This is a genomic window from Ignavibacteriales bacterium (assembly GCA_016214905.1).
In the GTDB taxonomy this organism is placed as follows: Bacteria; Bacteroidota; Ignavibacteria; order UBA10030; family SZUA-254; genus PNNN01.
On sequence record JACRMQ010000009.1, the window covers coordinates 1 to 57,671 of the forward strand.

Genomic DNA, 57,671 nt, shown 5'->3' on the forward strand with positions numbered 1-57,671 from the left:
GTAGCAAAGAAGAAATTCAACGATGCGCAAAAAGCGCGGGTTGAGAATACAGGTGTTCTTCTCGCCGCGGGTTTAATCGCGGGTGAAGCTTTAATCGGATTACTTTTTGCCGGACTTGCGGTTGGCGATATCAAGTACGATGCATGGCTTCCTGCGATATTTGCGGGATTCCCGTTCCCGTTCTACGTCAGTTCGCTGGTGTTCCTGTTTATCGCATGGCTCTTGATCCAGATACCGGTCAAGAACGCGGGCAGACCGGATGAGCCGGCTCCACCGACAGCGGTTATGTAATATTGTTATTCTAATTCCCGTCCCATTTGGTTATTGGGACGGGAATGAGAATCTTTTCATTATTTTAAGAGAGTATGAACCAAAACGAAACTGAGAGAATAAACCTTTTAGATTTAAAACCATCGAGAAATCTGAAGTGGGAAACAGGTGAAAAGAATGAAGTAATTTTATTCGTTCCGAAATTTCAAAATCGGTTATTAGTGAAATATATAATGCCGAACATCAAGAGACCCTATTTCAAAATAAAACTTGATGATCACGGAAGCTTTATCTGGAATCTATGCGATGGTAACACAACCGTCGGAAAGATAGCCGAAGAGATGAAAGGAAAATTTGGCGAAAGCTTCGATCCATCCTATGAAAGAATAGGTAAGTTCGTAAATCAGTTGGTGAGGGATAAATTTTTAACTATTGAGAATATCAAAGTAGTTTGACGCTTAAAATTTAGATGCTGTTCGGAATTTCGAATATATTTCGGGATTTCTTATTAAGTATTATTACTAATAAAAATTGAAATAAGAAGGAGTAAAAATAATGTCAAATGCAATAAATGGATTAAAACCGGAGCTTGTTTGGAAATACTTTGCAGAGATAGCGAAGATTCCTCACGGTTCAAAAAACGAAACCGCAATTTCAAAGTATGTTTATGATACAGCTAAGAAATTCGGTCTGGAAGCAAAGCAGGATAAATTCGGAACGGTACTTGTAAAAAAACCGGCTTCACCCGGATTCGAAAACAAAAAAAGCATCTGCTTGCAAGGACATCTCGATATGGTTTGCGAGAAAAATGCGGATAAAGTCCACGATTTTATGAAAGACCCTATCGAACTTGTACGCAAAGATAATGTGATAATGGCAAACGGCACAACGCTCGGTGCCGATAACGGAATCGCCGTTGCAACTAACCTTGCAATCATGGAAGATAAATCATTGAAACATGGTCCGCTTGAATTTTTATTTACTATTGATGAAGAAACCGGACTCACCGGTGCGAACAATTTACAAAAGGGCTTTGTGCAAAGCCAGATATTGCTGAACCTTGATTCGGAGGAAGAAGGTGCTATTTACGTCGGGTGTTCAGGCGGGCGTGATACACTTGGAACATGGAAAGTAAATTTCGAAAAAATTCCCGCACCTTACATTGCTGCAGAAATTTCGGTCAAAGGATTAAAAGGTGGTCACTCAGGACTTGAAATAGATAAAGGTAGAGGTAATGCGATTAAGATAATAAACCGGGTTCTCATTGCTCTTGGTGAAGTTAGCGCGCGTCTCTCAGCTATCAACGGTGGAAATAAACGTAACGCCATTCCGCGCGAATGCACCGCGCAGGTTTTTATCCCCAAAACAAAAATCGGCTTGGCGAAGGAGATTGTTGCTAATTGTAATATCGTGATGAAAGCTGAGTTAGCAACAGTTGAAAAAGATTTAATAGTCAGCATGGTAGAATTGCCCAAGGTGAAGAAGGGCAAAGTTGTGAAGAAAGCCCAGCAGGTAAAAATATTGCAAACAATCGCAGCGTTGCCGCATGGAGTAATAAAAATGAGCGCCGATATCCCGGGGTTGGTTGAAACATCAACCAATGTCGCTGTTATTGCCACTACAAATAAAGGTATATCCTTAGCAACAAGTCAGCGAAGTTCGGTGGCATCAGAGATTGACGAAATTGCATTTGGCGTGAAAGCAGTTTTCGAATTGGGTACAGCGAAAGTTGAACAATCCGATGGATACCCCGGCTGGAAACCGAATCTCGATTCTCCGATTTTGAAAGTCGCAAAAGCGACTTACAAATCGCTCACCGGTAAAGAACCACATGTCAAAGCGATACATGCCGGACTTGAATGCGGAATCATTGGAGAAAAGTATCCCGGTATGGATATGATCTCTTTCGGTCCAACGCTGGAAGCGGTTCATTCACCCGACGAAAAGATTTATATCGATACAGTAGAGAAGTTCTGGAACTTCCTGTTGGCGATATTGAGGAACGCGAACTGACATCAATTTAATCCCATCCTAACCTTCCCCTTGTTAAGGGGAAGGAACGGAAGGGGTTATTATTAAAAAATACCCGATCTTTCGATTGGGTGCTATCTTCTCCACGACTCAATTTGGTTATATGCGACTCATTTTCATTGACGACTAGAAGTTGGAAATGAGTCACACGTTCTTGTCGCCTATTTGAATTGATGAAAGAATCAAACCTTTGCATCTTCCCTAAAATTTCTATATTTTAATTGAAATCATTCTAGCAAAACTCCAATAATTCCTTAATATTTTATGTCTGAACGACCTTTACCTTCTGCCCTTTACCGCTGGATGGTTCTGCTTTTCATCAGTTTAGCAATGTTCGGTAATTACTATATTTACGATAGTATAAGTCCGCTCGCTGATCTGTTGAAGTCACAACTTTGCTTCACCGATTCTGAAATTGGGCTGCTCAACGGGATTTATAGTTTCCCCAATATCATTATGGTTTTGATCGGCGGCATCATCATAGATAGAATTGGCACGCGGAAATCCGTTTTTATCTTCACCGTACTGATAATGTTAGGTGCGGTAGTAACCGCGGTCAAAGGAGATATTTTTTGGATGGCTTCGGGTCGACTTATTTTTGGTCTCGGCGCCGAATCGATGATAGTTGCTATCACTACAATAATTGCCCGATGGTTCAAGGGTAAACAGCTTGCATTTGCTTTCGGATTGAATTTAACTATTGCCCGACTCGGATCGTTCATGGCACTGAATGCACCTTCGTGGGGAAGAAGTTTGTACGATTACTGGCAATCGCCGCTCTGGATTACTGTCGGCGCAGGAGTGTTTGCGGTGATTTGTATAATAGTCTTTTATATAATGGATGTTTACGCGAATAAAAAATTTACTATGGAGGGAGAAGGTAATCAGGATAAAATAGAGATTAAAGAAATTTTTAAATTCGGTGTTTCATTCTGGTACATCACTGCACTTTGTGTTACATTTTATTCGGCAATGTTTCCGTTTCAAACGTTTGCAATAAAATTTTTTCAGGAAGCACACGGAACTACACGCGAAGTGGGCGGGAATCTATCGAGCATGTTGACACTTGCGGCAATGATCTTCACGCCGCTTTTCGGGTTGTTAACTGATAAAATTGGGAAGCGTTCTTTGATGATGATGTTTGGCTCGCTTCTAATTGTTCCTGTATACCTTATCATGGCATACAAAATTGATCTTGCTTCGTTCATTGGTTTGCAAGGTGGTTTGACTGTAAACATTGCATTCTTTGGAATCGAACAAGCGGTCATACCTTTTTATCTAATAATACCAATGTCGTTAATGGGGATTGCCTTCTCTCTAATACCTGCGGTTATGTGGCCCTCAGTCGCGTACATCGTCGATCCTAAAAAATTAGGAACAGCTTACGGATTGATGACAATGATACAAAATATTGGATTGTTCGGGTTTAATCTTCTGATCGGATGGGCGAACGATTTTTCAGGAGCAAGCGCTGCAAATCCGAATGGTTACACACTCGGCATGTGGATATTTACTTCGTTAGGATTTTTTGGATTGCTTTTTGCGTTCTTGTTAAGGCAGCGAGAAATGGGAATACATGGTCATGGTTTAGAAAACGCAAGTGGTTTAAAAAAATAATTATTGTAGGAAATATCTATGAATGCATCTTCTCACCTTTATTCTGCCTCTCTCATCGCTGTCCGCGATTGCATGGGTACAAAACAAAATGAAAAAGTCCTTATTGTAACCGATGAACCACTTCGAACAATCGGTTATTCACTATGGCAAGCTTCAAAAGATTTAGGAACTGAGGTGATGCTGATTGAAATGCTTCCGCGCAAAACCAACGGAGAAGAACCTCCGGTTGAAGTTGCCGAGTTGATGAAGAAGGTGGATGTAGTTTTGTGTCCAACTTCAAAATCGTTGACACATACCGATGCGAGACGAAACGCCAGTGTAACTGGTGCCCGTGTTGCAACGCTTCCCGGTGTAACGGAAGAAATAATGATTCGTTGTATGAACGCCGATTACAATAAAATCGCCGAGCGGACATTCAAAATTTGTAAGATGATGGAGAAAACCGAAGTGATTCGTGTAACAACTTCATTGAGTACTGATATAACAATGCCGATCAAAGGGCGTGAAGCACATGCAAGTTCAGGACTTTTTAGAGAAAAAGGTTTATGGGGAAATTTGCCGACGGGTGAATCATATCTTGCCCCGCTCGAAGGATTATCAAATGGCGTTGTTGTAGTCGATGGATCGATGGCAAGTGTAGGTATGGTGAACACACCTATCAAAATAATAGTAAAAGATGGATACGCCACAGAAATCACCGGCGGCGATGAGGCAAAACGATTGCGCGAATTATTGGAACCGCATGGTAAGGATGCATACACGGTGGCTGAATTTGGAATCGGCACAAATGACAAGGCAATTCTGACAGGGAAAATCCTAGAAGATGAAAAAGTGATGGGAACAATCCACATAGCGTTCGGTGATAATAAATCTATGGGTGGATCTGTGCGTGTCGCCAGTCATCTTGATGGATTAATTAAGCAACCGACAGTTTGGTTCGATGACAATATGATAATGAAAGATGGAAAGTTTTTGATTAATTTCGAATTGTGAATATCTCAGTAAACTTTTTACTATCAATTATGTCTAATTTTCAGCCTATTTCCTTAATTAATCAAATAATCACCATATACGTCAAATGAAGAAAAAAATATTTATATATTCAGGGGTTGGTATTATCATAATCGCAGTTGCGGTTTATTTCTTATTCTTTAACGGCAATTCAAATAAGATTGAGTACCGGACAGAAAAAATTACACGAGGTGATATCTCTGTTCAGGTTAGAGCGACAGGTACAATCAATCCTGTCCGTACGGTTCAAGTCGGTACACAGGTTTCAGGTATCATAGAAAAAATTTACGTCGATTTTAATTCAGTTGTAAGATTAGGACAACCTATTGCACAGATTGATTCAACATTTTTGTGGGCTTCGGTGAAAGAGGCGGAAGCGAATTTCGAACGAAACCGCGCCCAATTAAACGAAGCTCAGAGGACATTGAATCGAACAAAAGAACTATTTAAGAAAGATCTTGTATCTCAAGCCGATCTGGATGCTGCCCAAACCGGGTATGAAGCGGCGGCAGCTCAGTTGAAACAATCCGAAGGTTCAGTTGAACGCTCACGAGTGAATCTGAGATACGCCGTAATAAGAGCACCGATAGATGGTATTGTTATCTCGCGAGATGTCGATGTCGGTCAAACTGTTGCATCTAGTTTTCAAACTCCGAGAATGTTCACGATCGCTCAGGATTTAAAAAAGATGCAGGTCGAAGCCAGTGTTGATGAAGCCGATATCGGACAGGTGAATATCGGTCAGGAAGTTTCGTTCACAGTCGACGCTTATCCACAGCACGATTTTTCAGGTGAAGTCACTCAAATTCGTCTAGCACCGGTAACTGTACAAAATGTCGTAACATACACAGTAATTATCAGCGTTAGCAATGATGACATGAAATTACGCCCGGGTATGACTGCAACAGCGACTATACTAGTTGACAAAAGAGAAGACGTATTACGTGTGCCGATGCTTGCAACACGATTTCAACCACCAGCTGAAGTGTTGGAAAAAATGAACGGAAAATCGGATGATGAAAAGGGACAGAAAAAAAATATTGAAGCGGATAATCAAGCTGGTGGAGGTAATAAAGGTTCGGTTAATAGAAATATTCCGGAATTCCATCAAGGTGAAAGGCAGGGACAGCCGAGAGAATTTGGAGAAAGAGGTGGCGAGTTTAGACGTGATCGAAGAATGAGAACGAAAGATGAAGAGAAAAATATTGATGCAATGTTTAAAAATAAAACACCGGATAAAGTCATAAAGAAAATGTCGCGCATTTGGATTTTATCCGAAGGGAAAGAATTAAAATCGGTATCGGTGAGAACCGGAATTGGTGATAGCCGTTGGGTTGAGTTGCTGGGTGAAGAATTGAAGGAAGGAGATGAAGTAATCATTGGGACAATCGGCGGCAATAATATGGCGGGTGGCGGACAACAGACGAATCCTTTCAGCCAACAGCGCGGAATGATGATGGGCGGCGGCGGAATGGGTCGGAGATGATAATTATATGATGAGATTTTTTGAAATATTACGGATAGCTTTTGATGCCCTATTGCGGAATAAAATGAGATCGCTTCTCACGATGCTTGGGATAATAATCGGGGTAGGAGCTGTGATTGCCATGATAGCCGTTGGTGAAGGTGCGCGTGTACAGGTTGAGTCGCAGATAAGCACTCTCGGATCGAATGTTCTTATGGTGTTTCCGGGATCTTTGGGCCGCGGTGGTGTAATGAGCGGCAGCCAAACCGGAACAGGATTAACCGAGGAAGATCAAAATGCCGTAAAAGAACAATGTCCTGCTGTTGCGTACGTCAGTCCACAGGTTGGAACAGGCGGGCAACTTGTATATGGAAATAAAAATTGGGGAACAAGAATACAAGGAGGCACAACAGATATATTTCCGATCCGCGATTGGCAGTTAATTGCAGGTGATTTTTTCACAGATCAGGATGTTCGCGCGGCAACTAAGGTTTGCGTCATAGGAAAAACCATCGGTGATCAGTTATTTGAAACCGAGGATCCGATCGGACAGACTCTCAGGATCAGAAGTATTCCATTCAGAGTTGTAGGTGTTTTGAAATCGAAAGGTCAAAACGCGATGGGTCAGGATCAGGATGATGTTGTTCTGATTCCGTACACCACTTTACAGAAGCGATTAATGGGGCACACTCATTCATGGGGGTTCATTGTTTCAGCTGTTACAAAAAAACAAATCCCTGAAGCACAGCAGCAAATAACCGATCTTCTGAGAGCGCGTCATAAGTTGGGTTTTGGCGATGAAAACGATTTTACTATTCGGACACAAACAGAGATTGCCGATGCTCAATCTGCAACCGCAAATATAATGACGATTCTTCTCGCCAGCATAGCGTCAATTTCTCTTCTGGTTGGAGGAATCGGAGTGATGAATATAATGCTCGTTTCGGTTACGGAACGAACGCGTGAAATTGGAATACGGATATCCATTGGTGCGCGACAGAGAGATATTTTGACTCAATTCTTAATGGAAGCTATTGTAATGAGTTTGCTTGGTGGTCTAATCGGAATCTTATTCGGCGTTGTTGCGTCGAACCTTGTTTCTAAATTTGCGGGATGGCCCACATTCGTTACAACACAATCAATAGTTATGGCGGTATCGTTCTCTATGGTGGTAGGAGTATTTTTCGGATATTATCCGGCAAGAAAGGCATCAGGTCTTAATCCGATCGATGCATTGAGGTATGAATAATTTATAGGGGGTTATTGTGACTAAGGTATGGACGGAAGATGAAATAAAACTTTTAAAAAAATCTTATCGGACACGCGGGGCTAAGTATGTTGCCGATAAGATCGGCAGGTCAACCGATTCTGTTACCATGAAAGCGGGGCAACTTGAAATCCATGTTAAAAATTTAAAAAAATGGGAGGAATGGGAAGATAATTATCTACAACGGCATCACGAGGATCGAACTAACGGATCGATCGCTCGTTCTCTCAAAAGAACAATCCCATCGGTTCTTGGAAGAATGAAAAAATTAGGACTAACCGGACCTCGCCACGAACGATGGACCGAAGAGCAAAAAGAATTACTCCGAAAATATTATCCTGATAGATCGATTTCACTCACCGATATTGCAAAGATGATCGGCAGATCAAGGTACAGCCTGCTTATTTATGCGCAATACCTCGGGGTGCACAGACCCCAACATGATCATGAATGGTCAAAAGAGGAACACCGCTTTCTTGTAAAAAATTTTAAAAAGAAATCAAACAAGGAACTTGCAGAAAGTTTAGGTTTAACTTTAAGTGCGGTCAATCATTACTTGAGTCGCCATGGTTTGAACCGACGGGCAAAACCGCGAAGGTGGACTGAAGAAGAAAAAGAATATCTTCGTACCAGCTACAAAAATATTCCAACCTGCGAGATTGCCGAAAAATTACAACGAAGTAAAGATAATATTATCAATTACGCCGGTGAATTGGGATTAAGTTCAGGTCCAAGTAAATTATGGAGTGAACAAGATAAATCCTATGTTATAGAAAATTACGGTCGTGAGCCGATCGAAAAGATCGCCGAAATTTTAGGCAGAACTCCCAAAGCTATTGATGCGTATATCGTGAAGCATAAATTATTGCAAAAATGAATCAATCTTGCGTCTCATTTTTTAAATCGAAATGTAATTATTTCTACAATGATTAAATAGATGGCTTTTCAACTTATCTCTGATTTTAAACCGGACGGTGATCAACCGCAGGCGATTAAAGAATTATCTGAGGGTCTCCTGCGCGGCGATAAATATCAAACCCTTCTCGGTGTTACAGGAAGCGGAAAAACTTTTACGATCTCGAACGTCATCGCACAAATAAATAAACCCACGCTCATCATGTCTCATAATAAAACTCTCGCTGCTCAGTTGTACGCGGAGTTTAAGCAATTTTTTCCTAAAGATCGCGTTGAATTTTTTATTTCCTATTACGATTACTACCAACCCGAAGCATATTTGCCGGTAACCGATACTTATATTCAAAAAGATTCGTCGGTGAACGACGAGATAGACAGACTTCGTCTCAAGGCAACAAGCGCATTGCTAAGTGGTGATTCAAACGTGATCGTGGTTGCTTCTGTAAGTTGTATCTACGGCATCGGCGCGCCGGACGAATGGCTCGATCAAATGATCCGCGTTAAAAAGGGAGACCGGATTGAACGAAGCGTTTTACTAAAAAAACTTATCAGCATTCATTATTCAAGAAACGATTTTGATTTCAGCAGGGGAACATTTCGTGTCCGCGGTGATATCGTTGAAATAATCCCCGCTTATGAAAACGAAGAGGCATTGCGGATCGAACTTTTTGGTGATGAGATCGAAAAAATATCTCGTATAAACCCCCTTACGGGTCAGTTTGTTTCAGAAAGTGAATTTGAGATCATATATCCGGCCAAGCATTTCATAACCACACCCGCGACTTTAGAACGCGCTATAATAGATATTGAAGCTGAGATGAATGAGCAAGTGAAAACTTTTAAACAACTCGGAAAGCTTGTCGAGGCACAGAGGATAGAGCAACGTACCAGGTTCGATATCGAAATGATGTGCGAGGTTGGATATTGTTCCGGTATAGAAAATTATTCCCGTCACATCGCGGGCAGACCACCGGGATCGCGGCCACATTGTTTGCTGGATTATTTTCCGAAAGATTTTCTACTTGTGGTAGATGAATCGCATGTCTCTGTTCCTCAAATCGGCGGTATGTGGCATGGCGACCGCGCACGCAAAACAACATTGGTCGATTTTGGATTTCGGTTACCTTCGGCGTTAGATAACAGACCGCTCACTTTTGCTGAGTGGGAAAATATTATTAATCAGGTTATTTTTGTTAGTGCAACTCCGGGTCCGTATGAACTGAGCAAATCTAATGGAGTCATCGTTGAACAGATAATTCGTCCAACCGGACTTGTTGATCCCGAAGTAGAAATCCGTCCCATTAAGAATCAAATTGATGATCTCATTCATGAAATCCGCGAGCGCACAAAAAGAAAAGAACGGATTCTAGTTACAACGCTGACGAAAAGAATGGCAGAAGATTTATCAAAATATCTCAGTGATATAAAAATTAAGGTAAGGTATATTCATTCTGAAATAGATTCGTTAGAGAGGGTGGAAATATTGCGCAACCTGCGTTTGGGTAATTTCGATGTGTTGGTAGGTGTAAATTTATTGCGTGAAGGATTGGATTTACCTGAAGTATCGTTGGTGGCGATTTTAGATGCTGACAAGGAAGGTTTTTTAAGATCAGATAAATCATTGATACAAACGGCAGGCAGAACAGCCCGGAATTTAAACGGGAAAGTTATTCTCTACGCCGATATTGAAACCGGATCGATGAAACGTATGCTGGATGAAACGCGGCGGCGGCGCGAGAAACAAATCGAATACAACAGAAAGCACGGTATTACCGCGAAGACTATTTACAAAACGACTGAAGAAATTCTTGCTGCCACATCGGTTGCGGATGTGAAAGCTTCGCGAGACGCTCGGCGCGAAAGAGAAAAGGTGCCGATTGTCTCGGAATCCGTTTTTAAATATATGACGAATGAGCAACGCAAAGACCTTATTGAAGAACTTCGGTTGGAAATGAGAAAGGCATCGAAAGATCTGGAGTTTGAAAGAGCGGCAGATTTAAGAGATGAAATTACACGAATGGAGAAAATGATTAAATAAAACGGGTTGTATGATGGAGGCAGAATTACTGAATATATTCCGACAATCTTTTGTTGATCCTCTTAAGGATTTTATCTTTCCACCCGTTTGCCTCGCATGCAATAAACGCATGGAAAATAAAACAGAACGTGTATGCCGCCAATGTTGGGATAGCATATTACGCATCGATTCATTGCATCCCACATGGAAAGAGATTAAATCAAAATTCGACACTGAAAGTTTGATAAAAGATTTAGCATCGGTTTTTTTATTTGAAAAGGAAGGAACATTACAGCAGCTTATTCATCTTCTAAAATATCAGGGGATGAAATCTTTAGGAATACGATTAGGTGAAGAATTGGGGAGTAGATTACTACTCAATCAATTCTATGCCGACGCTGATTACCTGATACCAATTCCTTTGCACAGACTCAAATATCGCGAGCGTGGGTATAACCAAAGCGAATATATTTGTAGAGGCATGTCGAACATCAATAAAATTCCTTTAAATATTTCATTAGTGATCAGACAGAAGTACACGCAAACTCAAACTCAACTAAATCTCATTGAACGAAAAGACAATGTGGGAGACGCTTTTAAAATAAATGAAAAATATTGTAATCTAGTTGAAGGGAAAAGATTCATCATTGTAGATGACGTTATCACAACCGGATCGACCATAAATTCGTGTGCAAAGGTGCTTCTTACATCCGGTGCCGATCGTGTTCTCGCTGCTTCGGTGGCGTTAGCAGAATAGGAACATTCCGGCAAAGAGTTTATTTATATGTGAAATCCCTATAGCCGCGAGCGAATCTACAGTTGACACTGAAGAATTTCTAATCAATATTCCTTATAGTCAGGTTATTCGCATTTGTATTTCATTCCCATCTTTGGTAAATTATTGCAATAAATGATTAAATTTCTAATCTAAAAACGAAAATATTCAAACGAAATGGAGATTCTCAATGGCAGTTAAAGTAGGCATCAATGGATTCGGACGAATCGGGCGACAGGTGTTCCGGATTATTCGCGATAACTATCCCAAGACTTTGGACGTAGTCGGGATAAACGATATCGGAGATCTGAAGACGATGGCTCATCTTTTAAAGTACGACACTAACTACGGCAAGTTCAACGGTAAAGTTGAAGTCGGTGAAGGTGAACTTATTATTGATGGTAAAAAAATCAAAATGTTCAAAGAAACCGAACCGGACAAACTTCCATGGAGTAGTGTGGGTGTTGATATAGTAATTGAAGGAACCGGACTTTTCACGATAAAGAAAGACGGTGTGAACAAAAAGGGAAAGATTGTAAAAGGTGCCGAAAACCATATCACAAAAGGTGGAGCCAAGAAAGTAATTATCACAGCCCCCGCCGAAGGTGAAGACCTGACTGTCGTTCTTGGCGTGAATGAGAAAAACTATGATCCAAAAAATCATAATGTTATTTCAAATGCTTCTTGCACAACTAATTGTCTCGCACCGGCAGTAAGGGTGGTTCACGATAAATTTAAAATCAGCAAAGGATTGATGACAACGATTCATGCGTACACAAATGATCAGAAGATTTTAGATTTACCTCACAGCGATTTACGTCGTGCCCGCGCTGCCGCGATGAACATTATTCCGACAACAACGGGGGCCGCAAAAGCATTGGCGTTGGTTATTCCTGAATTAAAAGGAAAGTTCGATGGTTACGCTCTGCGCGTTCCAACTTCAACAGTTTCCGTCGTGGATTTTACAGCGCAGATAGAAACTCCATGCACTACCGAAGAATTGCGACAGGTATTTCGTGATGCGGCAAACGGACCGATGAAAGGTATTCTTGCCGCGATTGATGAACCACTTGTGAGCATCGATTTTAAAGGCGATCCGCATAGCTCATCGGTAGATTTGCCGTTCACACAGGTTCTCGGTAAAGAGAAGAGCGATTTTATTAAAGTCGTTACATGGTACGATAATGAGTGGGGTTACTCTGTTCGAACAGCAGATCTGGCTAATCTTATTGCTTCGAAACTATAAGCGAAATAAAAAATTTATATATGAATAAGAAAACTGTAAAGGATATTGATCTCAAAGGTAAACGCGTTCTGATGCGTGTCGATTTCAATGTCCCAATGGATAAAGGAATCGTAACCGATGATAAACGTATACGCGCGGCACTTCCAACGATCCAATATGTTTTTGATCAGGGCGCTTCGTTGATAGTGATGAGTCATTTAGGTCGTCCCAAAGGAGTTGGCTTCGAACCTGAGTTTAGTTTGAAACCGGCTTCTGAATCGCTTTCAAAATTGTTGAACAAACCGGTAAAGATGGCGCCCGATTGTATTGGAACAGAGGTTGAGTCACTGGTGAATAATTTGAAACCGGGTGAACTGCTTATGTTGGAGAATGTCCGTTTCCATAAAGAAGAAGAAAAGAACGATCTTGAGTTTGCAAAAAAACTTGCCATGCTCGGAGATGTATATGTGAACGATGCTTTCGGTTCCGCGCACCGCGCTCATGCAAGCACAGAAGGTGTTGCAAAATATATTCCCGCAGTTTCAGGTTTTCTCATGCAGCAGGAATTGGAATATTTAAGCAAAGCCACAATGAATCCCGAGCGGCCGTATGTTGCTATTCTTGGCGGCGCTAAGATCAGTGATAAGATCGCGGTGATTGAGAACTTATTGACTAAGTGTGACACACTGATTATCGGCGGCGGTATGGCGAATACTTTCCTCGCCGCAAAGGGATTCAACATGGCAGAAAGTTTAGTGGAAAAGAGCGCTGTTGATACTGCGAAAAATATTATAGCCAAAGCAGGTGATAAACTTTCATTGCCTACGGATGGCGTTGTTGGTTTTAAATCCGATCCGCAAGCCCAACCGAAAATTGTTGATGCTGATAAAGTACCAAGTGGCGGAAGCATGATGGATATCGGTCCGATGAGTATCGAAAAATTCAGTGCAATTCTGAAAAATGCAAAACTTGTCGTCTGGAACGGCCCGATGGGAGTTTTCGAAGATCCGCGGTACTCGGAAGGAACGTTCGCGATTGCGAAGCTCTTGGCTTCATGCGGCGCAACCACCGTCATTGGTGGAGGTGATAGCGCGTCGGCAGTAAAAAAATCCGGAGTTGCAAAACAAATGTCTCATGTATCTACAGGTGGCGGGGCTTCACTCGAATTTCTGGAGGGGAAAATTCTTCCCGGTGTAGCCGCGTTAATGAACAAATAATAATTTAAATTGTGCCGTGTGAATAGTTCAAAGTAACATATTTTCTCACGGCACTTTTTTATTTAGGGTGAGGATGAAACCCAAACGGTTTCACTTTCGTTTATAATAGAAAAGGTTTATATTATTCCATGTCATACTATCGATACTCCAGTTCAAGCTATTCCAGACCCTCGTTTTTCGGCGGGTTTAAGTTTTTTCCTCCTGTAATCAAAGCCCTTCTGATCAGTAATGTAGCAGTATATTTTCTTGCGAGCTTCTTCAGTTTATTCCGCATTCAAGGAATGCCATTGTCTGTTTTCATAGATACGATACTTCCTTTATATCCGATCGGAAGCGGATTTTACGTGTGGCAGTTGTTCACATATATGTTCATGCACGGCGGACTGATGCATTTACTTTTCAACATGTTAGCTTTGTGGATGTTCGGCATGGAATTGGAAAATCTGTGGGGCTCAAAGAAATTTTTCTTGTACTACATGCTGTGTGGTCTTGGCGCAGGTCTGTCGAATCTTTTTATCGCTCCGTTGTTTGCCGCGGGCGGTCCAACTGTTGGCGCATCAGGCGCTGTCTACGGTGTTCTTATTGCGTTTGGCATGTTATTTCCCGAAAGACCGATCTTTATTTATTTTCTCCTTCCCATTCGAGCGAAATATTTTGTTCTGCTTTATATCGGTATTGAAATATACGCGGGTGTTACCGGCACAATGGACGGCATTGCGCACTTTGCTCACCTCGGAGGTGCCGCGGTTGGTTTTCTGTATCTGATTGCCGAACGGAAGGGCTTTTCATTTGATCGTTTTATCCCAAGACGTAAAATGACTTATGTAAGCGGTGGAAAGGAATATGAGTATGCGTCGTCGGGAAGAGCGGATATAGCGGATGCAAGTTACTTCGATCTGCGTGATGAAAGAAAATCTGATGCTGAAAAAAGTGTTGATGATATTCTCGATAAAATTAATCAGCATAGTTACCAGAGCCTGACCGAAGAAGAAAGAAGGATATTATTTGAAGCAAGCAAGAAACTGAATTAACTGATTCACGTATCAGGATTCACGCTGCTTTAAATACCGTTATTACAATTATTACAATATTTTCAATCAAATAATCTTTACAATGCAAAATAACCCTCAATCTATAGAGCACGCCTCACACAAAGTTGGAATTCGGCGAGTGACTCGTCAAGTTAATGTTGGCGGAGTTCTTGTCGGGGGCAATGCGCCAATCTCTGTTCAAACCATGACTAAGTCGAAGACATCGAATGTCGCAGCTACAGTTGCGCAAATTAAGCAAGCGGCTATTGCAGGATGCGATATTGCCCGTGTAACAGTGAACGATGAACCCGCTGCCGATGCTATTGCAGAAATAGTTAAACAATCTCCAATACCGGTTGTTGCGGATATACATTTCAATCATATCTTCGCTCTGAAATCTATTGAAGCGAATGTTGCTAAAGTTCGATTGAATCCTGGGAATATCGGTTCAAGAGACAGAATCCACCAAGTTCTCACAGCCGCGAAAGCAAAAGGAATTCCGATACGAATAGGTGTGAATTCCGGTTCGCTTGAAGAAGATATTCTGGAAAAGCACGGTTATCCAACAGCCGAGGCATTATTCGAAAGCGCTATGCGGCATGTTGAGATTTGTGACGAGTTTAATTTTAAAGATGTGATAATCTCTGTGAAGTCGACAGATGTGAAGTTGATGATTGAAGCATATCGGTTAATTGCACAGCGGACAGATATTCCACTGCATCTTGGGGTAACGGAAGCCGGACCAACGAAAGTTGGAACGATCAAATCTGCAGTTGGGATCGGAACTCTTTTAGCGGAGGGGATTGGAGATACAATCCGTGTTTCTCTCACCGATGATCCTGTAAAAGAAGTTGAAGTTGGGAAGGAAATTCTTCGCTCATTAAGTTTAGCAACACGTAATGTGGAATTGATCGCCTGTCCGACGTGCGGCAGATTAGAAGTTGATCTATTCGGTATAATGAAAGAACTCGAGGAAAAACTTTCTGGTGTGAAAAAACCGATTAAGATAGCCGTTCTAGGTTGTGTTGTTAACGGACCCGGTGAAGCAAGTGAAGCCGACATCGGCATTGCGGCAGGAAAGGGAGTTGCTATTCTTTACCGGAAGGGTGTGGTAGTGAAAAAAATAAAAGAGGAGGAAATTGTTTCTGCAATTTTGGAGGAGGTTGAAAAATTCCAGCCGTTATAATATTTCGTTACGGATATAAATTCAATCGAGCATACTATTGTAGCCGCGGACTTTTATATGGTATCTTAAGCTAAATGTCCGCGTGAATGCCAAAGATGCAGCCATCTCAATAAAGCCGTGAGGAGATTGCGGCTACACGGGGGTAAAAAATGTCTGCGTTGTTTGTCAAACAATTTCTGTTTTCACCTGTATTTTGCAACGTAAATTATTTATAATCATAATTTACTTTGTTATTATTTCTAAATATTTTTTACCAATAATAAAGAAACTTCTTTTTTTCTTGATAGATACCAATTGATCACGACTAATTTTACTCAAGGCATTTTTCTTTTGTGATTCTTCTATTTCAGTACCATTCAATACAATCGGTACATCAATGTTTAAATAGAATCTCAAAATATCAACACACTTAGCTGTATCATCATCTTTAAATTTAAAATTATACCATCCTTCTTTTCTCACTGCATCGAATAAATGTTCGTCTTCAAATATTTCTTCAGAAATTGCTATGCCATCTAGTATATAAAGATTTTTCGAATCTTGACAAAATATGATGAATCCTAATGAATCAAGATGTAAAGTTGTAGAGTCTATGGCTCTAAACGATATTCCATAGGCAGCCCGATGCAATGCTCCCACAAGTCCTCGTTTCTGAATCTGGTTACAATAGTTGCTGTCAATACCGAGAAAAGTACACAGGATTATAATAATTGTGTAATATTTCATTTTATTATCTCTAAATATTTAAGACACCAAAATTTGTTTTCACAGATCATATACAGATGCGATTGATATACATAACAATTGTGCTGGGGAATCTCAAGTGGTATTAATTTATAATGGGAATGCTTTGAAATCGGTGATGTTTCTTCCGGTGGTAGAGAGCGATCTCAGATCGCACGATGTAGCCGATGAGTGTGTTTACGAAACGCACTCTACTTTTCCCTCTCCATCACAAACTTAACAAATTCCTGCAGAGATGTCTTGGAAGAAGAATCGGGAAGTGGTGCAACTGATTCAAGTGCGAGTTTAGAATATTCATCCGCGCGTTTGATCGTGTAGTCGATTCCTCCATATTGTCTTGCAAAATCGATAATTGTTTGAAGCTCTTTCTTTTTTGCTCCGTTCTTTATTGTCCGCACAATATCCTTTGCCTCTCCTTTGGGTGCCTGACTTAACGAGTAAATTAACGGCAGTGTAAGTTTTTTCTCCTGCACATCCAACCCGGTAGGTTTACCTGTAATGCTCTTGCGGCTCGTGTAATCGAGCAGATCATCGCGAATCTGAAAAACCATTCCAAGGTTTTCCCCGAACCGATGCATTGCCCTATGAACAGATTCATCTTTTGTTGCACTTGTGGCACCTATTTCGCAGCATGTTGCAAAGAGAGAGGCAGTTTTATCTGAAATAATTTTTAAATAAGTTGTTTCATCGATATCGAGATCGCGGCTTTTTTTGATCTGTAATATCTCCGCTTCACTCATTCGTCTGACAGCATCGGAGGTAATTTTTAAAAATTGAAAATCGTTGTTGTCGAGTGACAAAAGCAAACCTTTTGCAAGCATATAATCACCCATGAGAACTGCGATTTTATTTTTCCATACCGCATTGATGGAAGGAAAGCCGCGCCGAGTATCTGCATCATCAACCACATCGTCGTGTATAAGTGTTGCCGTGTGCAATATCTCAACCTGCGACGCTCCACGGTGTGTACTATCGTTTATTCCGCCGCAAGCTTTTGCAGTCAGAAGCACAAGAGCAGGGCGTATTCGCTTTCCTTTTTGCTTCACAATGTAACGTGCAATTAAATCAACAAAAGCGATTTTGGATCGTATCGCTTTCTTAAAATGAGCGTCGAAGATTTCTAAATCTTTATCGATCGGTTCTAATATTTCTTTTAAATCCATATTCAAATTATAATTAATTATGCTAATGCTGCGTTATCGCGTTTTCGTTTGGCGATTGCGGCTATCCCAATGCTTATTTCATATAGCAACAACATCGGCAGTGAAAAAACTCCCATCGTAAACGGATCGGTTGTTGGGGTTACTATCGCGGCGACAACCAATATAACCACAAACGCATGGCGGCGGTACTTGCGCATGAATTTCGGTGTTAAAATTCCTAGCCGTGAGAGAAAATAAGAAACCATCGGTAATTCGAAAATTAAACCGGAGATTAAAATTAATTGTAAGACGAAACTTACATATTCACTCACCGAAATCATATTCTGAATAGTTGATGTACCGAACGTGGCAAAGAACTGAAGCATGTACGGCATCATGATAAAATAGGCGAAAGCAACACCTGCAAAGAAACATATCGACGAAAAGAAAACGATTCCCCAAATATATTTTCTTTCCTTCGGCATAAGTCCGGGTTGTATAAATTTCCAAACCTGAAATAAAATCCATGGCGCGCTGAGAACAATGCCCGACATTAAAATAACCACCATGTAAAAAGTTATTTGTCCGTACGGAATTGTATTAATAAGCACAAGCGGAGGATTTGTGAGGCGGCTGGGACGGAGTATCGCCTCATTGACAATCCAATCGGAAAAGAAACCACAAATTGCAGTAGTTACCAGAAGCCCGATAACTGCTTTGACAATTCGCCATCTCAATTCTTCAAGATGGTCGAGGAAAGTCATTTCATTTTCCGTTTCGTCTGAAGCACCGATATTTTTATTTCGCCATTGCATGATTGGTTCAAATAAATCTAATTCGGAGAGGAGATCAAATGAATAGGCGCTTTAATATTATTGAACATAAAGTGGAAATTTCACACAAAGTTCTTTCACTTTTTGTTCTACTTGTCGGGCAATATCAAGATTACCGATATTTCTCAAAACTTCATCGATCAACTCACCAACAATCTCCATCTCCGGTTCTTTCATTCCGCGTGTTGTCAGAGCAGGTGTGCCGACACGAATACCGCTCGTTATTAACGGACTCTTATCATCGAACGGCACGCCATTTTTATTAACAGTGATTCCGGCAGGATCAAGAGCTTCCTGCGCTGCTTTGCCTGTGAGGTTTTTATTCCTTAAATCAATTAGCATTAAATGGTTATCGGTGCCACCGGAAATAATATTATATCCCAAACTCATCAATTTAGCGGCGAGTGCTTTTGCATTTTTAATTACCTGTTTCGCATATTCTTCGAATTGTGGTTGCAAATTTTCGCCAAACCCGACTGCCTTTGCAGCAATAATGTGCATTAAAGGTCCACCCTGAATTCCGGGAATAACCATCGAATCAATTAATTCCGACATTATCTTTCTTCTTCCTGATTTCGGTGCAACAATGCCGAATGGATTTTCAAAATCTTTACCCATTAAAATTAATCCGCCACGCGGACCGCGAAGTGTTTTGTGTGTTGTTGAAGTTACTACATGGCAATGGGGAAGAGGATCGTTTAATAATTTTTTTGCAATCAATCCCGCCGGATGTGCGATATCTGCAAACAAAAACGCACCAATTTTATCTGCGATAACACGGAATGCTTTATAATCGATGTTGCGCGAGTAAGCGCTTGCTCCAACTGTGATCATCTTTGGTTTTTCTTTTAAAGCGATTGACTCAACTTCATCATAATCGATGTAGCCGGTTTCCTTTTTAACACCATAGGCCACAAAATTGTAAAGCTGGCCTGAGAAATTTACCGGTGAACCGTGTGTGAGATGTCCACCATGAGAAAGATTCATGCCCATAACTTTATCACCCGGTTTTACAAAAGTGAAATAGACCGTCATGTTTGCCTGTGAACCGGAGTGCGGTTGAACATTCGAATACTCGGCACCGAATAATTTTTTCGCACGGTCTCTTGCCAAATCTTCTGCCATGTCCACATATTCACAACCGCCGTAATAGCGTTTGCCAGGATAACCTTCAGCATATTTATTTGTCATAACCGAGCCGATTGCTTCAAGGACGGCGCGGCTTACGAAATTTTCGGAAGCGATGAGTTCGAGTTTGGTATTTTGGCGATTGGTTTCGTTCTGGATAGTATTAAAAACTTCGGGGTCTTGCTGGCGTAAGGTGTTCATGGTGTTTCCCGTTTTTGTTCTGAAAATAATTTAAAGATTTGTTAGTGAATGAATTTTTTTGACCCGGATTTTATGTCTTCCTCCTTCAAAAGCAGTCGAGAGGAAAAAATTTACAATTTCTGCAACGATTTCCCATTCTGTTAAGCGAGCTCCAATGCAAAGGATGTTGGTGTTGTTATGCGCCCGTGCCCAGATTGAGGCTTCTTTTGATTCAATATTTGCAGCGCGGATACCTGAATGTTTGTTCGCCGTGATTGCCATACCAATACCTGTTCCGCAAACTAAGATACCGTATTTAGAATCACCCTTGCTCACACTTGTTGCAACTGCATGAGCATAATCAGGATAATCGCACGACGTTGTTGAATGTGTTCCAAAATCATGGAATTTAAAATTCATCGAAGTGAGAAGCGTTTTTATCTTCTCCTTATATTCAAAACCTGCATGATCGGATCCAAGTGCAATCATATTTGTTTACTCCTGAGGTGGGCGCTCAAACCAAACTTCGCCGCCGCTGAGCGAAACTGAAAGCCGAAAGATATTATCTTTTTGCAACTGATTGTCTGTTGTGCCACGAAAGCTGTATCCGAGATTTACGTTCAAGCGTGTATCTGTAAACAAAGGCGCTCCAAATCCGATTGTAAATCCTAACTCATTTAACGGTTCATTCTTCAACTTATAATAAGAAGAATTGTAAAATATTCCTGCCCGGTATGCGACCCGCTGGAAATACGGAGATGAAAGATCGCGTTTGTTAAGAAACTCTAATCCTCCGGATATACGGAAACTATTTCTGATCTCTGATGAACTGTTTCTGAAGAGAGAATATTTTTCCCAATTCTGATAGAAGAAATCACCCGCATAAAGTATCTTCTCTGTTGAATATGCGATGCCACCGCCGAACGATAAAGGTATTTCTAATTTCCCGGTAACCGCATCTGCGCTGTCTTTTAGAAATATCGTTGAGGTGTTGAATGAGTAAAATTTCTGTTCCTTCGCTTTCAATGAAGCGCCGGTTGAAATAATTCCGCCGATGGAAAGCATTTGTGATTCGGAAAGGTTCAGAATTGATTTTAATCCCGTGTATACAAATCCTGCCGTTGCACCAAAACCATTCGCTTCGACGGTTCGTGTAACTTCACTGCTTGTGTAGTTTGAACCGGTGAAAAGCTGCCTGGTCGTATAATTAAGCGTGCCTGAGTAATAATCAATTTTTAAACCGAAGTTTAATTCTGAACCGATTTTGACAGACGCGCCAAGATTTGTTTGAGATATTCCGCCATCACCTAGATATTGAATGTTATAATTGAGTGTGTCGAAAGTATTCGGAGTGATTGTATTATAATTTATTCGACTGAACGGAATAAGCCCGAAGCCGAGTGTTACACCATTGCTTGGTAAGATGGGCAGAGTAACCATTAAACCGCTGAAGGTAACACCGCTGAAAAATCGTGATTCGTTATTGTCTTTAGCCGAAATTCCCTCATACGAAGCGCCGAACGAATATCGTGTGCGATTGATCTGCGTCCATGCCGCAGGATTCATCCTGTTGATCGAAGCGGAGGTCAAGACGGCGAATGACGCACCACCCATTCCATAAGCACGACTTGAAGGAAAATATTGCAATTCTCCTATCCCATACCGTGAACTGCCGATACCGCCGTTACCGGCAAGTAAATATTGAAATCCGATAAGAATTGAAAACGAAACAATGAATATTCTCGAGTATAAAATTTTCCGTTTCATAATTATGGTAACTTTGTGTAGATGATTGATAATTTTGGTTTCAGTTGTGATGCCGCCTTATTGTTGAAAATAGAAAAATGATCGAACGAATAATTCTCAGAATAAGGTCTGATGAGCAGACCGTGGTTCGGTTCACGAACAAGCCAGCTTTGCACGATGGTTTTTATATCGGCACGATAAATTTTATATCCGTTCTTGATTACAGGTGAGCAAAGTGTTCCGAGAGCGGTTGAATCGAAAGGATAGTAATTTTTTCGAATCAAGTGAACTAAAAGTGAATCGTGGGTGCGCGAAATTGACAGAGGATCACTTGTATCGGATGATAGTTCAAGTATCGCGCGAGTTATGCTGATATGTTTCGGTAAACTATTCAAGTTGAACTGAATTTTCCCGCGATAACCGATCCCGCTCTGTACTAAAATTGTTGTATCTACAATCGGTATTGCCGCATTCGAGACGAATGTGGTTTGTACCGCATTTTTTATGAAATGTTTGATCGTATCGCCTGTGATATGATATGCAATCGTAAGCTTTGGTGATTTATCCGCAAGTGTTAAAAATCTGGATCCTATAATAATATCGCTGCCATCTAAACCCGGCACCAAAAGAATACCGTTGGGCTTATCTATCTTGTTCCGAACCCATTTCTCAGCGAGAGAATCTATCGGGATGTTGATGTTTTTTAGTCCGGTAAATGATTGTTGAAAATCATATTTGACAGTCGGGTTATAGGAACCATCCAACGAATCCCACAAAAAAGTAGATTGGTCCCAATTTACATTCATCTCATAGATTCCGAAGCGAATGTTCCCGATGGTATCTGGGACGGAATAATTGAGATTGAGAGTAACATACGCAGTGTCTATGATTGCCGAATCGGGAACTGATGTTATTTCAGAGAATTGCATAAGGCCGCGAGATTCGATATTTGAACCTCCGGTTGAATACTTTCCTACCATAATATGTGAAGTGCCGCTAAATCGGTATAAAAAAGATGTATCGGCAGTTGAAAATAATTCAGTAGTTGCCACCGAAAGTGTGTCGTATGGTGAGATCATCCCGGTGCCGAGGATGCCCGGATCATCGCTGCATCCGGGGAGAATACCGGCAATGATTATTGCTAAAATAAAAATATAATTTATGTATTTCATGAGGTTTTGATGGTTTCAGGTGATTGTTTGTTAATATTTTCTCGTATAAAATTCATTGCTTCAATTAAATCATTCGCAATAAAATCTATGTGAATATTGTTAAGACGACAGATTTTTAATTCTTCATTGCCATAACCGGTAAGGACAAGAATCGTTCGTGCGCCGCAATTGTTCCCGGTTTGGATGTCGATCATTTTATCTCCAACAACAAAAGATTTTAACAGATCGACATTGTGGTCTTTTGCCGCCTGATGAAGCATTCCGGTTTTCGGTTTACGGCATTCGCAATCTCTTCTGTATCGCTCAGATCCGAATTCGGGATGATGCGGGCAGTAATACAATCCATCAATCCTGGCGCCTTTGTTTTTAAGCTGAGTCGTTAATTCAGAATGAATTATTTCAAGTTCATTTTCGGTTAAAAGACCGCGAGCAATACCCGATTGGTTTGTGACGATGAAGAGAAGTAAGCCAAGTTCGTTCGCAAAGCGAATGGCTTCGGCTGATTCAGCAAGAAGTTGAATTTGTGAGGGGGAACGAAGATAATCCACTTCTTCAACGATCGTTCCATCGCGATCTAAAAAAATGCCGGCGCGGTTCATCCGTTGTTCTTTGATAGATCCCTATAAATATCGATGAGTGTTTGGGCGATATGCGAGTGCCCTGAACCATTTTCAGACTTCATCGATACGATGGCTGACTTCCGTTTATGCAAAATTTTTCCAACATCGTCGCAGGGTTCTTTCCAAATACCTTTATCGGCTCTGCTTCCGAATGTCGTGATTACATCTGCAAACGATAAACCCATCTTCATGAAGTTCAATCTATCCGAGTCTTGACCGTTACCGTTATTCCGAAAGTGATCAAATGGGAGCCCCGATTTATCTAACGAGCTTTTTGGAAACGAAGCGTGGGGAGACATGTTGTAAACAGTAAATACTGTCCGGACATTTTTAAAATAAGGATCATTTTTATAGATAGTCTTTAAATAAGCCGGAATCAAGCCTGCCTGCCAATCGTTACAATGAATAATGTCGGGTTGCCAATGGAGACGTTTCAAAGTTTCCAAGACACCGCGGCAGAAAAAAATAAATCGTTCATCATTGTCGGGAAAATATTTTTTTGTTTCAGGATGAAAATACAATCCATCGCGGTCAAAATACCGATCGTTCGAGAGAAAATAAACAAGAACTTTATGATTATCGCTGCACAAGTATGATGATTTTACATGGGCATGCTCGAACGTGGCGGCGATCGGGACTTCAATGTCTTTCATGCGGAGGAGGTTATGCAGTTGAAAACGCCGATTACTGATTGAGCTGTATCCCGGCAGCATAACCCGGATATCATGGCCGAGCGATTTCAATATTTTTGGTAAATTGCCTGCAATGTCACCGATGGCACTTGTCTTGATAAATGGATCGGCTTCGCTTGCTACAAAAAGTATCCCTATTGGTTTTGGCATGATGTCCGATTATTATGAGGAAATCTGATAGATTTGCAATACAATTTACGAATATTTCGCCAAAAAAACAACAATATTCTTGACATTCTTGAAAACTTTCTATATATTTATTCAAGAAAATATTTCATCAACCGGAGCTTTCTTTATCGATTTTGTTAAAGGTTAACATCAAAAAGTCCATAACTGCGTAAGCAGATATCATTTTTTTAATTTGTCATCAATATTGAAACCTTTAACATCATATATAGAGAGAGAAAATCGGTTAATCCACCGAATGTCTCACATAAGTCGATATTCGGTTTTTTGTTTTTATAACTTGCCGATCTTTAGAATATCCTTAGGAATTTTAATCATCCTGCTATCGTGTTCAACTATACTGGACGCTCAAGATGTGCGCGTAATTCAGTCTGATGCGGCAGGTTGCACTATTCAGTTCTCTCCAACTTATTCTTCACCGGAAACTCTTTTGGTCGATGGATTTCAAACAATCCGCTACAGTTTCGCGAAAGCAATCCATTATTCTGAAGCAAAATCCGGAGAACCGGAAATTCTGGTCCGCTCAACTCTTGTACAGATGCCCGGATTGTTAGGTAATACGGTTTCGATACTGCAAAGTGAATATGAAGAAATTCAGAATGTTTTAATTCCGCCGGTACCTTATTCTGCGCGGAATTCAGTTGGAATGACTGCTGAGTATCGTTTTGATCCGGACTTATACAATCGGAACGGATTCGCTCCAGTCAATTTAGCGTGGATCGATCATATCGGAGAAACGCGAGGAATGTTCTTGGGATCGTTGCGTATATCTCCAATCCAATTTGATCCTATTCGAAAAATATTACGTAGATATACACGATTGGTTATTCGAGTGAACTTTGGAATACCCGATCTATTACATCGTGCCGGTCAGCTCCGCAACGATCTGACTGGGAGCAATATCATAAATCAGTCCATAGTAGCGGTTACCGATCGACTTACAACAAGCGGTAAAGTTAACAGTGTTCTTAGCGAAGGGACATGGTATCGGTTCGATGTAAGAGAAGACGGAATGTATAAGCTTACAGGTCAAATTTTACTCAATACCGGAGTACCTGCAAATACTGATCCGAACACAATCAAAGTGTACTCAAACGGCGGTATGAGAACACCGATCGATGTTAGTACCTACTATCCGGATGATCTTGTTCAGAATGCTGTCGAGATTTTTGATGGTGGTACAGCCGGACATTTAGACCCGACCGATTATATAATATTTTACGGAAAAAGTTCGCGCGGATGGAAATATAATCCGTCATCTAAGATGTTTTCACATTATATCAATTATTTTGATGATCGGAGTTTTTATTGGATAACTTACGGTGGTGCTATCTCGAAGCAAGTTGCGAAAGTTACGAATCCATTCCAGACTGCCGGATTTGTCCCCCAGACCGTTGAAGCTAAAATATTCCGTGAAGATGATAAATCGAATTTATTCAGTTCAGGGATTGAGTGGATGGGAGAATCTTTTCTCGGAGGCGGGCAGATTGTGTATCGTCATCAGCTCCCCGGTTTGGATCTCACCCAACCGATGCGCTATAAATTTAATATCGGTGCGTTATCGGTAGCGTATTCATCATTTGAAATTTATGAGCATGATTCACTGCTGTCTACCTCATCTATTCGCGGTGATGGCGGCGACTATCCGAATTATATATCCGTCACAACGCCGTTTATCGGAAGGATTCCAAACTTTACAGATGGACAATCGGTATTGAGATTCCGGTATAATAATTCTTCAGCGGGGCGCGGTTATATCGATTGGTATGAAATATTTTACCGGCAAGTGCTGAGGGCTCAGAATGATATATTTTCGTTTCATACGAATGATACAAGTGCGATCGCTGAATACCGTGTCTCAGGTTTCGGCGGTGGCAACGTTTTTGTTTTTGATGTTTCAAAATATGACAGTCTTATTAAAATAGAGACCACTCAAATTTCAATGGATACCTGCACATTCCAATTAGCATTGAATGCCGGAACAACGAGGGAAATATTTGCAATTGGTCAGAATGGTTTTAAAATACCAGGAACTATAACATCCGTTCAAAATCAGAATTTACACGGTGACGCTAACGAAGCAGAGTTCGTTATCGTAACACATAAAGATTTTATTTCTACTGCCGAAAGGTTAAAACAACATCGAGAGGGAAAAAGTAAAAATCCGATCTCGACTCAAGTTTTCGACATTGAAGAAATTTACAATGAATTTGGCGGAGGTTCAAGTTCTCCCGTCGCGGTCAGAAACTTTTTGAAATATGCTTACCTCAACTGGCAAAAACCTCCGAAATATCTATTGCTTCTGGGAGACGGAGATTTTGATTATAAACGCACATTGGGATCAGATGAACCAAATTGGGTTCCACCGTGGGAATCTACTGAATCGTTTATTCAATTGTATTCGTATGCAAGCGATGATCTCTACGGTGTTTTTTTTACGGGAGAAAGAGTGAACCTTGGTATCGGCAGGTTACCGGTTCGATCCGTAACCGAAGCGAATAATGTTATTGATAAAATAATTGAGTATGAAACTGAGTCTGTTCCGGATATCTGGAAACTCAGATTTACTTTTGTTGCAGATGACGGACCGGGTGTACCAGATAGAAATGATCGATCAATTCACATGGCGCATGCTGAAGGTATCGCTGCCATGGTCCCGGCATTGTTTGAGAAAAGGAAGATATATATCTACGAAAATCCGACAGTATATACACCAGCCGGTAGGCGTAAACCAACAGCGAATCTTGCAATTCGAAATGCAATAAACCAAGGGAGTCTTGTTTTAAATTTTGCCGGGCACGGAAATCCGCGCCTCTGGACACATGAAGCTATTTTTGTTAAAGAAACCGATTTTCCCTTGCTGACGAATAAGGGAAAATATTTTTTCTTAGTTGCGGCAACATGCAATTATTCGAATTTCGATTTGCTGACAGATCAATCAGGGGGTGAATTACTCATGTTAATGAAAAATGCAGGCGCAATTGGCGTTTTCTCGGCTCTTCGCCCGGTTTACGCAGATGCTAACTATGCACTGAATGTTGATTTATATACGCATCTTATAGATACAACACGTAACGGTACTGTTAAAACAAAACGGTTGGGAGATATCATCTTCCAAACCAAGCAGCAATTTCCTGATCTTGTGAATGATAGGAAATATTTTCTTATTGGAGATCCTTCTCTGGAGCTTCAGTTCCCGAAACTTGTCGCTTCTGTAGACAGCATAAACCATATTGCCAACACTGAACCTGTCCGGCTTCAGGCGTTGAGCAGGACTGAGATAGATGCGACAATCCGGGATACAAGTTCAAATCCACTTCATCAAATTTCAGGTCGAGCACAACTCGCGGTTTACGATGCCGATAGGACTAATATAATCAATGCTCCCGAATTGGGGAACGGTTTTAAATATTCTACCTCAGGTTCTATATTATTCCGTGGCCAGGATACAATCGTTGGTGGAAATATGAAAGGTGAGTTTATTGTTCCTAAAGATATTTCTTACTCGAATTCTCCGGGCAGGGTGGTTATTTATTTTACAAGCGATTCTGCCGACGGCGCAGGATTCACGAAGAATATTCTTATGAATGGCACAGATACAAATGCCGTTGCGGATAATAAAGGTCCTCAGATTGCATTATATTTCGACCGACGCAGTTTCAAACCTGGCGATGTTGTGAGTTCATCACCGATGCTATTAGCCGACTTTGTTGATTCAAGCGGAATAAATACATCGGGTGGTGGAATTGGGCACCGACTTGAAGCATGGTTAGATAACAATTCAGAGAGCATCGATCTTTCTGAATATTACAAGAGTAAAGTCAATACCTATCGGCTCGGGTCGGTGGAATATCCGCTCGGATCACTCAGTAATGGAACTCATACTCTCCGATTGCGTGCGTGGGATACATATAATAATTCTTCAACTGAAGAGACGATGTTCAACGTGGTATCTGGCGCGGGATTATCGCTCTCAAATATTCTTAATTATCCTAACCCTATATCGAACGCTACATATTTTACATTCGAGCATAATCAGGTAAACGCCATAGATGCTGAAGTAAAAATCTACACTGTTGCCGGAAGAATGATTCAATCGGTATCACGCAAAGGAATAACGGATCGCTTTGTGAAGATATATTGGGATGGATTTGATAAGGATGGAGATCGTTTGGCAAATGGGGTCTACTTATATAAAGTGACAGCTAAAACGTCAGACGGTCGATTTAACTCAGAGAGTGTTGGAAAATTAACAATTTTACATTGAATAATTATCAGGTGTTTGAAGTTGCTTATAAAAATCAAAGGTAGTACATTTAATAAAATGGTTGGAGAATCCAATAGAATATTCATCATTTAATCGTAATTTTCAAAAGGTAAAAGATATGAGATCAAAAATATCCGGGAAAAAGATATCCCACATTTTCTTCATTTCTGTTGCGCTTATTATGTTTGCGTCGCAGATGTTCGGGCAAGGTGAATCGGCTGTGCCTTTTCTGCTTATTGCTCCTAATGCCCGTGCAGACGGTATGGGCGAATCGGGCGTTGCTCTTTCGGATGACGGAGCGGCATCTTACTGGAACCCCGGCGGACTCGCATTTGAAAAATATCAAGAAATCAGTATCACCCATTCTAATTGGTTGCCTCAATTTCATTTATCCGATCTCTTTTATGAATTTCTGGCGTACAGAAATAATATCGAAGATTGGGGTGGCACGGTTTCCGGGAGTATTATCTATTTGAATCTCGGTGAATTCAACCGCCGTGGTGAAAACAACGAAGACCTTGGGACTTTCAAAGCTTACGAGTTTGCCGTAACAGCAGGATACGCTACTAAAGTTATATCTGAACTCGGAGTTGGAGTGAATCTTCGATTTATTTACAGCGCTCTCGATCCGCAAAAATCTCAGAATCAGGCGCGTGGTGTTGCATCAACCGTCAGTTTTGATCTGGGTGCACTCTGGAAACCACAATCGCTGGTGCTTCCGGGTCTCGGAGATATTGAGGATCGATTCGCAGTCGGTTTAAATTTGTCTAATCTCGGTCCGAAGCTTACTTACATTCAACAAGCTCAAGCAGATCCGCTTCCAACCAATTTGCGTCTTGGATTCGCGGTGAAAATAATCAAGAGTGAATTTAACAACATCACTGGTACACTCGATTTCAGCAGAATGTTGGTGCGTCGGTATCCCGCCGATACTTTAAAGGATGCTGAAGGTAATCCGGTTCAACCATTGGTTGTAACGGAATCTCACGTCGATAATCTCCCGAAGTCGTTGGTTTCTGCATGGGGATCCGGAGGATTGAAAAAAGTTACAATTGCAGGGGGACTTGAATACTGGTACGGCAGTCCGAAATTATTCGCGTTACGCTGGGGATATTTTTACGAACATCCGAACTATGGAAACAGAAAGTTCATGACTTTCGGCGCAGGTATCCGGTACGATATCTATGGTTTCGATTTCAGTTATCTGTCGGCAATCGAAGAAGGTCATCCGCTAAGCGAAACGCTCCGCTTCACACTTATCATGTCGTGGGGTGGCGAGGACGAAGAATAATCAAGTTTTATTTCATCAAAGAAATATAATTTATAATTGAATCGACACCTGCGGGTGTCGATTCATTCTTTAAGCAATCAATAATTCAGGCGAGACAACTGTGCAAAATAAAATCATCGCGATAATACTTATCTCGTTTTTCATAGGTCCATTATTATCATTCGGTCAAAATAAATTTCAACCGGTTTTTGATCATTCGTTAACGGTTGAGCAAGATTATTTTTCTCAAACTGTCTCGAAACCAGAAACTTCGCTCAGAGTTCTTGCGGTTATGGTTGATTTCCAAACAGACACTGATTCAAGAACCACAGGAGATGGTCATTTCGATCTTCACGACACGTCAAAAAAATTTCTTGACGCACCGCCTCATAATTGTGCTTATTTTAAACAACATCTTGCATTCCTAAAAAATTATTATGAAAAAGTTTCAGACAATGTATTAAATGTCTCTTTTGAGTTGCTCGACAGCATTTACTGTCTACCTCATGAAATGAAATATTACAGTCCGTCAAAATCGAGCAAGAAAAATGTTGAGCTCGGTTATCTCGTCAAGGATACGTGGGAATTGGTAGATTCGATCGCTGCAGCAACTCACCAGCATGTAGATTTTCAACAGTATAATACTTTCATAATTTTTCACGCGGGTGTTGGAAGAGATATCGATCTTGCATCACTCTACGGTTACGATCCGACACCTTATGATATTCCTTCGTTGTACGTAAATCTTAAATCGATGCAGGTAATGTATAATGATGATAGTTTCGCAGGTATTGCGGTCGATAGCGGACGATTTCACATTACTAGTTCAATGATTTTACCGGAAACCGAAACGCGCGATCAGGTGCCATTCCCGTTAGGAATTAACGGTTTAGTTGTTGCATCTGTTGCTAGCCATCTTGAACTGCCGGATTTGTTCAATACGAAAAACGGCAGATCTGCAATCGGGCGCTTCGGATTGATGGACGGTCAGGCAATTTTCAGTTGGAACGGGGCGTTCCCGCCGGAACCTTCTGCCTGGGAAAAACAATATTTAGGTTGGATTAAACCAATTGAAATAAAAATTTCTGATTCGACTTATATTTTACCTGCAAAAAGTTTAGCGGGAAGTTTAGATACAACATTGAAAGTCAGTATCAGCTCGAAAGAATATTTTTTAATTGAAAATAGAAACCGCGACGCAAATCGCGATGGTGCGATTGTTACAATGGTTGTTGGCAAAGACACGATTAAAAAACAATGGCTAAGAGATACGTCAAATTTTAATTCCATTGACCAGGATTCTTTGTTCGGAACGATTATCGATGTCGATGAATTCGACTGGAGCTTGCCGGGTGGTGTTGACAGCCGGACAAAAACATTTTATGACGGTGGAATTCTCATCTGGCACATTGATGAAAATATTATTGATCAGAATATTGCTACAAATACGATCAATGCCGATGTCAATAGGCGGGGAGTTAATTTGATGGAAGCCGACGGCTCGCCAGATATCGGTCAATCTTATGGTTTATTGGATCCGGGTTCAGGAAGTGAAAACGGCACCGCACTCGATTATTGGTTCTCAGGCAATTCAGCCCCGTTAAGAAAATACGACACGACAGGTTTTACACCAACATCTTATCCGAGCAGCAATAGTAACACCGGAGCTAACAGTCATATTTACATTAATCGATTTTCGGAACGCGGTCCGAGCATGAGCGCAAGAATAAAAATTGGGGATGAGCAGATTTTACCGCTTCCCCAATTCCCGAAATTTGTTGGGAAAAATTATAAATGCAACTCAGTCACTGCACTGGGATATGAATCCGGAAATCAGGGATTGATAATTTCGGCAAATCCGCCTGATGACACTGTGGCCCATGAATATAATTCACCTGCTATTTATGCATGGAAATATGACGGCTCGCCTTTAATAGCCGGTGTTGATTCTACATCTTTGTCGCCGTTACAATATCCGAGCGCGAAGTTTGTTGGAAAAACTGCGATAAAAGATTTTTCTGGCGATTTCATTCCTGATCTCGCTACTGGTGTTTGGGTTGATAATTCTCCGTTACAAAGTTATCTCCTCGGCTGGTCGATGGTTGATAGCCAACCCGATCAAAAATTAGACACATTATTTTCATTCGGTGTTGTGCACGCTATATCGACTTCAGCGGTAATTTCAGATTCATTCGTTGCTTATGGTACGAAAGGCGGATCAATATATTTTGTTAAGAGCAGCGGTAGTATTACAGGTGCAGTGAGTTTAAATGTTTTCGATTCAACCGAGATTGTTGGGTTAAATCTACTCACTAGCAATAGCTATATAGCTTTGTCAGCTATAGGGGATGTTCGGAAAATTTCTCCATACACTTCAGAAGTGTTGAGCCCCATCAAACAATTTGGTCATACTTTTAATGCTCCAGCAGCATCGGCATTAATTTCCGGAAATTCATATTGGAAAGATCAGATAGGGCGTTGCATTGCCTTTGCATCGAGCGATGGATACATTTATCTCGTTGATAGTTCATTAAATTTACTAAATGGATTTCCGATTGCAACCGGTAGCGAAATTAATAATTCTCCCGCAATCGGTGATGTTGACGGTGATAATATAAAAGATATTGTAGTTTTCGGCGGAAATAAAATATACGCCGTGAACGCGACGGGAGCGTACTTAGATAATTATCCGATAACAGTTCCAAGTCAAAAACCAATTCTTACATCTCCCAGCATTGCGGATGTTAATGGAGACGGACTTGTTGATATTGTTGCGGTTACACAGGAAGGAATTGTTGTAGCATACAATTCACAAGGAAGGATGGTAAACGGTTTCCCGCTCCTCTCCGGACCAAACAGCGGATCTACACCTGCAGTTTTTTATATGAATAGTGTCTGCCTCAGTTGTGTTGATATAGGATTGGCTGTCGGCTCGGATGACGGTTTTGTTTATGCGTGGAAAACCGGTGGAATAGTTACAGGTCTTACCGCTCCTCCAATTATGCCTTGGCCCCAATATCTTCACGATGCACAGAATACCGGAATGAGCGCCGAAGTGAGTGCTCCAATTTCCAAAAGCGATAATTATTTGCCTGCAGAGCGAGCATACAATTGGCCCAATCCCGTAACAGCAGCCGATAATTTTATAACGCATTTCCGCTACTATGTAAAAGAAAACTCGACCATCCGTATAAAAATTATAGACCAGGCAGGTGATTTAGTTACACAATTTGAAAAAACCGGTGTTGGTGGAATCGATAATGAGTTTGAATGGGATGCATCCGCTTTACAAAGCGGAGTATATTATGTGCACGTTGAAGCAAACGGATCATCAGGCAGCGGTCATTCAATTTTTAAAATGGCAATAGTCCGGTAACATCTTGTGCGGTCGATTATTTTTATTTTACTATCATTATTTCTCGTCTCTTGCCGCGAAATCGAATCACCTGCCGATCTCGGAAGCATCAACGGTTATGAAGTCAGAGGCAGGGTTTCAACCGCGAACGGGATACCGATCGATAGCGTTCAAGTCAGTTTATATTACTATTACGATTATGTCGGTAACAAACAGCTTGATACCGTGGAGATAATAATAACAGACACGATGCAAGTTCTTGATGTTACCGTTTTTACGAATAAATTCAAAGAGGTGCGAAAAATATTTTCAGGAAGATGGGGAATACTCGGTCCCGTTCATCACATTTACTGGAACGGTCGCGATGATAACAACTTGCCCGCACCGAGCGGTTTATATTACATGGTCTTCACTCTCGATAGTACCGTTGTAAAACAAAATAAAATGATTATCGACGGAAATGTTACAACTGTTACAGATTATTACGGCAGGTTCGCTTTACCGGACGAAACTCTTCCTGTCGGCGTTCTTTTCGATGCCTATAACGACGATGGAAGTTTTCACGGGGTTTTAAAAATTGAACCGAAGATCGCGCTCGTATTGAATAAACGGCAAAGCGTTGCAACGTATGAATCGATTTACCTGACGAACAATACAATCACATCACTCGCTCTGACATTAGAATAATTGGCTATGAAATATTATATACTCTCCATTTTTATTTTCATTCTATCTTTAACTCTTTCAGCTCAAGAAGATTTTTATCACCCCGAGCTTGAATGGCGGACGATTCAAACCGAACATTTTAATATCCACTACCATCCCGGGGTTGAAAGAACCGCGCGTGTTGTGGCAAAGATTGCGGAAGATATTTACGAACCCGTGACGTCCTTCTATCAATACAAACCCGACAGTAAAATAAGTTTTATAATGAAGGATTACGATGATTTTTCAAACGGCGCGACTTATTTTTTCGATAACAAGATAGAAATATGGGCATCTGCGCTCGATTTCGATCTTCGAGGCTCACATAATTGGTTGAGAAATGTTATCACGCACGAATTTACGCACATGATTCAAATTCAGACCACTTTAAAATTCGGACGTAAAGTTCCGGCTTTTTATTTGCAATGGCTGCAGTACGAATCGGAGCGGAGGACCGATGTTTTGTATGGTTATCCGAACGGTATTGTTTCTTATCCCGTATCCGGATTTGTTGTGCCGGCATGGTTCGCTGAAGGTGTAGCTCAATATAACCGACGGGAATTTGCGTACGACTGGTGGGATGCGCACAGGGATATGATACTTCGAATGTACATCCTCGACGGCAACATGCTGTCGTGGAATCAAATGGCGACTTTCGGTAAAACAAGTCTTGGAAATGAATCGGCTTACAATTCAGGATTCGCGCTTGTGCGTTATATCGCCGAACGTTATGGCGAAGATAAACTTCGGGAAATATCTTATAATCTTCGTTCACTCACTGCTTTCTCCATAGATGGAGCGATTGAAAAAGCGATCGGTAAAGGCGGTAAAGAATTGTACAACGAGTGGATTAATTACCTGAGAAACGATTACGGTGAAAGAATTTCTGGCGTGAAAGCAAATCTTATTTCGGGAGAGATAATCGGAAGCGTTGGTTTTGGAAATTTTTATCCGCACTTCTCACCTGATGGTAAATCGATTGCGTATATCAGTAATAAAGAATCGGATTATTTCGGTACTTCATCTCTGTATCTCTACGATATTAATTCAAAAAAAGAAAAACTTCTAAAAGCGGGAGTAAGATCTAATTTTTCCTGGAGTCGGGATGGTAAAAAAATCTACTACTCAAAACTCACGCGCGATAACCCGCATTGGTCGAATATTTTTGATATCTTTTGCTTCGACCTTGAAAGTGAAGAAGATACGCGGATAACAACAGGGTTACGCGCGGACGCACCTTCGGTATCGCCGGATGGAAGTAAAATTGTTTATGTTTCCGGGGCAGATGGAACTTTAAATATTTCCACGATGGATTTAGACGGAAATAATGTTAAGCAGCTTACATCTTATAAAAATGGTGAGCAGATTTTTAATCCGTCGTGGTCGCCTGATGGTTTAAAAATTCTTTTCGATTACTCTATAAAAGACGGTAGAGATTTGGCATTAATACCGACAACAGGGGGGCAAATCGAATTTGTTTTCTCAACCCCCGACGACGAACGAAACGGTACATTCACTTCTGATGGGAAAAGTATTATATTTTCATCCGATAAAACCGGTATCTTCAATATTTATGAATACGATATTGAGACTAAGCAGGTGGTTCAAAAATCAAATGTATTGGGAGGAGCGTTCATGCCGAACGCAACCGCAGATGGACAGATCGCTTTCGCTTCTTACACTTCCACAGGATATAAAATCGCATACATGGAGACGATGCAATGTCTGGGTAACGTACCATCTTATGTTCGTTCGCAAACATTTCAATCACACACCACCGATACTTCTTTAAGCAGTTCACGCAATTGGAAATCACTCCGGTTTTATGATGACACACAACTCCCCGAATTTAAAGAAGGATCGTATAAGGCATCATCGTCAGGGTTGGCGTTTATTCCATTTCTGCGTGTCGATAATTATAATCCTAAAAATAAGGGAATCGACATGCTCAAGTTGGGATTGTACATGTACTCTTACGATGTTCTCGACAGATATGGATTTTTTGCCGGCGGCGCGATCAATAAAAAAGGTGAACGCGATCTATTCTTGACATTCGATTATCGCGGAAAAGTGCCGGGGCTATTTCAACTTGGAGCGGAACCGACTGTCGCGTTTGAAGTGTATAATATAACGCGGAAGACAGATGTCTCAATCGGATTCCCGTTAGATACATTATCGGTTGGGGTAACATACAATCTGCTTGAGTTCGATGCCGTGTTCAGGCATAAATTATTTTTAGAAAATCTTGATCTTGAACTTCGATATGCTCACAGCAGGTATAGTGCTACTATCGGTTCTTTCATTCTTCCCGATCCATCGCCGGAAATCGGCAATCCATTGATTCCCGCATTCAGCGATTTATACCTCATCGGTAATAACATTTCTGCCAACTTTGAATTTCGAGCTTTAAAACCATCACGAACAACCGAGATAAATCCGATTGGCAGGAAAATCCGATTGAAGTATGAATTCGAAACAAATAAATATAATCCTACCGGTGAATATGATTATAAAGATGGAGCATTAATTGCCAGATATCAGCGAGTAAGATTTCATCGACTAGAAACACGGTGGACAGAATACACGAAACTTCCCGGATGGAAGCATACGCTATCGGCACAGTTGCGTGGCGGTACCATATTTGGTCCACCTCAGGATAATTTCTTCAATTATTATATCGGCGGTTTGGCAGGTATGAAGGGATATACTTTTTACTCGCTTGGCGGTAATGAATACGCGATGGCAAATGCCACTTATCGATTTCCGATCTTTGAAGATATTGACACAAGAATTTTACATATGATCTTCAACCAGCTTTACGGTGCGGTTTACGGAGATATCGGTAATGCCTGGACGGGTGGCGGATTGACGGGTAAAAAATTTAAAAAAGATGCCGGTGTTGAATTACGACTCGAAGCATTTTCGTATTATGCTTTCCCGACAAGAATATTTCTGAGTGCAACTTACGGTTTCGATAAATTTAATTATCAGATGGAATCGAGCAAGAAAATAGTAACATACGGAAAAGAGTGGAGTTTTCACTTCGGCGTACTTTTCGGATTCGACTTCGATTAAAGAAAGGAATTTTAAATAATGCGGAATATCGCTTTCATAATATTCAACATCATCTTCATATCAATCGCTGTTTCACAGCAAAGCGATTCATTTTATGTAACCGGAAACCGGCAAGTTGATTTTTGGGGCACTCCCGGCAAGTTTTTAACTCTTAATCAAGATAAAATTGCCTTGCAGCAAGATAATTTTTCAAACAGGGAAGAAATATCTCCATGGCTTGCTGCCGCGATGTCGTTGCTGGTACCGGGTGCGGGTGAGATTTACGCAGAAAGTTATACAAAAGGTGGAATATTCCTCGGTGTCGAAGTTGCATCATGGATTGTTGCCGGTGTTTATAACAGCAAAGGAAATAAACAAACCGAGTGGTTTAAAAACTACGCTAACGAGCATTACAGTCCCGTTCGCTACGCTGAATGGGTTTGGAGAAACATCGGTTCATTAGCGCCCGGGTTGGATACATCACAATATCATTTGTATTATCGTCCGCCAACATCTTCCGAGAAGCCGCCGTTCGATTGTTTGAGTTGGATGGAGTTAAACAGTTTGGAAGGAGAGATCGCAAGCTTTACGCATCGATTACCTTTGTACGGTGAGCAGCAATATTTCGAATTGATCGGGAAGTATAAACAATTCAGCAAAGGGTGGGACACTGAAGATCCGTACGAACCCGACCACCTTACCCCGAGCGATCAGTTTTATTATTATGGCGTGGAATTCAATAAAGCCGATAAGTATTATAAAATTTCCGATATGTTCATATCGGTAATAATCGTCAATCATATCGTAAGCGCATTCGATGCTTATCTTACAGCATCGCATTATAACAATGTTTTACATGCAGATGTGCAATTAAAAATGCAGCCGACTATTTATGGCGTGGTTCCAACAGCCGAAGCTCATTTAAAATTTACTTTTTAAATTTGGAATAATTTCGATTAACTGGTGATAGTCAATCGAAATTACTTGGGTACTTTGAAAAGGACAAATAATCCGGCGAGCAAGAAAACAATATTAGCAAGCCATGCCGTCAACAGAGGATGCAAATCTCCGTTGTATCCGAATGCCTGACTTACCTGCAGGAAAATCATATACATAAATGAAATTCCGATTGCGATTCCGAACTCAACTCCAAGTCCGCTTCTGCGTTTGACGGAGGAGAATGGAATTCCGAACAGAACAACAATAACGCTTGCGAAAGGGAATGCGATTTTACCGTAATAATCAACCATCCAGCGGGAAACCTCGTGACCTGCGCGTTGTTGATTTGTGATAAAATGCTTAAGATCGGGGTAATTCATTTCTTCCGGCTTTTCTTGTTTTTTCTTGATATCATCGGGGGTGAAATTTAGTACACCGATATCGAATATTTTGAACTGAAAAAGATTTTCAGTCGCGTTGTAGAATTTACGTTCCGAGCCATTTACAAGATGCCATCGTTTTGTGCTATCGTTCCAGCACATTTCATCCGCGTCGTACCGTACACGCAGCATAGTGGGATCCACCGGATCAAAATCCTGAATGCTGACACGCATTGCAACATTTCGAGTGTCATCAAACATCCCGATCGATAATATCCTGTCTTTTGAATCTTGAATATATATATTGCTTTTTGATACGAAGCGTATATCTTTTTGAAAATATCTTCTCCCTAATTCAACTTTTTTCTTATTAGCGTAAGGAACAATCCAACCGTTAAAATAAATAGAAACACCGCTGATTAATACAGCGAAAACCAGCATAGGTGCCATGAATCGAAAAAGAGATACTCCTCCCGATTTTAAAGCTGTTAATTCATTATAAGTCGACATCCGGCCCGTTGTGAAAAGCGAACTAAGCAGTGTGGCAACAGGTGTCATCAGTTTAATGATCTCAGGTACAAAAAATAAATAGTATTGAACGACCATCCAAACAGAAGCGTTAGCATCTATGAAATCATCGAGGTTATCCATCAAATTAACTGCGACAAAGATAACGGTAATTGCCAACAGTGAGAATGCCCAGGTGACAATAAATTGGTGCAGTACGTATCGATCAAGTTTTGTCATGTTCTATCGAAAGATTCCGATTCGTCAATTTGCGAAGTGCGTAAAAATTTTGGAGAATATTTCCGCAGCGCCGCCCAATTAATCGCGGGTGTTTCACGTCCGGTACGAATTGTGAGATAAACACCAAGTATGAAGAGGATAATGTTTGCCATCCACATTCCTAACCAAGGACTGAGCAGGTTGCGGTCTGCTAATTTTTCGCCGCCAATAAGCATCGCCCAGTATATGATAAAAAATCCCAGACTGAACGTTGCTGCAACGCCAAACGTACCTTTCCGCGCGATTATACCGAGCGGTGCACCTATTAGAACGAACACTATGCATGCTGCCGGGATAGAATATTTTTTATATATCTCGACGAGATATTCATCGATTCTCCGGTTGTTATATTCGATGAGAGATAACTGATTCGAGATTTGCATTCTAACATTACGCACTTTGTTGAGTGCGAGTGTAAGAGCGCGTTGATGTTGTTGATCGGGTGTCACAGACGTTGATAACTTTCGTGAATCCAATAATGAGGATGTGGGATGATTATCGCCGATCATCGTTTCGCGTTCAAGATATATATTCGCGTTGGTAAGACTATCGACAATCTTTTTCATTTCATCGGAGCTCATTTCTCGATCACTTCTATCGAACGCCCCCATACTCGATCTTTCAAACTCGAATCCTTCGGCATCCATGATTATGCGGTGTCTGTCGAAGCGCATTCGCTGGTATGGTGACTTATCACCAGATCCCAGTTGATTAATTTCGCCATCGTATAAATCCATGACAAGTTTTCTGTAATCTGGTGTAAACGAAACTTTACCTTTCTCCGCCGTCACGACAACATTTGTTGAAGGATCTGTGTAATCGTAAATCGTGATGCCTTCCAGATTGTTCGATTGTTCGAAAGTTTTTCGTGCAAGAATGCTGTACCCAGGGACATCCTGTGAAAATAATCCTGATTGAATTGTGAGAGTCGGTTTTGTCCTGCGGATATCGATCATCAAAATCTTGAAGCGATGATTGGCTTCGGGAAGAATTTTATTGTTGAATTCTATCAGAAATATAGTTAACAATAAAGATCCGATAAGTACCGGCGCGATCATTTTATACAAGCTCATTCCGCTTGCCTTCATGGCGGTAATCTCGTTCTGGGAAGACAATTTTCCGAAAGCCATCAAAGATGCAACCAGCACAGCCATTGGTGCGGCAAGAACAACCATCCACGATAGACTCAGCATCAACAGTTCTCCGATTACAACCGGACTTAATCCTTTGCCGACTAATTGTTCAATTGCACGCATCAAAAATTGAAGCAAAAAGATAAACATTAAAGTCAGGAAGGCGAAAATGAACGGTCCGAGATGTGCTTTCAATATGTGATAGTATAGTTTCATATCCTCGATTCTTAATATAGTGGCTGGCAATAGATTTTCCAAAGGGAAGATCTATTGATATTTTTCAAAGCCTGTAGAATCAGGCAAAATAGTGCAATTGGTTGAAAAACATCTTTCCAATCCTGATCCGTATTGAGATATCTTCTAAAAATCGGTTATTATGATTTATTTCGGGCATTTATCAAATTATCCTTGCAATTAAGTCGACTTTTTCCTACATTTTCTATGTAATTATTTATCATTATTGGTTTTAATCGCTTACGAATGCGAAAGGAGTCGTTGGTATCGGTTCTTGGTAACAGGTTAATAGTAAGATAGGTGTTGTTATAGAAATTATTTTTTGCAGGCAACATCTGCTAAACGTAGAAACATACAGGATCGAATTAACAACGTGGCTCTTTTAAGCAAACAATCACGCCGTCAATCATTGTTTCCCCCGCGAATTATATATCGTGTTTGGATTATTATATTCGCTTTGCTACAATTTTGCCTCGTTGCGTACTCGCAAGTTCCACCGCCATCGGCTCTACCCAAAGATTCATCCGTAATATCCGATACAACGAAACCGAAACAAATTCCCGATACCTTACAAGAAAAACCTGAGGTTCGTCCAAAAATCCAAATTTCTGATTCAGCAAAAAGGATACAGGAATGGATGAAAGCCATGGAGGACACATCAACTGCATTCAAAGACACGTTATATAAAGAAGATACCGAAGCATGGAAAGAGTTTAAAGATTCAACCGCGCGCGTTACGCAATGGGTGCACAAGAGGCAGGATGTGCCGATGGTTGAATTTTTCCCTCGACCAAAATATTCGCTTTATCTCGATACCAAATCACCCGCGTACAAACGGGAATTCCAGATCGATTCAACCGGTGAGATTGTTACCATAAAAGAATCTGTGAACGGATTAGATGTAAAAGTCCCGCTTACGATGCGGCTCTCGGAATATATTCAACAACGTATCGAGCATGAAAAACTAAACGGCTGGCGATCGATTGCCGGGCAATACACGCTGAAACAGGAGAAGGATGATTTGTCCGGGATACTAAGCTCGCTGACAAATATTTCCATTCCCGTTCCGGCAAATCCGCTAACGAACATTTTCGGTGGTAATGAGATTAATTTGCGCATCGGCGGAAGTGTCGATATCAGAGGTGCGTTCCGAAACACAAAATCGGATCAAACCACTATATCAACTTTAGACCGGTCGAGAAATGAGCCGGATTTTAACCAAACGGTTCAAATAACTGTCGGCGGAACGATTGGAAAGAAACTCAGCATAAATGCCGATTGGAACACACAGCGTACGTTCGAATATGAAAACCAGTTAAAAATTAAATATACAGGTTTTGAGGATGAAATAATTCAAAGCATAGAAGCCGGCAACGTTTCAATGCAAACACCTTCTCTTGTAGGTGGAGGGCAGGCGCTTTTCGGCATAAAGGCAAAATTACAAACGGGTCCGTTAACACTCACAACTCTTCTATCTCAAAAGAAAGGGCAGACGAAGGAGATCAGCGTTTCGGGTGGAGCAACTTCAACAGAAAACATAATTAAACTGCACGAATATAGCAGACGGCATTTCTTCGTCGATACTTTATATCAGGATCTTTTTGAAAATCTACATAAAGAATTTCCACCGGTTTTAACTCCGGAAAATGAACAAAACCGTATAACACTTCTTGATGTTTGGATAAGCAGTATGAACAATGCCGCTCAACGTGATGGATTGGTAAGAACAGGTTTCGCGTATATCGATTTACCTCCGCATGAGCGCAATAAACGGTATACACAAAACGATATTGAAAATTTATCTAAAAATTCCGGTCGTTTTGAAGGAGGTAACTTCATCAAATTGGTTATCGATAAAGACTATACATTCGATCCGTATAGCGGATATATCACCATGATATCAAATGTTGATGATGCCCAGCAGGCAATCGCTGTGACTTACTCTACAGCAAGTGGTGAAGAGTTTGGCGGGAATATTGTCGATGACGATACAACAATGTACATGAAATTAGTTAAGCCCAAATCATTATTTACTAATTTTAGCTGGGACCCAGCTTGGAAACTGTTGTTGAAGAATTTCTATTCGGTTAAAGCCACGAACTTAAAAAAAGAAGGTTTCGATTTAACTCTCTGGCGGAATTCGGATGGTGGAGGTGCAGATCAGGATCAGATTGAAGGAAAGAACTTGTTGCAGGTATTAGGATTGGATAGGTACGATGGAGATAATGCGCCGAATCCTGATAATAAATTTGATTTTCTTCAAGGTATTACAATCGATCCTAAGCTTGGTGAAGTAATCTTCCCGCATCTCCGGCCATTTGATTCAACCATCGTCCGATATTTCAGGCAGATTGGACAGTTGGTTCCAGACTCGCTTCTATTCAGTGATATTTATGATACCACGGCTGAAGCAGCGCAAAGGAATGCTGAAAGAAATAAGTATTACATAAAAGTTAAAGCCGTCGGTGATCAAAAAAGCAGGTATAGTTTAGGGTTCAATATCGTTGAAGGTAGTGTTCAGGTTCTTCTTAACGGTAAAGTGCTAACCCCCAAAGTCGATTACACGGTCGATTACATCACGGGTGAAGTGAATATTCTAAATGGCGATGCGATGCTTCCTAACGCGAACGTACAGGTTAAATTTGAACAAAATGATCTGTTTCAAATAGCTTCGAAAACTTTAATGGGTGTTCGCGGTGAGATTGCAACTTATCCGGGTACAAATATCGGATTTACACTATTAAATTTGAATCAACAAACTTTGAGCGATAAAGTTCGTATAGGTGAAGAACCAACTAATAATACTATGATAGGTGTGGACGCGTCTACCTCTGCAAATCTGCCGTTGCTAACAGATGTGCTTGACGCTCTGCCGTTTTTTAGAACTAGAGAAATGTCTACCATAAGATTCGCAGGTGAAGCTGCGTATATGATACCTGATCCTAATACGAAAAAAAGCACAATCGCAGGTGATAATGGTGCAGCTATCGCTTTCGTTGATGATTTTGAGGGCGCCCGTAGAACAATACCGATGCCGATAATGTATTCCGCCTGGACGATGTCTAGCGCTCCGGAAAAAGCTTCATCTCTGATCGGATTATCGAATGAAGAAAAATCATTCAAGCGTGCACAAGCGGCATGGTATAACCGTTTACCGACAGATGTATATTCAGAAGATATTTGGCCCAACCGTAAAACCCGTGCGGGTCAAAATCAGGTTACGGTTTTAAATTTTGATTTCGATCCGAATCATAGATCTGCATATAATTATTCACCCAATCTTGATTCAACATTAAACCGAAGCAATTCCATAGAGCGTAGAAAGAATTGGAATGGGATAATGCGTTACGTCGGTTCAATCGCATCCGGTTTATTGGATCAAAATATAGAATATCTTGAAATTTGGATGAAGGATACTTCATCTAATATGGATGATTTGCGGAGAGGACGTTTATATATAGATCTTGGTCGGATTAGCGAAGATGTAATACCAAACCGAGTATTGAATACCGAAGATGCAAACTTAAACGGTATCCGAAATCAAGGTGAAGATATCGGTATAGATATGTTAAACGACGCACAGGAGCAAAGCACGTATGCCAATTTTCTTGCATCTAATTCGGGTGATCCCGATGTAGATCCCGGTGACCCAAGCAGCGATAATTATCAACCATACGGTGATGGAACCAATTTAAGAAAATTCAATGGTACCGATAAAAACGAGACAGATCCCACCGGACTTCTGCCTAACACAGAAGATTTAAGCGGTAACGGGAGTTTAGATGGGGCGGATCAATATATAGAGTATGAGCTCCCTCTTGATACTGTATATTACGATTCTTTGGGTATACTGAGATCGAACCCTTATCTTGTTGGAGGAGGAAATGAAAGATGGTTTCAATTCCGAATTCCATTAATTGACTCCGGTAACATTGTTGGCGGAACCGATCCGCAATCGATTCTACGAACGGTTCAGTATATTCGTTTTTGGGTCTCCGGTCTTTCAGAGCCGGCATCATTGCGTTTTGCTGAAATAAATCTGGTTGGTAATCAATGGGAGCAACGAATTGCAAACGACACACGTATGAAAGCGTCGGTTGTAAATGTGGAAGATAACCAGCAATACGCTCAGGAGTGGTATCAATTAGGTATTCAACGTGAAAAAGATCGCACCGACCCGAATCAGGTTATCGAGGCAAACGAACAATCGCTCGCGTTATTAATCGACAGTCTTCCAAAAGGTGTTTATCGCGATGTACGGAAACAATTCACCTCGCGCCCACTCGATCTGTTTAATTACAAGGCGATGAAGATGTTCGTTCATGGCGATCCTCAGTTCGATGATATCGTATCTACCACCTACGATCCGGAGGGTGTACCTAATCCCGGTTACGACGCAGAATTATATGTGCGATTTGGTTCCGATACGATGAACTATTATGAATATCGCCAGCCGATATACAAAGGTTGGAGTGTGCCGAAGAACAACGTCGATATTAATTTTTCAGAGTTAACATCTGTTAAAGCTTCAAAACCCGATACATTCAAAGGTGTATATAGAATTCCAATTATTCCCGGTGATAAAACGCGAACCTATGGTGTGAAAGGCAATCCATCTCTCAGAAAAATAGTTGAGATTAGCATCGGCGTCAGAAATATCGGTAAACCATATCTTCATGGTCAGGTCTGGGTGAATGAATTGCGCCTAGTAGATGTTGATGATGCCCCCGGTATCGCGTATCGATTCGATACACAATTGAAACTTGCCGATCTTGCTCAGGTAAATTTCAATTACGGTCAAACAGATCCGTCGTTCCACGGGCTCGATCAACGATTCGGTGATCAGACTACCAAAATTAATTGGGCGGTGAACGCCAATATCACTCTCGATAAATTTTTACCATCCGAATGGACTCAGGCGGGAACCTCGATTCCATTCTCGTATTCTCATACAGAAAATCTGATCAAGCCAAAGTATCTGCCGAACACCGATATTGTAGTGGCAGAAGCGGCGAATCGTGCGGCGGAATCGTCTGAAAATCCTGATGCTGCAAAAAATGTTCTAACACAATCGCAATCGCTGCAGGTCCGCGATAATTACGCTATCTCCAACTTTAAGATCGCCCCGCCCGTCGACGCATGGTACGTTCGTGAGACGATAAGTAAATTAGGTATTGGGTTTAATTACAGTACGGGTCGCGACCGTGATCCTGCTTTTATCTCGAAGCAAAACTGGCAATGGTCTCTGCGCTTGAATTACGCAGTTTCGTTGCCGACTAATTTCTATATCCAGCCCTTTAAAAAACTTTTTGCTGGAATTTATTTACTCGAGGACTACAAAGATTGGAAATTATATTTCATTCCTATCACAAGCATATCTGCGAACACCGGCGGAAGCAGATCTCGTAATTTGGAATTTCCACGCGCTAAAGGAAGCGCTATCCGCGATACACGCAGCTTCAATGCGGGTAAAGGATTCGGATTCGGCTGGAAATTCACTGAGGGTGGTATTGCAAATATTTCGGGCGACTACGGATTATCGGTCGATAGAAATCTCCAGTACCTCGATAATGATTCTGTGGGAAGAGATTTTAAGACTATTCTTAAAAATCTTCTTTTCGGCGGACGCGACAGCAGATACGGACAAAAATTTTCTATAGCGTTTAAACCCAAGCTTCCGAATATTCTCGATATTCCGAAGTACTTTGATTTGAACGCGAGTTATTCCGTAAATTACAGCTGGACAAATTCATTCCAGAAAGGTGATATAGGAAAAGGTGCCGGCTACGATAACAGTTTGAGTTTATCTTTTACATTCCGCCTGAAAGCACTTACCGATCCATGGTTCGCTTTTGCCGATAAAGCCTCGCAACCACAACGACCTGTAGAGCAAAAACCTAAATTGGAAAAAGACAAAGCAGGTGCTGTACCCGATTCCGCAAAACAAAAAACCGAGCCGGCTGTAAAAGAGCCCGGTGAAAGTAACACGGCGAAACTGCTCTCACAAGCAGGAATGATTGCAAAATATTTCATTAAAATTCCTTTACTCGATTTTGAATCGATTTCTATTGGGTATTCACAGTCGAACGGATCGAAGCATAGTGGAGTTCTTGGCGCAACCGGTTTCAAGAATTTCTGGGGCAGAATGCCATTCCAGGGTTCTCGCGTCGATTACGGACCATCCCGCATTTTCCAACTCGGTCTAATCAACGATCCGCATGGAACATTGCAATTTGAGCCGCGTTCCAGTTTTCCATTCTTAGGTTGGAAAGTTAATAAAGGTCTGCGAGCCGCAAATGCTGTTTTATCAGATAATTTTTCACAAGGAAATAATATTACTTTGCGAACAAACCGCCAGCTTTGGACAGGCGCATCTATTGATTTAAACTGGAAAGTGAGCTGGCAATACAACCGTTCAACAACTTTGGAAACCGATGCTCTTGGTAATCCAACTTATAAACAACCTGTCATAACCGGAAGTGTAGAAAGATCATTTTTATCGATTCCATCGGTGCTTTTCTTCAAGGTGTTCAAAAGCAATATGGAAAATGTCGGAAAGAAATATGACGAAATTATGGCAAGCGATAAAACATCAGATCAGGATAAAGCGGTTAAGACAAGAGAAGCTATTTCCAAAGCTTTTGAAAACGGAATGGAAGCGCTGCCTTTCCTCTCGAAGATTATCGGTCCATACGTGCCGCGTCCTAACTGGACATTCCGCTGGGATGGTATAGAAAAAAGCGTAGGATTAACATCGTTTCTCGACAGATTGTCTTTTGAACATGCTTACACATCTGGATTCCGCAAAGATTACAGAAGCACTTCGAGCGGAGAGCAAGAAACTAACGGCGAGCGTATTAATTATGGATTCACACCGTTAGCCGGAATGAATATGACTTTCAAGCAATTGCTGAAAGGAAATTTATCTGGCAATTTCAAATATAACTCAAACACGTCGTACGATTTGAATCTATCATCAACCAGACCGAATATCGTTTCAACATTGGCGCAGGAAATTTCTCTTTCATTAACCTATTCGCGGCGCGGATTTTCTATACCGTTATTTGGTTTAAATCTTTCAAACGATGTAGATATAACTATGACATACTCGCGCACGAAGAACTCACGCCGTCAATACAAACCCGAAGAACTTTCTATAAATCCGGACGGGCAACCTCAAGACGGCAGTACACGTACACTTATGGAGCCGCGCATCAGATACGTTTTAAGCAGCCGGGTTACAGCCGCAATATTTTACAGATATACAAGCACACAGCCCGATGCAAGCGGCTCGTTAATTTTCGGATCAACCACTAATGAAGCAGGAATCGATATCCATATCTCTATTTGATACTATTTGTACTTTGGTTGTTTCTAATTTTACTTTCTGCTATTTTAATTATTGAGGTGTTTCGTGAACACACAAACTGCTATAAAAGGTCGGTTACTCTGGGTCGATGATGAGATCGAATTATTACGTTCTCATATACTATTACTTTCCGAAAAAGGATACTCCGTTGAAACTGCAACAAATGGTGAAGATGCAGTTTCGCTCGTAAAAACCAAACCGTTCGATTTGGTTTTTCTTGATGAAATGATGGCAGGCATGGGTGGCTTGGAAACGTTATCGAAAATAAAAGATTTACGTCCAGAGTTGCCTGTAATTATGATCACTAAAAACGAAAGCGAAGGACTGATGGAGGAAGCGATCGGCGGGAAGATAAGCGATTACCTTACGAAACCCGTTAATCCAAGTCAGGTTTTACTCGCGGTAAAGAAATTTTTAGAAGGGAAAAAGATAGCGGGCGCCACTGTTTCGCGCGATTATATAAAAGAGTTCAATTCTATATCTCTCGCCCTTAGCGATAATCTTACTTTTTCTCAGTGGACAGAGATTTATACGAAACTCGTAGATTGGTCGATGGAACTGGATCAACACCCGGGTTTAGGATTAAAACAAACTTTAACCGATCAATTTCGCGAGTGCAACGGAGCGTTTTCAAAATTCATCGAACGAAATTATCGTAATTGGCTCGAGCAACAAAAGCGTCCGGTATTATCGGTGGATGTTGTAGAGCGTTACCTGATTCCGGAATTGCGTGATACGAATAGGTCAGTATTTTTCTTCGTTATCGATTGTTTGCGTCTTGATCAGTGGATGGTGATGGAAACAGCGCTTAGAGAATTTTTCGACATATCGCGCGATTTCTATTATTCAATCTTACCGACTGCAACACCATATTCACGCAATGCAATCTTCAGCGGCACCTGGCCTTCGGAGATTGAATTACGTTTCCCGGAAATCTGGGAAGAATGGGAAGACGATGATAACAGCAGAAATAGGTTTGAACATAGATTTTTAGATAATCTTTTAGAAAGGCGCAAAATCCAACTCAAGCCCGAATCAAAGTACGTGAAAATTCTTGACGCGGAGTTTGGGAGAAGCATCGAGCAAAATATTAATTCTTATACAAAGAACCGGCTCACATCGATTGTGGTGAATTTTGTAGATATGTTAGCTCACGGCAGATCCGATTCTCAACTGCTAAAAGAAATTGCGCCCGATGAATCGGCATATCGTTCTTTGACTGCATCGTGGTTTACGCATTCAACGCTGTTTTCTATGCTTAGAACATTATCCCGACAAAAAAATGTTACTGTAATTCTCACCACCGATCACGGCAGTATCAGAAGTATGCGTGGAGTGAAAGTAATCGGCGATCGGGAGGCGTCGACTAACCTTCGTTACAAATTCGGCAGAAACCTTAAAGTAGATAGTCATCACGCAATGTTTATTAAAAATCCTTTGGAATACAAACTGCCCAAAAGAAGTGTAACTATCAATTACATTATCGCGAAAGAAGATTATTATTTTGTCTATCCAACCGACTATCATCAATACTTGAATAAATACAAAGATAGCTTCCAGCACGGCGGTATTTCAATGGAAGAAATGATATTACCGGTCATCAAAATGAAACCAAAGCAATGAATCGTCAATTAACAACGCACTCAGAGTTGGAGACAATTTCTGCGGGCAAAGAATTTTCCGAATTAATCCGTAGCAGAACCGTTGTGGCGCTTTCAGGCGATTTAGGTGCTGGAAAAACACGATTCATAAAAGGTGTTTGCGAAGGATTGGGAGTAACGGAACATGTGGCAAGTCCTACGTTTACGATCGTGAATGAATATCAGGGTCGGTCTTTGAAAATATTTCATTTCGATTTCTACCGAATTAATTCAGCAGCAGAACTTCAGGAAATCGGTTTTGAAGAATATGTTCAAGCAGGAGGAGTATGCCTGATTGAGTGGGCTAATAGGGTAAAAGAAATCTTACCGGATCAACGAATCGATATGACTTTCTCTTTAGGAAAAGATGAGAATGAACGGATAATCATAATAAATGAAGTGAAGCCGGAATGAAATTGCTAAGTATTGAGACGGCAACAAACTTGTGCGCTGCGGCAGTGATTGATGAATCGGCAATCCTTTCGGAGAGATCATTATCAACACCTCAAATCCATTCCGAGAAGTTAGTACCAATTATCGATGAATGTTTACGAGAAGCAAATTGCGATCTTTCCGATCTAGATGGAATTGCCGTATCGATTGGTCCCGGATCGTTCACCGGATTACGGATAGGATTAAGTGTTGCAAAAGGATTATCATTTGCCTCCGGGAAGCCGTTAGTGGCAGTTAGTACATTAAAAGCATTCGCTTATGAATTTTACAGAAAAAGAAAGACCGGTAACGCAGAAAGCATCTTATCTTTAATAGATGCGCGGCGTGATGAAGTTTATGCGGCATTGTATGATATATCGGCAGGAGGATTGAGCGAGGTGATTCCGCCCGCCGCGTTTTCATTGAACCGGATCTTCGAATTATCATCCACCGGAAGAACGGTATTGGTTACCGGAGACGGAACCGAGAAATTTAAAAAATATATTGAAAAAGTTGAATCAAAAGATGCATCTGCTTATATTATTCCATCCCCCGGATCGAGCGGCGCAAGTGCGGTTGGAGTTGCATTACTTGGAATAGAAAAACTCAAACGCAGGGAATATGAAAAAATTGATTTATTAGAACCACTATACGTAAAAGAGTTCTACACAATTGTTCAACAACCTAAGGTTCAATCGTAATGGCATGGTTTCGACGCTCAAAAGCAAGTATAAGCACCGACATTCAGAGGAAAGATATTCCGGATGGAATGTGGACGAAGTGCGATGGCTGCGGTGAAATAATCCACAAAAAACAACTCGAACAACAATTCTACACCTGCATAAAATGTAACTACCATTTCCGGATTGGAAGCAAAGAATATATCCAGTTTCTGCTCGATGAAGGAACATTCAAAGAGCTGGACCGGAAGATGAAATCTAAAGACCCGTTGAATTTTAAAGATTCAAAAAGTTACAAAGAACGTGTAAAAGATTCGATCAAGAAAACGGAATTGTTCGATGCTGTACGAACCGGGTCGGGGAAAATTGATCAACAAGATGTTGTTGTTGGTGTGATGGATTTCAGCTTTATCGGCGGCAGCATGGGTGCGGTTGTAGGAGAGAAGGTGGCGCGGGCTATCGATAAAGCACGCAAAGATAAATCTCCACTCATTATCGTTTCTTCGAGCGGTGGGGCGCGGATGATGGAAGCTGCTTACTCACTGATGCAGTTGGCTAAAACGAGCGCGAAGTTAGCGCAACTTTCCGATGACGGTATTCCGTTCATCTCTATATTGACAGATCCAACAACAGGTGGCGTAACCGCGAGCTTCGCCATGTTGGGAGATTTAAATATTGCCGAACCGGGCGCACTAATCGGTTTTGCCGGTCCGCGTGTTATCCGCCAAACCATCGGAAAAGATTTACCTCCCGGATTCCAGCGATCCGAGTTTCAGTTAGAACACGGATTTGTGGATGTGGTTGTCCATCGGAAAGAGATGAAGGAGACCATTTCAAAAATATTAAAGCTTATTTGGAAATCGTAAATGCTTGGATTTATCAATTGGCTGTTGCAACAATCGAAGAACGATTACCGTACCAATCGCAAAGGATATTTGTTTGATTGAAAGGTTTTTTACGCAATAAAATTTTTACCGATAAAACTGAAAGCGAGATACAAATAAAGGCGCAACGATCAAACTATTTCGATACAGAGCATAAAAGAATAAGATTTATTGCCGCGTTCATCAGCATATCTTTGCATCTGATGGCAATAATTGGTTTGATGTTTTATCAAAATTATCAGGTAAACAAAATCGGATTATCAGAAGAAATGCAGTTTGGCGGAAGCGGTGGCGGCGGTGGAGAAGGCGCTGAAGATGACGCCATCCAATTTGGACCTCAAGGCGAATCAGGCCGAAATGGAAAGCAAGATGATATGCCTAATCATCAATTTACGCTTTTGCGTATTCATGTTTACAACGATCTTGAAAAAGCAATTCCGGTTCCGGTAAAAGAAGTACCAAAGCCGATTACTTCAAAAAAGAAAAAGAGTAAACCTGTTCTTGCTGAAAATATGCCAACGCGCTGGCTTCGACGCGGAGTAGGTCCTGGTTCAGGCGGAGGTGCGGGCGGCGGAAGCGGAGGAGGTATAGGTGCAGGTCAAGGGTATTCGATCGATTGGGGTGGGAATGGTTCTCGTCGGTTATTAAGCGGAAGATTACCGAAGTACCCATCCGGCACAGATAAAGAAATGCCCGTGCGTTTGGAGTTTTCTGTTTTATCTGATGGAACGGTTTCTAATGTAGTACCGGTTATGAAAAGTGATGAGTTGTTGGAACGGGCAGCGATTGCCGCGCTTCAAACATGGCGATTCGATCCGCTTCCGTCTCAGATCGAGCAAAAAGTACAGGTTGGAAAAATAACATTTAAATTTGTATTGCAAAAGGAGTAAAAACAAATGATGAAATTTCGAGCGTTATTATTAGTCACTTTATTTTCATTCTTATCGATCAATGCTCAGGATATAAAGCGCATCCAACCGGAGTGGTGGTTCGGCGGTTCGGTTGGAATGAATTTCAATTTCTACAGCAGCGATTTCCATAAAATAAACGAATTGAACGACTTTACTTCATCATTCACTAAAGGATCGGGAACAGGATTATATCTTGCTCCATTGATCGAGTATCGACCGGATCCCGTATGGGGTGGAATGCTGCAATTTGGATTTGATGGAAGAGGAGGAGACTTTAATGATATCAGAGATACATCAGGTAATATTTCACTCGGAACGTCGATGAACTATCTTAGCTTAGAGCCAAGTGTTCGGTTTTCCCCCTTTGACTATCCGTTATATTTCTTCGGCGGACCACGTATCGGATTTAATGTTGCAAAATCTTTTTCGTTGAAGAAAACTCCCGGCAACACAACTGAGGGAGATTTTACAAATATTCGCGGAACAACGATAGGCGGTCAGCTTGGCGCAGGTTACGATTTTTTACTCACCAGGTATGAGAACCCGTGGCAGGTAATTGCATCGCCATTTCTTGCATTGCATTTCGGTCAGGGACCAAGCTCGGATATTGATTGGTCGCTTACAACATTGCGTCTCGGGGTGGCTGTTAAATTCGGCAACACGAGTGAAATAAAATCAAAAGTTGAGCGTGAAGTGCAATTTTCAGTCCGGGCTCCGAAAATAATTCCGAATGAACGGCGTGTCCAGGAAACTTTTCCATTACGAAATTATATATTTTTCGATGCAGGGTCGGCTGTTATTCCGGAACGATATATCAGGTTGGAACCGGAACAGGCAAATCAATTCAAGGAAGAACAATTGCTTCAACCTGAACCTAAAGATTTAACCGGAAGATCACGCCGGCAATTAACCGTTTACCATAACATCCTCAATATCCTTGGAGATCGGTTGCGAAAATATCCCGACACAAGAATAACTTTAATAGGTTCGTCGGAACAGGGTGTTACAAGTGCTGAAGAACTGGCTTATTCTGTGCGCCGGTATCTGGTTCAAGTTTTTGGAATAAATGAAAATCGAATTACAATTAAAGGTTCAATGAAGCCGAATACACCGTCTGTTCTGCCCGGTGCAACGCGCGAATTAGGATTAGTTGTTCCCGAAGATCGCCGTGTAGAAATATCTTCATCATCATCCGAACTACTTGAGCCGGTGCAAATAATATCTTTACAGGAAGAACCGCTGGACAGCGATGTTTTATTCTCGGTCGCCAATGCTGAGGATTATTTCGCGTCATGGTCAGTGGTTCTCACCGATGAAAACAGCAAAGTCACTAAATTCGGTCCGTTTACCTCTCACCAGGAACGTGTGCCGGGGAATGTGATCATGGGATCTAAAGTAAGAGGACAATATAAAGTTACCCTGGAAGGATTAACAAGCGATGGACAAGTAGTGCGGAAAGAAGAGACCATGAAACTTCTCAGGTCGGATGAACCCGAAGAAGCTCCCGGTTTCCGATTCAGTATTCTGTTCGAATTTGATCAATCAAAAACCGTCGCGACTTATGAAAGATTTCTCACCCAGCAAGTTATCCCTTTAATTCCTGACGGAAGCAGTGTTATTATTCACGGTCATACCGATATTATCGGAGAAGAAAGTCACAACCTTCAATTATCTCAGGGCCGTGCTCAAGAGACGATGAACATTATCGGACAAGGATTGGCGAAGGTAAGGAAGAGTAAAGTTAAATTCGATACATACGGTTTCGGAGAAGATGTTCGCCGGGCACCGTTTAACAACAATCATCCTGAAGAGCGGTTCTACAACAGAACCGTTATAATTGATATCGTTCCGGATTGATTCTTTTGAGTCGAATGATGAGAAAATATTTTGTAATATGCATCGGAGTTGCTTCAACATTCTTTAGCGTGTTCGCGCAGGTTCCGACCGTTGAGCAATCGCTTTTTCCATCGAGTAAGCGGTCTCCAGATCAATGGATGGATATCCATGGTTATCACGCGGCACGTCAACAGGCAGAAGAATTATTGAATTCCGCAACATCATCCGAAGATAAGAAGAATGTACTTTTTATTCTGAGCCAATCGGCTTTCGAGGATCAGGAATATGAGATCGCATATCAATGGTCGAAAAAATTCATGGATGATTATCCGAACGATGTGTACTTCGGCTCTGCCTTATTCGTGAACGGAGTAAGTGCTTTCCAGATTTCTCGGACTGAAGAATCAAATTCCATGCTGACACGATTTCTTGAAAAAGTACCGGATCACCCTAAACGCGGTGCCGCATTTTTCTGGAGAGCGATGTGCAAATTGGAAATTGGAAACGAAGAGGGTGCTCAATCCGATGTTAAGCAATGCTACGCAGATTCTGCCGCTTACTTGTACCACGATCTGGCACTTTACGGCTGGGCTCTGTCCTTGGAGCGTTCCGGTAAGTATACCGAAGCAATTAAATTGCTCGAACAGATACTGCGCGATTATTCATCAAGTCAATATATTAATAATGTTAAGATTCGTCTCGCTTCAATATTTTTGAGAATTGGTGAGCCGGAAAAAGGAGTTGTAGTTCTCGAAAATGTTGAACCATCACCTCCGCAAAGACAAGAATATTCGTTAATCCGCGCCGAATCTAACGTTCAATCCAACAGATACGAAGCTGCACAAATCGATTTCTCACAATTTATTGATCGCTACCCAAAAAGTAAATACACCCGTAACGCGCGATATGGGTTAGCGTGGGCGTATTTAAGACAAGGAAATTATTCTGCAGCCAGAAAAGAACTCGATTCTCTTGGAACCGGAAACGATTCACTCGCATTTATTTCTTTGTATCAAAGCGCGGTTCTCGCTTTACTTCAAGATAAGCAGCCTGATGCTTTAGTCAGATTCGAATCATTGACGGAGAAATCACCGTACGATCGGATATCGGAGAATGCGTATTTTCATATCGGTATGACTCATTATAGATCCAAGCGATATAAGGAAGCCCGCAGGGCATTTCAACTTGCCGCGAGATTATTCCCCGAAAGTATTAACCGTGCACGTTCGTATAGAATGCTTGGTGAAACGAATATGGCGTTAGGAGATTTTTCCAATGCACAATATGCTTTTTCACGCGTCCGCCAATTAAACGGCGAGACGCAGTACCTGCAACCGTCAATGTTTCAAGAGGCGGTTTGCCTTTACCATTTGGGACGTTTCAAAAGCAGTAGTGATCTGCTGGAGGAATTTCTAAAGAGATATCCGGATGAAAAGAAATCTCCACAGGCGTTAGTATGGCGCGGTGAAGCGTTATATCAGGATGGAAAATTTTCCGAGGCAGAGTTGTCGTATTCAAAAGCGCTTCAGAATCATACCGACAATCCGCAGAGAGTTGACGCGTCTTACGGATTAGCATGGTCGCTTTTTGAGCAAAAGAAATTTTCCAGAGCTGCTGCCGCTTTTAGCAGATTCATAGATGAAAATAAAAATGACGATAGAGTTCTTGAAGCTACACTCAGGCAAGCCGATTGTTTTTATTTTTTAGGTGAATATGAAAAATCGAATTCACTTTATGGCTCGGTAGCGGAAGTAAAAAAGAACAGCAGATATGCTGAGTACGCGGAATTTCAAATCGCCATGGCTTACATCCAACGCGGTGAATCGGAACGAGGGATAGAACAACTCCGTCTTTTCATCACCAAATTCCCAGAATCGTTATATAACGAAGTTGTGCAATTCAATATCGGCTGGACTTATTTTTCAAAAAATCAATTTACCGACGCAATCGCTGAGTTCAGAAAGTTATTCCATCTATTTCCGCAAACTCAATTGATGCCGCGGGTCTTGTTCAATATGGGAGATGCCTTTTACAACTTAAAGCAATATGATAGCGCCCGCGTTTATTACGGAAGGGTAACAAAAGAATTCCCATCGAGTCCGCTTATGAGCGATGCACTGCAAGGACTTCAATTCACTTACGAGGCTGAGGGTAGACCAAAAGCTGCATTGGCGGAAATCGATACGTTGATGCTTGCATCCAATGGAGGCATTTCACAGGAGGAACTTGTTCTTAAGAAGGGTGATATATTATTCAGTCAGGGAGATTTTGGCGGCGCTGTTCTTCAATATCAAAAACTTTTTGGAATGAAACCTAATCGAGATATGATGGCAAAAGCATATTATCAAACCGCACGCGCGTACGAGATGGAAAATAACGCACCCGAAGCGGCACGGTATTATCAACGCGTACTTCTCGAATACGGCGATATGGATTTTTCTCCGAATGTTGCTCTGGCTCTCGGTATAAATTTACTTAAATCTAAGGAATATAAAAATGCGGCTGCATCATTAAGCAGATTCGGCGATCAATATCCCCACTCTCCGTTGTTATCCGAAGCCGATTACAATTACGCCCTGGCGCTTTTGCACCAGCAGAAAAAAGAAGAAGTGATCAACGCTTTTCAAAAAGTGATCGATCAACAGCCGGATGATATATTCGCCGATCGAAGCAGATTACAAATAGCCCGTGTGTATTTCAATTCGAAACAACATAGAAAATCGCTCGATACTCTCGAACAAATAATCAAACGCAGAAATGACGATGTTGCCGCAGAAGCGCTGTTGATGGTGGGCGACAATTATCTTTCATTAAGCAAACCTGCCGATGCTCTCCAGGCATTTAAAGATGTTTATGATCAATATTCGGAATATCCGCTTTTAGTTGAACGCGCGCATTTCGGCGCCGGAGCTTGTTACGAGAAATTAAGAAATAAAAAATCCGCTCGTTCAGAATACGAACTGGTTGTCAAATCCGGTTTAGATACTGCAATCAAAAAAGATGCTGAAGGAAGAATCAGGAGGTTGCGAAAATGAAAACAATCCGTTCTTCTAATAATTTAAAATCGTATTTCCGATTTATCGACGCATTACTTATTCTTGTTCTTTTTTGTGGGTCACTAAGCGTGGCGCAAGATCAACCGGTCCGAAAAGACACGGCAATGTTGCCCAGATTGGAAATTCCTGAAATAACGATTGTAGGAAAGAAAGCGATAACATTACCGTTCGCGCGTAAGGGCGAAATATATTCGACAGAAATATTCGAAGCATCACTACCCGATAGTTCGCTGATCGAAGAGCGGACAGGTCCCGCTTTTCCTTTGGGAA

40 protein-coding genes (1 of these 40 running past the window's edge) are annotated in these 57,671 nt (G+C 41.3%); 29 read left to right on the top strand and 11 right to left on the bottom strand.

Features of this window, described 5'->3' with window-relative positions:
- From HZB59_13520 to ispG, 14 genes are all read left to right on the top strand, one after another.
- The coding region (locus tag HZB59_13520; protein ID MBI5022448.1) for an oligopeptide transporter, OPT family at positions 1-291 on the top strand (291 nt) is incomplete at its 5' end.
- 74 nt (positions 292-365) lie between these two features.
- Positions 366-725, top strand: coding sequence for a PqqD family protein (locus tag HZB59_13525; protein MBI5022449.1), 360 nt, complete (start codon positions 366-368; stop codon positions 723-725).
- 100 nt (positions 726-825) lie between these two features.
- Positions 826-2,283, top strand: coding sequence for an aminoacyl-histidine dipeptidase (locus HZB59_13530; GenBank protein ID MBI5022450.1), 1,458 nt, complete (start codon positions 826-828; stop codon positions 2,281-2,283).
- A gap of 282 nt (positions 2,284-2,565) precedes the next feature.
- The gene (locus HZB59_13535) at positions 2,566-3,918 is read left to right on the top strand and encodes an MFS transporter (protein ID MBI5022451.1); all 1,353 of its coding nucleotides are present in this window, start codon (positions 2,566-2,568) and stop codon (positions 3,916-3,918) included.
- A gap of 18 nt (positions 3,919-3,936) precedes the next feature.
- Positions 3,937-4,911: an aminopeptidase gene (locus HZB59_13540; GenBank protein ID MBI5022452.1), complete on the top strand. Its 975-nt coding sequence runs from the start codon at positions 3,937-3,939 to the stop codon at positions 4,909-4,911.
- An 85-nt stretch (positions 4,912-4,996) separates the two neighbouring features.
- The gene (locus tag HZB59_13545) at positions 4,997-6,415 is read left to right on the top strand and encodes an efflux RND transporter periplasmic adaptor subunit (protein ID MBI5022453.1); all 1,419 of its coding nucleotides are present in this window, start codon (positions 4,997-4,999) and stop codon (positions 6,413-6,415) included.
- Between the two features lie 10 nt (positions 6,416-6,425).
- The gene (locus tag HZB59_13550) at positions 6,426-7,643 is read left to right on the top strand and encodes an ABC transporter permease (GenBank protein ID MBI5022454.1); all 1,218 of its coding nucleotides are present in this window, start codon (positions 6,426-6,428) and stop codon (positions 7,641-7,643) included.
- Positions 7,644-7,659: 16 nt separating this feature from the next.
- Positions 7,660-8,538 carry a hypothetical protein gene (locus HZB59_13555; protein MBI5022455.1) on the top strand — a complete coding sequence of 293 codons (879 nt, stop codon included), beginning with the start codon at positions 7,660-7,662 and terminating at the stop codon, positions 8,536-8,538.
- Between the two features lie 60 nt (positions 8,539-8,598).
- Positions 8,599-10,614, top strand: coding sequence for an excinuclease ABC subunit UvrB (gene uvrB, locus HZB59_13560; protein MBI5022456.1), 2,016 nt, complete (start codon positions 8,599-8,601; stop codon positions 10,612-10,614).
- A gap of 109 nt (positions 10,615-10,723) precedes the next feature.
- Positions 10,724-11,350 carry a ComF family protein gene (locus tag HZB59_13565; protein ID MBI5022457.1) on the top strand — a complete coding sequence of 209 codons (627 nt, stop codon included), beginning with the start codon at positions 10,724-10,726 and terminating at the stop codon, positions 11,348-11,350.
- Positions 11,351-11,558: 208 nt separating this feature from the next.
- The gene (gap, locus tag HZB59_13570) at positions 11,559-12,614 is read left to right on the top strand and encodes a type I glyceraldehyde-3-phosphate dehydrogenase (protein MBI5022458.1); all 1,056 of its coding nucleotides are present in this window, start codon (positions 11,559-11,561) and stop codon (positions 12,612-12,614) included.
- 20 nt (positions 12,615-12,634) lie between these two features.
- Positions 12,635-13,810: a phosphoglycerate kinase gene (locus HZB59_13575; protein MBI5022459.1), complete on the top strand. Its 1,176-nt coding sequence runs from the start codon at positions 12,635-12,637 to the stop codon at positions 13,808-13,810.
- A 128-nt stretch (positions 13,811-13,938) separates the two neighbouring features.
- On the top strand, positions 13,939-14,841 hold the full coding sequence (locus tag HZB59_13580; GenBank protein MBI5022460.1) for a rhomboid family intramembrane serine protease: 903 nt from the start codon (positions 13,939-13,941) through the stop codon (positions 14,839-14,841).
- Between the two features lie 82 nt (positions 14,842-14,923).
- The gene (gene ispG / locus HZB59_13585; protein ID MBI5022461.1) at positions 14,924-16,027 is read left to right on the top strand and encodes a flavodoxin-dependent (E)-4-hydroxy-3-methylbut-2-enyl-diphosphate synthase; all 1,104 of its coding nucleotides are present in this window, start codon (positions 14,924-14,926) and stop codon (positions 16,025-16,027) included.
- A 222-nt stretch (positions 16,028-16,249) separates the two neighbouring features.
- Here ispG and HZB59_13590 read toward each other — a convergent pair whose 3' ends face one another.
- The 9 genes from HZB59_13590 to HZB59_13630 all read right to left on the bottom strand — a co-directional run bounded on the left by HZB59_13590 (position 16,250) and on the right by HZB59_13630 (position 24,434).
- Positions 16,250-16,753, bottom strand: a complete 504-nt coding sequence (locus HZB59_13590; protein ID MBI5022462.1) for a hypothetical protein — start codon at positions 16,751-16,753, stop codon at positions 16,250-16,252.
- Between the two features lie 209 nt (positions 16,754-16,962).
- Positions 16,963-17,934 (bottom strand): polyprenyl synthetase family protein, encoded by a 972-nt coding sequence (locus HZB59_13595; protein ID MBI5022463.1) that lies wholly within the window; start codon positions 17,932-17,934, stop codon positions 16,963-16,965.
- A gap of 17 nt (positions 17,935-17,951) precedes the next feature.
- Positions 17,952-18,728, bottom strand: a complete 777-nt coding sequence (gene tatC / locus HZB59_13600) for a twin-arginine translocase subunit TatC (protein ID MBI5022464.1) — start codon at positions 18,726-18,728, stop codon at positions 17,952-17,954.
- A 57-nt stretch (positions 18,729-18,785) separates the two neighbouring features.
- Positions 18,786-20,075: a serine hydroxymethyltransferase gene (locus HZB59_13605; protein MBI5022465.1), complete on the bottom strand. Its 1,290-nt coding sequence runs from the start codon at positions 20,073-20,075 to the stop codon at positions 18,786-18,788.
- 30 nt (positions 20,076-20,105) lie between these two features.
- The gene (rpiB, locus tag HZB59_13610) at positions 20,106-20,543 is read right to left on the bottom strand and encodes a ribose 5-phosphate isomerase B (GenBank protein MBI5022466.1); all 438 of its coding nucleotides are present in this window, start codon (positions 20,541-20,543) and stop codon (positions 20,106-20,108) included.
- 6 nt (positions 20,544-20,549) lie between these two features.
- Positions 20,550-21,821 carry a hypothetical protein gene (locus HZB59_13615; GenBank protein MBI5022467.1) on the bottom strand — a complete coding sequence of 424 codons (1,272 nt, stop codon included), beginning with the start codon at positions 21,819-21,821 and terminating at the stop codon, positions 20,550-20,552.
- A gap of 2 nt (positions 21,822-21,823) precedes the next feature.
- Positions 21,824-22,972, bottom strand: a complete 1,149-nt coding sequence (locus HZB59_13620; GenBank protein ID MBI5022468.1) for a DNRLRE domain-containing protein — start codon at positions 22,970-22,972, stop codon at positions 21,824-21,826.
- Complete coding sequence (locus HZB59_13625) at positions 22,969-23,571, bottom strand: HAD family hydrolase (GenBank protein MBI5022469.1); 603 nt, start codon at positions 23,569-23,571, stop codon at positions 22,969-22,971. Before HZB59_13625 ends, HZB59_13620 begins: the two co-directional genes overlap by 4 nt.
- The gene (locus HZB59_13630) at positions 23,568-24,434 is read right to left on the bottom strand and encodes a glycogen/starch synthase (protein ID MBI5022470.1); all 867 of its coding nucleotides are present in this window, start codon (positions 24,432-24,434) and stop codon (positions 23,568-23,570) included. Before HZB59_13630 ends, HZB59_13625 begins: the two co-directional genes overlap by 4 nt.
- A 391-nt stretch (positions 24,435-24,825) precedes the next feature.
- Between HZB59_13630 and porU the strand changes: the two genes are divergently transcribed.
- The 6 genes from porU (at position 24,826) to HZB59_13660 (ending at position 38,060) form a co-directional block, all read left to right on the top strand.
- Positions 24,826-28,737 (top strand): type IX secretion system sortase PorU, encoded by a 3,912-nt coding sequence (porU, locus tag HZB59_13635; protein ID MBI5022471.1) that lies wholly within the window; start codon positions 24,826-24,828, stop codon positions 28,735-28,737.
- Positions 28,738-28,855: 118 nt separating this feature from the next.
- Positions 28,856-30,028, top strand: coding sequence for a type IX secretion system outer membrane channel protein PorV (gene porV / locus HZB59_13640; protein ID MBI5022472.1), 1,173 nt, complete (start codon positions 28,856-28,858; stop codon positions 30,026-30,028).
- 100 nt (positions 30,029-30,128) lie between these two features.
- The gene (locus HZB59_13645) at positions 30,129-33,383 is read left to right on the top strand and encodes a T9SS type A sorting domain-containing protein (protein ID MBI5022473.1); all 3,255 of its coding nucleotides are present in this window, start codon (positions 30,129-30,131) and stop codon (positions 33,381-33,383) included.
- 6 nt (positions 33,384-33,389) lie between these two features.
- Positions 33,390-34,049 carry a hypothetical protein gene (locus tag HZB59_13650; GenBank protein MBI5022474.1) on the top strand — a complete coding sequence of 220 codons (660 nt, stop codon included), beginning with the start codon at positions 33,390-33,392 and terminating at the stop codon, positions 34,047-34,049.
- 18 nt (positions 34,050-34,067) lie between these two features.
- Positions 34,068-37,142: a PD40 domain-containing protein gene (locus tag HZB59_13655; protein MBI5022475.1), complete on the top strand. Its 3,075-nt coding sequence runs from the start codon at positions 34,068-34,070 to the stop codon at positions 37,140-37,142.
- Between the two features lie 18 nt (positions 37,143-37,160).
- The gene (locus HZB59_13660) at positions 37,161-38,060 is read left to right on the top strand and encodes a hypothetical protein (protein MBI5022476.1); all 900 of its coding nucleotides are present in this window, start codon (positions 37,161-37,163) and stop codon (positions 38,058-38,060) included.
- Positions 38,061-38,101: 41 nt separating this feature from the next.
- Here the strand turns inward: HZB59_13660 and HZB59_13665 are convergent, their stop codons facing one another.
- Together HZB59_13665 and HZB59_13670 are read right to left on the bottom strand one after the other, a co-directional pair.
- Positions 38,102-39,187: an LptF/LptG family permease gene (locus HZB59_13665; protein ID MBI5022477.1), complete on the bottom strand. Its 1,086-nt coding sequence runs from the start codon at positions 39,185-39,187 to the stop codon at positions 38,102-38,104.
- Positions 39,184-40,575: an LptF/LptG family permease gene (locus HZB59_13670; GenBank protein ID MBI5022478.1), complete on the bottom strand. Its 1,392-nt coding sequence runs from the start codon at positions 40,573-40,575 to the stop codon at positions 39,184-39,186. Before HZB59_13670 ends, HZB59_13665 begins: the two co-directional genes overlap by 4 nt.
- Positions 40,576-40,966: 391 nt before the next feature.
- On the opposite strand from HZB59_13670, the gene sprA reads away from it, so the two are divergent.
- The 9 genes from sprA to HZB59_13715 all read left to right on the top strand — a co-directional run.
- On the top strand, positions 40,967-47,944 hold the full coding sequence (gene sprA / locus HZB59_13675; protein MBI5022479.1) for a cell surface protein SprA: 6,978 nt from the start codon (positions 40,967-40,969) through the stop codon (positions 47,942-47,944).
- Between the two features lie 81 nt (positions 47,945-48,025).
- Entirely contained in the window at positions 48,026-49,585 is a 1,560-nt protein-coding gene (locus HZB59_13680; GenBank protein MBI5022480.1) for a bifunctional response regulator/alkaline phosphatase family protein, read from the top strand.
- Complete coding sequence (gene tsaE / locus HZB59_13685) at positions 49,582-50,016, top strand: tRNA (adenosine(37)-N6)-threonylcarbamoyltransferase complex ATPase subunit type 1 TsaE (GenBank protein MBI5022481.1); 435 nt, start codon at positions 49,582-49,584, stop codon at positions 50,014-50,016. Before HZB59_13680 ends, tsaE begins: the two co-directional genes overlap by 4 nt.
- Positions 50,013-50,735 (top strand): tRNA (adenosine(37)-N6)-threonylcarbamoyltransferase complex dimerization subunit type 1 TsaB, encoded by a 723-nt coding sequence (gene tsaB, locus HZB59_13690; protein MBI5022482.1) that lies wholly within the window; start codon positions 50,013-50,015, stop codon positions 50,733-50,735. The genes tsaE and tsaB overlap by 4 nt, the downstream gene beginning before the upstream one ends.
- A complete protein-coding gene (locus tag HZB59_13695) occupies positions 50,735-51,580 on the top strand; it encodes an acetyl-CoA carboxylase carboxyltransferase subunit beta (protein ID MBI5022483.1) in 846 nt (281 codons plus the stop codon). The genes tsaB and HZB59_13695 overlap by 1 nt, the downstream gene beginning before the upstream one ends.
- A gap of 77 nt (positions 51,581-51,657) precedes the next feature.
- Entirely contained in the window at positions 51,658-52,488 is an 831-nt protein-coding gene (locus HZB59_13700) for an energy transducer TonB (protein MBI5022484.1), read from the top strand.
- 6 nt (positions 52,489-52,494) lie between these two features.
- A complete protein-coding gene (locus tag HZB59_13705; GenBank protein ID MBI5022485.1) occupies positions 52,495-54,366 on the top strand; it encodes an outer membrane beta-barrel protein in 1,872 nt (623 codons plus the stop codon).
- Positions 54,367-54,380: 14 nt separating this feature from the next.
- Positions 54,381-57,380, top strand: coding sequence for a tetratricopeptide repeat protein (locus HZB59_13710; GenBank protein MBI5022486.1), 3,000 nt, complete (start codon positions 54,381-54,383; stop codon positions 57,378-57,380).
- A protein-coding gene (locus HZB59_13715; protein MBI5022487.1) for a hypothetical protein crosses the window boundary here: on the top strand, positions 57,377-57,671 show its start. Its footprint extends 1,376 nt past the window's final position; 295 of the gene's 1,671 nt are visible here — the first part of the coding sequence; its start codon is at positions 57,377-57,379; the stop codon falls past the right edge of the window. Before HZB59_13710 ends, HZB59_13715 begins: the two co-directional genes overlap by 4 nt.

Coding starts and splice junctions, on each gene's coding strand:
- HZB59_13525 (MBI5022449.1), top strand. CDS start 366: ATGAACCAAAACGAAACTGAGAGAATAAACCTTTTAGATTTAAAACCA.
- HZB59_13530 (MBI5022450.1), top strand. CDS start 826: ATGTCAAATGCAATAAATGGATTAAAACCGGAGCTTGTTTGGAAATAC.
- HZB59_13535 (MBI5022451.1), top strand. CDS start 2,566: ATGTCTGAACGACCTTTACCTTCTGCCCTTTACCGCTGGATGGTTCTG.
- HZB59_13540 (MBI5022452.1), top strand. CDS start 3,937: ATGAATGCATCTTCTCACCTTTATTCTGCCTCTCTCATCGCTGTCCGC.
- HZB59_13545 (MBI5022453.1), top strand. CDS start 4,997: ATGAAGAAAAAAATATTTATATATTCAGGGGTTGGTATTATCATAATC.
- HZB59_13550 (MBI5022454.1), top strand. CDS start 6,426: ATGAGATTTTTTGAAATATTACGGATAGCTTTTGATGCCCTATTGCGG.
- uvrB (MBI5022456.1), top strand. CDS start 8,599: ATGGCTTTTCAACTTATCTCTGATTTTAAACCGGACGGTGATCAACCG.
- HZB59_13565 (MBI5022457.1), top strand. CDS start 10,724: ATGGAAAATAAAACAGAACGTGTATGCCGCCAATGTTGGGATAGCATA.
- gap (MBI5022458.1), top strand. CDS start 11,559: ATGGCAGTTAAAGTAGGCATCAATGGATTCGGACGAATCGGGCGACAG.
- HZB59_13575 (MBI5022459.1), top strand. CDS start 12,635: ATGAATAAGAAAACTGTAAAGGATATTGATCTCAAAGGTAAACGCGTT.
- HZB59_13580 (MBI5022460.1), top strand. CDS start 13,939: ATGTCATACTATCGATACTCCAGTTCAAGCTATTCCAGACCCTCGTTT.
- ispG (MBI5022461.1), top strand. CDS start 14,924: ATGCAAAATAACCCTCAATCTATAGAGCACGCCTCACACAAAGTTGGA.
- HZB59_13590 (MBI5022462.1), bottom strand. CDS start 16,753: ATGAAATATTACACAATTATTATAATCCTGTGTACTTTTCTCGGTATT.
- HZB59_13595 (MBI5022463.1), bottom strand. CDS start 17,934: ATGGATTTAAAAGAAATATTAGAACCGATCGATAAAGATTTAGAAATC.
- tatC (MBI5022464.1), bottom strand. CDS start 18,728: ATGCAATGGCGAAATAAAAATATCGGTGCTTCAGACGAAACGGAAAAT.
- HZB59_13605 (MBI5022465.1), bottom strand. CDS start 20,075: ATGAACACCTTACGCCAGCAAGACCCCGAAGTTTTTAATACTATCCAG.
- rpiB (MBI5022466.1), bottom strand. CDS start 20,543: ATGATTGCACTTGGATCCGATCATGCAGGTTTTGAATATAAGGAGAAG.
- HZB59_13615 (MBI5022467.1), bottom strand. CDS start 21,821: ATGAAACGGAAAATTTTATACTCGAGAATATTCATTGTTTCGTTTTCA.
- HZB59_13620 (MBI5022468.1), bottom strand. CDS start 22,972: ATGAAATACATAAATTATATTTTTATTTTAGCAATAATCATTGCCGGT.
- HZB59_13625 (MBI5022469.1), bottom strand. CDS start 23,571: ATGAACCGCGCCGGCATTTTTTTAGATCGCGATGGAACGATCGTTGAA.
- HZB59_13630 (MBI5022470.1), bottom strand. CDS start 24,434: ATGCCAAAACCAATAGGGATACTTTTTGTAGCAAGCGAAGCCGATCCA.
- porV (MBI5022472.1), top strand. CDS start 28,856: ATGAGATCAAAAATATCCGGGAAAAAGATATCCCACATTTTCTTCATT.
- HZB59_13660 (MBI5022476.1), top strand. CDS start 37,161: ATGCGGAATATCGCTTTCATAATATTCAACATCATCTTCATATCAATC.
- HZB59_13665 (MBI5022477.1), bottom strand. CDS start 39,187: ATGACAAAACTTGATCGATACGTACTGCACCAATTTATTGTCACCTGG.
- HZB59_13670 (MBI5022478.1), bottom strand. CDS start 40,575: ATGAAACTATACTATCACATATTGAAAGCACATCTCGGACCGTTCATT.
- tsaE (MBI5022481.1), top strand. CDS start 49,582: ATGAATCGTCAATTAACAACGCACTCAGAGTTGGAGACAATTTCTGCG.
- tsaB (MBI5022482.1), top strand. CDS start 50,013: ATGAAATTGCTAAGTATTGAGACGGCAACAAACTTGTGCGCTGCGGCA.
- HZB59_13695 (MBI5022483.1), top strand. CDS start 50,735: ATGGCATGGTTTCGACGCTCAAAAGCAAGTATAAGCACCGACATTCAG.
- HZB59_13705 (MBI5022485.1), top strand. CDS start 52,495: ATGATGAAATTTCGAGCGTTATTATTAGTCACTTTATTTTCATTCTTA.
- HZB59_13710 (MBI5022486.1), top strand. CDS start 54,381: ATGATGAGAAAATATTTTGTAATATGCATCGGAGTTGCTTCAACATTC.